Genomic DNA, 57671 nt, shown 5'->3' with positions numbered 1-57671 from the left:
TCGCCATCTATCCGGATCATGCAGACAGCCCGGAAACCCTGGTCAGCGCCGCCGACAGCGCCATGTACGAGGCGAAAAGTCAGGGGCGCAACGGATTCCAGTTCTATACCCCCTGCATGGCGGCTCGAGCCCGCGAGCGAATGCAGATTGAGCAGGGTCTGCTCAAGGCCCTGGAGCTCGAACAGCTCTGCATTTTCTATCAACCCATGACCAATCTGGCCAACGGCCACCTGAGCGGACTGGAAGCCCTGCTGCGCTGGCAGCATCCCAATGAGGGGATGATAGCGCCGACCCGTTTTATTCCGGTGGCAGAGGAGTGCGGCCTGATAGAGAAAATTGGGGAGTGGGTGATGCGCAACGCCTGCGAGCAGGGACAAAACTGGCTGGCCGCCGGACTGCCGGTGCCTCGCTTGTCGGTCAATGTGTCGGTGCGGGAGATGCGCTCCCCAGGCTACGTTGAACGGGTCGCCGCCATTCTGGCCGAGACCGGATTTCCGCCAGAACGGCTGGAGATAGAGGTGACGGAGAGCATCATCCAGCGGGTCGAACAGAGTCTGGATCTCTTTACCCGCCTGAAAAATCTCGGCGTGCAGATTGCCATCGATGACTTTGGCACCGGCTTCTCGTCGCTGAGTCTGCTCAAGACCCTGCCGATCGATCGCATCAAGATCGACCGGGCGTTTGTGCAAGCATTACCGGAAGACAAGAACAGTCGGGAGCTCTGCCGCACCATCATCAATCTGGCCGACAGTCTGGATATGGAGGTCACCGCCGAAGGGATTGAAACCAAGGCACAACACGCCTTCTTGCAATCACTCAACTGCGGCGAAGGACAGGGCTATCTGTTCAGCAAACCACTGCATGTCGAACATATGGGAGATCGCCTGCATCAACGCTACGTCTGATAGCGGCAGGCAATCATCATCACCAGCCGGGAGGCATCCGCCTCCTGGCTGCCGACTGGATTACCACTCGATCTGCAAGCGGGATTCCCAACCATCATCACGATCATTGAGCATGCGCGTCAACGGTGATTCGCCAGCATAACGGGGAGCTGGATCGCTGAAGGTGAGTCTGGTACCGGGCTCCTTGGCCTGCCATGCATGACCAAGCTGATCGGCCACCCGATCCCGCAGCGCAGGTGAGGCCTCCTGATGGGTGATCGCAAACTCTTTCGGGGGTTCGCCAGCGGGCACTGGCGCATCAAACTGCCAGAGGGATGCACAGAGCAACAGAGAAAACATCATGACCTCCAATTAATCGACACGCCCCCTTTTACCCACTCGCCGATTAATTGTCACTCTTTGTCCTGTAACCAACTTTTGCCGCCTATCCAAAAGTCTAATTGCCCCCCGCCACCAAAGGTATAAGTTGTTAAGAAACCATTAAAAGATCTATTCAAAGGAGTGACAGATGAGCGAGAGCAAGGTCTACCCGGTCAAACCCCATATCAGCAGCAATGCACTGCTGGACAAGGGCGACTACGCCGCCATGTATCAGGCCTCCGTCGAGGATCCCGATACCTTCTGGGGAGAGCAGGGAAAAATTCTCGACTGGATGAAACCCTATACCAAGGTCAAGAACACCTCCTACGATCCAGGCCATGTCTCCATCAAATGGTTTGAAGATGGCCAGCTCAACGTCTCGGCCAACTGTCTCGATCGCCATCTCGCCGAACGGGGTGACAAGGTCGCCATCATCTGGGAAGGGGACAACCCTGCCGAAGATCGCAAACTCACCTACCGCGAATTGCACAGCGAAGTGTGCAAGTTTGCCAACGTCTTGAAAGCCCAAGGGGTGCACCGCGGCGACGTGGTCTGCCTCTATATGCCCATGGTGCCGGAAGCCGCCATCGCCATGCTGGCCTGTACCCGCATCGGCGCGGTACACAGCATTGTCTTCGGCGGCTTCTCGCCGGAAGCACTGGCCGGCCGCATCATCGACTCGGGCTCGCGCATCGTAATCACCGCCGACGAAGGGCTGCGTGGTGGCCGTCCGGTGCCGCTCAAGAAGAATGTGGATGAAGCGCTCACCAACCCGGAAACCCAGGTCAACAAGGTGATCGTGCTCAAGCGCACCGGCGGTAATGTCGCCTGGCACAACCACCGCGACATCTGGTGGCATGAAGCGACCGCCGCCGTCAGCAGCGACTGCCCGCCCGAGGCGATGAACGCCGAAGATCCGCTTTTTATCCTCTATACCTCCGGCTCCACCGGCAAACCCAAGGGGGTGCTGCACACCACCGGCGGCTATCTGGTCTATGCCACCCTCACCTTCAAATATGTGTTCGACTACCACGAAGAGGATATCTACTGGTGTACCGCCGATGTGGGCTGGGTCACTGGTCACTCCTATCTGGTATACGGGCCGCTTGCCAACGGTGCCACCACCATCATGTTCGAAGGGGTGCCCAACTACCCTGCCACCAACCGCATGAGTCAGGTGGTGGACAAGCACCAGGTCACCATCCTCTATACCGCCCCTACCGCCATCCGCGCCCTGATGGCCAAGGGTAACGAAGCGGTCACCGGCACGTCACGCCAGAGCCTGCGCATCATGGGTTCGGTGGGTGAACCCATCAACCCGGAAGCCTGGGAGTGGTACTACCGCACCATTGGTGATGAGCGCTGTCCCATCGTCGATACCTGGTGGCAAACCGAGACCGGCGGCATCCTGATTACGCCGCTGCCCGGCGTCACCGACCTGAAACCGGGCTCGGCGACTCGTCCCTTCTTCGGGGTGCAACCGGCGCTGGTCGACAACATGGGCGAACCGCTGGAGGGGGCCACCGAGGGTAACCTGGTGATCACCGACTCCTGGCCGGGCCAGATGCGCACCGTATTCGGCGATCACGAGCGCTTCGAGCAGACCTACTTCTCCACCTTCCCGGGCCGCTACTTCACCGGCGACGGTGCCCGTCGCGACGAGGACGGCTACTACTGGATCACCGGTCGGGTGGATGATGTACTGAACGTCTCCGGCCACCGCATGGGTACCGCCGAAATTGAATCGGCGCTGGTGGCCCATCCCAAGATCGCTGAAGCCGCGGTGGTGGGGGTTCCTCACGAGATCAAGGGTCAGGGTATCTATGCCTATGTCACCCTGATCGCCGGGGAAGAGCCGAGCCGCGAGCTGCACAAAGAGGTGAAGGAGTGGGTGCGCAAGGAGATTGGCGCCATCGCTACGCCGGACGTGATCCACTGGGCGGAGGGGCTGCCGAAGACCCGTTCCGGCAAGATCATGCGCCGCATCTTGCGCAAGATCGCCACCGGCGAGACCGACAGCCTGGGGGATATCTCCACCCTGGCGGATCCGGGGGTAGTAGACAAACTCATCCGCGAGAAGTCGGAAGCTGCCTGATCCCGCTTCGTTTGTTGCTCAATAAAGCCGGCCCTGTGCCGGCTTTGTCGTTTCTTATCTGCCAGCAAACAGCAAGGCGGTAGCTACGGAGCCTTGCCGACCAAAATGTGCAATAAATAGCCAGATGTAGAGATTAGACCAGTAAAATGCTGCTAATTTTCACGAAATCAATATAATTGCGAAATCTGTGTGCCAGGGCACACCGATTTGCGCAGAAAATGGCTAGATTTCTGGTAGTCCACAAGATAGCTGATAGATAGCAGCATTATCATCGAGGATGTACTCAATATGTCGCAAAATCACCGCATTCTCCTGCTCAACGGACCAAACCTGAATCTGCTGGGCAAACGGGAACCGGGTATCTACGGCAGCAAGACGCTTGATGAGATCGTCGCCGATCTGAAGCTTAACGCCAGCGAACTCGGTGTCACTCTGGAACATCTGCAATCCAATGCCGAACATGAGTTGGTCGGCCGCATCCATCAGGCCATGGGCCAGGTGGATTTTATCATCATCAATCCAGCCGCTTTCACCCACACCAGCGTCGCCATTCGCGATGCGCTGCTGGGTGTCGCCATCCCTTTTATCGAGGTTCACCTGTCAAATGTCCATGCCAGGGAGCCGTTCCGTCATCACTCCTATCTGTCTGATGTCGCCAAAGGGGTCATTTGTGGTCTGGGGGCCGATGGCTACCAATTCGCTTTAACCGCGGCCGTGCACCATCTGCGCGCGGCTTGATAATCACTGATCAGATAAAGAAGAAAGAGAATGCTAATGGATATCCGCAAAATCAAGAAGCTGATTGAACTGGTTGAAGAGTCCGGCATCGCCGAACTGGAGATCTCCGAAGGTGAAGAGTCCGTTCGCATCAGCCGCAACTTCTCCGGTCAGGTGACCACCGCCATGCCGCAGATGATGATGCAGCAAGCCGCTCCGGTTGCCGCACCTGCCGCTGCCGCCCCGGTTGCCGCCGCACCGGCCGCAGATGCCGCCCCGAGCGGTCACCTGATGCGCTCCCCGATGGTTGGCTCCTTCTACCGCTCCTCCAGCCCGGATGCCAAGCCGTTCGCGGAAGTGGGTCAGCAAGTCAATGTCGGCGACACCCTGTGCATCGTCGAAGCCATGAAAATGATGAACCAAATCGAGTCTGACAAGGCCGGTGTGATCAAAGCGATCCTGGTTGAAAATGGTCAGGCCGTCGAATTTGACGAGCCGCTGTTCATCATCGAATAAGGGAAATCGCCACCCATGTTGGACAAAGTAGTCATCGCCAACCGCGGTGAAATTGCCCTGCGGATCCTGCGCGCCTGTAAAGAGCTCGGGATCAAGACAGTGGCCGTTCACTCCACCGCCGACCGGGAGCTCAAACATGTGCTGCTGGCCGACGAATCCATCTGTATCGGCAGACCGGCCAGTACTGAATCCTACCTCAACGTCCCGGCCATCATCGCCGCCGCCGAGGTAACCGGTGCCGTGGCCATCCACCCGGGTTACGGCTTCCTCTCCGAGAACGCCGATTTCGCCGAAGTGGTCGAAAAATCCGGCTTCATCTTCATCGGCCCGCGCGCCGAGACCATTCGCCTGATGGGTGACAAGGTCTCCGCCATCGAAGCGATGAAGAAAGCGGGCGTACCGTGTGTACCGGGCTCTGACGGTCCCGTCGACAACGACGCCAAGCACAACGCCGCCATTGCCAAGCGCATCGGCTATCCGGTGATCATCAAGGCCGCCGGTGGCGGTGGTGGTCGCGGTATGCGTGTGGTGCGCAATGAAGCGGAACTGGCGGGCGCCATCGCTCTGACCAAATCCGAAGCAGGCCAGTTCTTCAAGAACGACATGGTCTACATGGAGAAGTACCTGGAAAACCCGCGCCACATCGAAATTCAGGTGTTGGCAGACGGCCAGGGCAACGCCCTCTATCTGGGCGAGCGTGACTGCTCCATGCAGCGTCGCCACCAGAAAGTGGTGGAAGAAGCGCCGGCACCGGGCATCACCGCCGAAATGCGCAAGTTCATCGGCGAGCGCTGTGTGCGTGCCTGTATCGAGATCGGCTACCGCGGTGCGGGTACTTTCGAGTTCCTGTACGAGAACGGCGAGTTCTATTTCATCGAAATGAACACCCGTATTCAGGTTGAGCATCCGGTCACCGAGATGGTCACCGGTATCGATCTGATCAAGGAGCAGCTGCGCATCGCCGCTGGCCAGCCCCTGTCGATCACCCAGCAGGATATCCGCATCCGTGGCCATGCCATCGAGTGCCGGATCAACGCCGAAGATCCGGCCACCTTTATGCCCTCTCCGGGTCTGGTTCAGCGCTTCCACGCGCCGGGTGGTCTGGGCGTGCGTTGGGACTCCCACATTTATGCCGGTTACAAGGTACCGCCCCACTACGATTCAATGATCGGCAAGCTGATCTGCTACGGCGAGAATCGTGACATTGCCATCGCCCGCATGCGCCATGCGCTGGACGAACTGGTGGTCGAGGGCATCAAGACCAACGTGCCGCTGCAAAAAGAGATCATGAAAGACGAAAACTTCCAGCACGGTGGCACCAATATCCACTATCTGCACAAGAAGTTGGGTCTGTAAGATCTCGCAGGCAGAACAATCACTTCCGGCCGGATAGCAGCCCGCTGCTTATCCGCAATCCAACCGGGAGGCGGCTTCGCAAGAAGCCTCTGCTGAAAAAGGGCCATGGCGACATGGCCCTTTTTTGTTATCCTTGCGCCCCTCAAATTTGTCGGAGGCCAAGGTGAACCGTTTTGCTCTCGCCCGCCGGGAAGCAGCTTTCTGCCTGCTGCTGACCCTGCTCTACTTCTTTGCCTGGTATGGCACCGCCTATTTTATCCCGCCCCAGCTGGAGTTGTGGGGGCTGCCGTTGTGGTTCCTGCTCAGCTGCATGGTGATGCCACTGCTGTTCATTCTGCTCTGCGCCCTGATGGTGAACCGGCTGTTTGTGGAGATCCCCCTCGATACCCACGCCCCTTTCGGCAAGGAGTCATCCCATGAATCTTGAGCTGATGCTGCCGCTCGTCATCTATCTGGTGCTGGTGCTGGGGGTCGGTTTCTGGGCCAGCCGCCATCGCGCGCAAGGCAACTTCGTGCAGGAGTACTTCATCGGCAACCGCAGCATGGGCGGGCTGGTGCTGGCGATGACGCTAGTGGCCACCTACACCTCGGCCTCCTCCTTTATCGGTGGGCCGGGCGCGGCCTACAAGATCGGTCTGGGCTGGGTGTTGCTGGCGATGATCCAGCTGCCCACCGTCTGGCTCACTCTGGGGGTGCTTGGCAAGAAGTTCGCCATCATCGCCCGCCGAGTCAATGCGGTGACCATCAACGACATGCTGTGGGCCCGCTATCAGAGCAAGGCGGTGGTGATCCTCGGCTCCGTTACTATCATCCTCGCCTTTATCGCCACCATGGTGGTGCAGTTTATCGGCGGCGCCCGCCTGCTGGAGACCGCCACCGGGCTCTCCTACCAGCAGGGGTTGATGCTGTTTGCCAGCTGTGTGCTGCTCTACACCATCATCGGCGGCTTCCGCGCCGTGGTGATGACCGATGCCCTGCAGGGGATCATCATGCTGATCGGTACTGGCGCCCTGCTGGCGGGGATTCTGATTGCCGGTGACGGGCTGCCTAACCTTATCCACCAGCTCAGGGAGATCGATCCCAAGCTGGTGAGCCCGCAAGGGGCCGGCGACATGTTGACCCAGCCCTTTATGCTGAGCTTCTGGATCCTGGTCTGTGTCGGGGTGGTGGGGCTGCCCCACTCGGCGCTGCGCTGCTTTGGTTATCGCGACAGCAAGGCGCTCCATCGCGGCATTCTGATCGGCACAGTGGTCAGCGCCCTGCTGATGTTTGGCATGCATCTGGCGGGTGCCCTTGGCCGCGCCATCCTGCCGGGCATGGACAGCCCGGACAAGATCATGCCCTCCCTGATGATGGAAGTGCTGCCCCCCTGGCTGGCCGGGGTCTTTCTGGCGGCGCCGATGGCAGCCATCATGTCCACCATCGACTCCCAGCTGATCCAGGCCTCCGCCACTCTGGTGAAGGATCTCTACCTCAACTATCTCAATCCGAAACAGGAGAAGCTGGAGGTGCGCATTCCGCGCCTCTCCCTGCTCTGCACCCTGATCCTCGGCACCTTGGTGCTGCTGGCGGCGTTGCAACCGCCCGAGATGATCATCTGGCTCAACCTGCTCGCCTTTGGCGGTCTGCAGGCGGTGTTCCTCTGGCCACTGGTGCTCGGCCTCTACTGGTCGCGGGCCAACGGCCCGGGCGCACTGGCCAGCATGGTCAGCGGCATCGTCAGCTATGGGGTACTCAGTCAGTGGGGGATCAAGCTGGCTGGCCTGCACGCCATCGTGCCAAGCCTTACACTGGCGCTGGTGGTCTTTGTCACGGTCAGCCTGCTGACGGCACCGCCCTCGCGGGAAGTGCGCGAGCTTTTTGGGCAGAAATAATAAAAATATAAATTAGGGTTCCAAAACTATCCCCAAATAGGTGTTTTCCGGTTAAACTGTGCGCCAAGTCACAGAACGTAGCCGCTGTATGCCCGTTAAAGCCACTCGACAAGTCGTTACTCAAGCCCTGCAGCGGCTCGGTTATGCCCTGCTGCTGCCCGTCTCCATACTGCCGATGGCGGCGTTGATCTACCGGCTTGGGCAACCAGACGTGCTCGATTTGGCGGTGCTCTCCCTCACCGGTCAGGCGATCTTCAGCCAGATGCCGCTTATCTATGCGGTGGCGATCGCCTTTGGCCTGAGTCGGCAGGAGCTGGGCGGACAGACGCTGGCGGGTGCGGTCAACTTCCTGCTGCTCAGCACCGCCTTCAATACGCTGGCCCCCAACCTGCACGCCGACATGATCTGCGGCCTGCTGGCGGGGCTCACCACCGCCATCATCTATCCTTGGGTTCACCAGCAAACACTGCCCCGCTGGCTGCAGATCGCCAAGGGGGAGTTTCCCAGCCTGCTGGTGTCGGCCTTGGCCTGCCTGCTGATCGCCATCCCCCTCTCGCTGCTGTGGCCGCCGCTGGAGCGCGGGCTGACCCTGCTCACCTCGGAGCTGCTTACCACGCCGTTTGGCGCCTTCTGCTACGGCACCCTCAACCGCTTGTTAATCCCGCTCGGGCTGCATCAGGTATTGGGCAGCGTCATCGGCCTTGGCGAGAGCAACCTGCAGGCGCTGGCCACCGCCCAACCCCTTCATGAAGGGTATGTGGCCGGTCTTTACCCCATCATCATGTTCGGCCTGCCGGGCGCCTGTTTTGCCATCTGGCTGCACCGCCAGCGGATGCAGCGGCTGCCACAGGGCGGGCTGCTGCTCACCCTGGCGCTCACCTCGGCACTGGTGGGTATCACAGAGCCCATCGAGTTTCTGTTCGCCTTTACCGCCCCCTGGCTGTTTCTCGCCCACGCCCTGCTGACCGGACTGTCGCTGGCGGTCTGTAGCGGGCTGGGGATCAAGGTGGGCAGTTACTTCTCCGCCGGTCTGCTGGATCTGGTGCTGAGCTATCAGGCAGGGGAGCATAGCTTCTGGCTCATTCCGGTCGGTATCCTGTTTTTCGTCGCCTACACCCTGCTCTTTTACCAACTGCTGGAGCGTGCCCCCCTCAGCATGCCGAGCAAGCCCATCGCGGTGGAGCATCCGCGCCTTGCCAGCGTTGCCCCCTCAGACCCGCAGATGCTGGCGATCCAGTACCTCAAGGTGCTAGGCGGGATGGACAATCTGGTGGCGATGAGCGTCTGTATCACCCGCCTCAGCCTGCGGGTGCGCGATATTTCACTGGTGGATGAATCCCGCCTGCTCAGCCTGGGCTGCCTCTCCTGGATCCAGCTCAACGACCACCAGCTGGTGCTGGTGCTGGGCCCCAGCGCCAGCCTGATTGAAGGGCAGATCCGCATGCTGGCGGAGCGCCAGTCGGTCCCGCTCGGCCTCAAACCCAATCAGGAGTCGGCCAGCCAGAGCAGCTGGTAACTCAGGCAAACGGCAACCGCTCGGCCACGAAATCCATCAGGGTGCGCAGGGCGGGAGCCAGATGCTCCCGACTCGGATAGATAAGGTAAAACGGGTTGGCCGGAATCGGCTGATCCGGCAACACCTTCTGCAGCCGCCCCGCCGCCAAATCCCCTTCACAGACATGGTGGGGCAACAGGGCAATCCCCCCGTCATGAAGCGCCATCTCCCGCAGCGCCAGCAAGCTGTTGCTGACACAGGCCCCCTGCGGCCGCCAGCCACCCTCCTGCAATGGCCACACCGGCATGGCCGAGTGCACCAGACAGGCATAACGGCCCAGCTCGCTCAACTGTTGCGGCATGCCGTGGGCCGCCAGATAGGCGGGCGCTGCCACCAGATGACGCGCCACCTGACCGATACGCCGACAGATGAGGCTGGAGTCTTTCAGCGGCGCCGCCCGCAGCGCCAAATCATAACCTTCCCCCACCAGATCGAGCTGTTCATCGCTCAGGGTCAGTTCCAGCACCACCTCGGGATAGAGGGCGCGAAACTCGGCGAGGATCCTGCCAAGCAGCAGGGTGCCGGTCGCCTCGGGGGCGGTGATCCGCACCCGCCCCGCCGGGGCCGAGCGCAGCCGTGCCATCGCCAGATTGGCACTACGGGCCAGTGCCAGCAGCCCCTGACAGTGCTCCACATAGAGTTCCCCCTGCGGGGTCAGGCTCAACCTGCGGGTGGTGCGCTGCAACAGCCGCACCCCGAGCTGGGATTCGAGCCGCGAGATCTTCTGGCTCACCGATGACTTGGGCATACCAAGCAGCTCGGCGGCCCGGGTAAAGCTTCCCTGCTCCACCACGGTGGCAAACAGTCCCATCAACTCCAGATCGACATTGTTCATATATTCAAACAGTCTTTACCGATTACCCATCTTAATCTTGATAATCAACCAGACTAGAGTGAGTGGCAATCCCGAACACAGCGATTTGAAAGGAAAAACCATGAAAGCCATTGCCCTGACTCACTATCTGCCAAGCGACCACCCCGACTGCTTCATCGCCGCCAACCTGCCCGATCCGGTTCCGGGCCCGCGGGATCTGCTGGTGCGGGTCACCGCCACCTCCGTCAATCCGGTAGATACCAAGGTGCGCTCCCCCAAGGCCAAAATTGAAAGCTCGCCCCGGGTACTGGGTTGGGATGCGGTGGGGGAAGTGATCGCCACCGGCAGCGAAGTTACCCTGTTCAAGGCGGGCGACCGAGTCTGGTATGCCGGTGATATCAGCCGCCCGGGCAGCAACAGCGCCCTGCAACTGGTGGATGAGCGCATCGCCGCGATCGCCCCCACCACCTTGAGCGATGTGGAGGCCGCCGCCCTGCCGCTCACCGCCATCACCGCCTGGGAGACCCTGTTCGAACGCTTCGCCCTCACCCGCGAGAGCCGTGGCAAACTGCTGATCATCGGCGGCGCCGGTGGCGTGGGCTCCATCGCCATCCAGCTGGCTCGCCAGCTCACCGGCATGGAGGTGATTGCGACCGCCTCCCGCCCCGAGAGCCGTGAGTGGTGCCTCGAGATGGGCGCCCATCAGGTCGTAAACCACCACAAGTTGCAGGAGGAGCTGACCGTCCTTGGCATCACCCAGGTCGATGCCATCTTCTGCACCAACGCCACCGCCGAGCACTGGGCCACCATGGCAGGGCTGATCCGCCCGTTTGGCCATATCTGCACCATCGCCGAATCGAGCGAGCCGTGGGATCTCTCCCTGCTCAAGAGCAAGAGCGTCACCTTCAGCCAGGAGTTCATGTTCACCCGCTCCCTGTTCCAGACGCCGGACATGATCGAACAACACCGCCTGCTCGGCCGGGTGGCGGCACTGGTCGATGAAGGGGTATTGCAGACCACCCTGACCAGAACCATCTCGTCACTGACCCCGATCACGCTGGCTCAGGCCCATGCCGAGGTGGAAGCGGGCCGTATGGTTGGCAAGCTGGTGATCGACATGAGCGGCTTTGCCAACTAAGCCCTCCAACGCACCATGATGGGATAAGTTCACCAAGGAGATGCCCCAAACGGGCACAATCAGCGGCACTCATGACAGCCTGTGGCAGACCAACGTCCGACAATCAGCCAAAAAAGAGGCCATTTCGCGAGAAATGGCCTGAATACCTGAACATTGGGGTAACAATCACACACATATCCTTATGCAGGACATATTAGTCTTTGCATCTGGCGTGCCAACAGCAGCATGAATGCGCCAAAACGGCGTCAGCCCATCCTTGAGCAAGGTTTCGACCTTGCTCTTTTTTTGTCTGGCAGACTGTTTACCAAGCAAAGAAGTGCAGATAAAAAAATGCCACCCGAGGGTGGCAGTGAAAGATGACGGAACTTGAGCAAAGCGTTCAGCGAAAACCGGTCGTCTTCGCCTGCATAGAGCAATACAGGAACCGTGCCAATCCGGCAAAAACCCCCGTATCCCTCCACGTCATGGGCAAACCACGACAGCACTGCCCCATGATGGTAGAATCTCGCGGTTTCACATTTATGAAGAGTCGACGCCATGCCCTGGATACAAATTCGAATCAACGCCACTGCCAAGACCGCAGACAAGGTGAGCAACATGCTGCTGGGGCGTGGAGCCCAGGCGGTGACCTTTATGGATGCCAAGGATGTGCCCGTCTATGAACCCATGCCCGGTGAAACCCCGCTCTGGGGTGAGACCGAAGTGATGGGGCTGTTCGATGCCGAAACCGATCCGGCCCCCACTATCGCCTTCTTCCAGCAGATCTTCGGCGAAAACGTCGGCTACAAGGTCGAGCAGCTGGAAGACAAGGACTGGGTGCGAGAGTGGATGGATCACTTCCACCCCATGCAGTTTGGCGAGCGCCTGTGGATCTGCCCGAGCTGGCGCGACGTGCCGAACCCCGATGCTGTCAACGTCATGCTGGATCCGGGTCTGGCCTTCGGTACCGGTACCCACCCCACCACCGCCCTCTGCCTGCAGTGGCTGGACGGGCTGGATCTGACCGGTAAAACCGTGGTCGATTTTGGCTGTGGCTCCGGCATTCTCGGCATCGCCGCCCTGAAACTGGGTGCCGCCCGCGTCATCGGTATCGACATAGACCCGCAGGCCATTCAGGCCAGCCGTGACAACGCCGCGCGCAACGGCGTTGCCGACCAGATTGAGCTCTATCTACCAGCCGACCAGCCGCAGGACGTCGAGGCGGACGTGGTAGTCGCCAACATTCTGGCCGGCCCGCTGCGCGAACTGGCGCCGCTGATCGCCGGCCACGGCAAAGCGGGCAGCCTGATGGCCCTCTCCGGCGTGCTGGAAAGTCAGGCCCCGGAACTGGAAACTATCTACGGCCAGTGGTTCGAGATGGACCCGACCGCCGTCAAGGAGGAGTGGTGCCGCCTCTCCGGCCGCAAGCACGGCTAAACATTGCTCCCGCTCTCAAGGCGGAAAGTCAGTATCTTTATCAAACAAGAGCACCCACGGGTGCTCTTGTTGTTTCTCCCCCTTTCCCACTCTGGGGGACGGTTCACGCTTCTCTGGCCAATGAGGGATTAACATCGTTCTTCCACATCATTGAGGCCCTGCCATGAGCGAATACCAGAAGATGATTAGCAGCCAACCGTACAACTGCATGGCATCCGAGCTAGCCCAGTTGCGCCGGGAGGCGGCACGGCGCTATCGCCGTTTCAATCAGGCGGAAAAGGAAGCAGAACAGCGGGCACTACTGGCGGAGCTGATTGGCGGACTGGCAGAGAATGCCTTTATCTGCCCGCCCCTCTACTGCACCTATGGCCGCCACATCCACCTGGGCAAGGACTCCTACATCAATATGGGAGCGACCCTGCTGGACAACGCCCCCATTCGCATCGGCGCCCATGTGATGATTGGGCCAAACGTGCAGGTCTATACCGCAGCCCATGCACTGGAGGCCGACGAACGGCTTCAGGGCACAGAGACGGCGCTGCCGGTCACCATTGAAGACAAGGTCTGGATTGGGGGCGGCGCCATCTTGCTGCCCGGCGTCACCATAGGGTGGGAGGCGATCGTCGGCGCAGGTGCCGTAGTCACCAAAGATGTACCGGCCGGAGCTCGGGTAGTCGGCAACCCAGCCCGGATCCTGCCAGCCAAAAACAGGGCATAAGGCTGCCAACCGGGCTGCATCTTGATTCCGCCATCAGCTCACAGCAACCCCTACACCCCATAAAAATAAAGCCCAATGTCACGAAGACGTTGGGCTGTTAAAAGGTGCTACGGAATTGCGACTCTCATCGCAGAAAAATTAGAAGGAGTGCCCTTCTAAACTGGCAGGGAGATATTAGCGAATGCGCAAACGTTTTACATAGTGAAATACAACAGGATTGCGAGGTACATCGCACTATTTAAATAATTACCTGCTATGGCGCGCGAAGCCTCTTTGACCCATTTATTTTCCCCAATTTCTCTGGTTACTATTCACGGTTAAACAGAAAAGCCCCGATTTCTCGAGGCTTTGCTTCTCTCAACCGCAACGTGGCCGAAGAGTCAGAAACGGCGGACAAACTCATCGAGCGGCAGTTCGCGCAGTTTGCGTGCTTCCAGCATGGGGGTACCGAGATAGAGGAAACCCACCAGCTGATCCTCTGCCGCCAGTCCCAATCCCTTGTTGATCTGCTCATCGAAGATAAACCAGCCGGAGCGCCAGATACCGTTGAAGCCCTGTGCCTGCGCCGCCATCTGCATCGCCATCAGGGCACAACCGGCAGAGAGCTCCTGCTCCAGTTTCGGCACCTTGGGGTGATCCTGATAACGGGTTGCCACGGCGACGACCAAGGGTGCCCGCAGCGGCGCTTCGTTGCACTTCTTGATGCTCTCTTCATCTTCGCCACGGGCACGGGCGGCGTCCGCCAACAGCTTGCCCAGCCGCTCGCGCCCCTCTCCTTCAAACAGAATGAACTGCCAAGGGGTCAGGGTGCCGTGATCCGGCGCGCGCAAGCCCGCCTTGAGGATATTGTCGAGTACCTCACCGCTCGGGGCGGGATCGGCGAGACGGCCACAGGAGTGGCGATTGAGCAACAGGGTGAGGGCATCCATGGGCAATTCCTTCTCTGGGGCAATGATGGCGCTACCTTAGCACAGCACCGAATGAAGAAAACCCCTGAGGCTCAGGGGTTTATCGCACTATAAAGGGGCAAAAAGGCGCCGCTGGTTAGATGACGGCTGCCAGCTCGGCCCCTTGCCGGATGGCGCGTTTGGCATCCAGCTCGGCAGCCACGTCGGCTCCGCCGATGATATGCACCGGCTTGCCTGCCGCCTGCAACCCGGCCTGCAGCTCCTTGAGGGGCTCCTGCCCGGCGCAGACGATCACCTGATCCACCGGCAGACACTGCTTGCTCTCGCCCACCTGAATGTGCAAGCCCTCGTCATCGATCCCCAGATATTGCACCCCGGAGAGCATCTGCACCTTGCGATTCTTGAGCACGGTACGGTGGATCCAGCCGGTGGTCTTGCCAAGTCCGTCACCCACCTTGCTCTCCTTGCGCTGGAGCAGCCAGATCTGGCGCTCAGGGGCGTCGATTTCAGGAGCCGTGAGGCCACCGCGCTCGCCAAGCTGTTTGTCGATGCCCCACTCCTTGAGCCAGTGATCACGGTGCCCATCGGCATCCGTCTCCACCTTCTTCTCGACCAGATACTCAGCCACATCGAAACCGATGCCGCCGGCACCGATCACCGCCACCTTCTGGCCGACCGGTTTGTGATCCCGCAATACATCGAGATAACTCATCACCTTGGGATGTTCGATGCCCGGAATATTGGGGGTGCGCGGACGAATACCGGTAGCGAGGATCACCTCGTCAAAACCGCCACCGAGCAGGCTCTCGGCACTCTGGCGCTGGCCGAGATAGAGCTCGACGCCGCACTTCTCCAGCCGTTTGGCAAAATAGCGCAGAGTCTCGTGAAACTCCTCCTTGCCCGGGATCTGCTTGGCGAAGTTGAACTGGCCGCCGATTTCGCTGGCCTGATCGAACAGGCTCACCTGATGACCGCGCTCGGCAGCGTAGCAGGCAAACGCCAGCCCGGCCGGGCCCGCCCCCACCACCGCCAGCTTTTTGGGCTGGGGCACGCGGCCAAAGGTCAGCTCGGTCTCGAAGCAGGCGCGGGGATTGACCAGACAGGAGGCGCGCTTCTGCTTGAACACATGGTCGAGGCAGGCTTGATTGCAGGCGATGCAGGTGTTGATCTCGTCCGCCCGGTTCTCGGCCGCCTTGATGACAAATTCGGGATCCGCCAGGAAAGGGCGCGCCATGGAGACCATATCCGCCTCGCCACCCGCCAGAATCCGCTCGGCCACCTCGGGGGTGTTAATCCGGTTGGTAGTGATAAGCGGCACCTTGAGGTGTTTTTTCAGCTCGGCAGTGACCCAGCTGAAGGCGCCGCGTGGCACGCTGGTGGCGATGGTGGGAATGCGCGCCTCATGCCAGCCGATGCCGGTGTTGATGAGGGTCACCCCCACCGCTTCCAGCGCTTTGCCAAGGGCAATCACCTCTTCCAGGGTCGAACCCTGCTCCACCAGATCCAGCATGGAGAGGCGGAAGATAATGATGAAGTCGGAGCCGACCCGCTCACGGATGGCGCGGACAATTTCCACCGGAAAGCGCATCCGGTTTTCGCTGCTGCCGCCCCAGCCGTCGGTGCGTTTGTTGGTACGCTCACAAATGAACTGGTTGATGAGATAACCTTCCGAGCCCATCACCTCGACACCGTCATAACCGGCCGCCTTGGCCAGCGCTGCTGTAGCCGCGAAGTCGCGAATGGTGCCGCGGATCTGCCGCTCGCTCATGGCGCGTGGCTTGAACGGGGAGATGGGGGCCTTGAGGGCGCTCGGGGCCAGACTGAACGGATGATAGGCGTAACGACCGGCATGGAGGATCTGCAGCGCTATCTTGCCCCCCTCCTGATGCACGGCGCTGGTCACCTTCTTGTGCTTGCTCACCTGCCAGGGGAAGCTCAGCTGAGAGCCGTGAGGCACCAGCCGACCGCGCAGGTTGGGGGCAATGCCGCCGGTGACGATAAGGCCAACACCACCACGGGCGCGCTCGGCATAAAAGGCAGCCAGCTTGTCAAAACCGCCCTTCTCCTCTTCGAGGCCGGTATGCATGGAGCCCATCAACACGCGGTTGCGCAGTTGGGTAAAGCCAAGGTCGAGCGGGGTCAGCAGGGTCGGATAGCGGCTCACGATGCCTCCAGTTAATTTTTTGTTATCAAACTGAGGCTAGAGTAAAGAATCGAAAATTCTTTTTCAAACAAATGTTTGGACAATTTTTCAGCGAACAGCCGTGCCCTGAACGAAGATAGGCGGGATCCGCCAGTCGGAAATGGCAATTTCGCCCGCAACTGGTTAATAATGGCTCTTCTCTACCCATTAACAGGGCGATAACGCGACTATGTCTATTTTCAAAGGTCTGGGTTGGTTGTTCCGCAGCCTGTGGCGCCTGCTCAATTTCACCCGGCTGATGCTGGTCAATCTGCTGTTTCTCATCGTAGTGCTGGTCATCGTCTTCAGCGTCAGCCAGAAAGAGGCCCCCAAGGCGCCCATCGAAGGGGCGCTGACCCTCAATCTCAACGGCGTGCTGGTGGAGCAACGCTCCCAGACAGACCCCACCGTACAACTGCTGCGTCAGATGGACAGCAGCGATGAGCAGCCGAGCGAGATCGTCCTCTCCGACCTGCTATGGGCCATCAAGAGTGCCAAGGATGACGAGCGCATCAAGGCGCTGGTGATCAAGCCGCAAGGGCTGCAGGGAGCCAACTTCACCAAACTGCAGGAGGTGGCGAGTGCCATCGACTCCTTCCGGGAGAGCGGCAAACCGGTGATCGCCATGGCCGACTTCTACACTCAGGGGCAATACCTGCTGGCGGCCCACGCCGATCACGTGCTGCTCAACCAGAGCGGCGCCGTGGTGATCGAGGGGCTTGGGGTCTACCAGACCTACTTCAAGTCGGCGCTGGAGAAGCTCAACATCACCCCGCATGTGTTCAAGGTCGGCACCTACAAATCCTTTGTCGAACCCTATACCCGCGACGAGATGTCCCCCGAGAGCAAGGAGGCGAACCAGCGCTGGCTGGATCAGCTGTGGCAATCCTATGTGGCTGACGTAGCCGAGCAGCGGGAGATCGAACCCGATGCGGTCGCGCCGGGCAAGGATCGCTTCCTCGAGCTGCTGCGCAAGGCCGGTGGCAATGCCGCCAACTACGCCCTCGACAACGGTCTGGTGGATCAGCTGGCCACCCGCGACGAGATGACCCAGGCGGTCATTAAAGAGGTGGGTGAAGCGGACGATCACGGCTGGAAAGGGGTCGGCCTGAAAGAGTATCTGGCTGCCATTCCGGAACAATATCCCCAGAGCGGCAAGGATGAGGTGGGTCTGGTGGTAGCCAGCGGCGCCATCATGGATGGCGTCCAGCCTGCCGGTACCATCGGCGGCGACAGCCTCTCCGACCTGCTGGCCGATGCCCGCCGCGATGACAAGGTTAAAGCCGTGGTCCTGCGGGTCGACAGCCCGGGCGGCAGCGCCTTCGCCGCCGAGCAGATCCGCGCCGAGCTGCTGGCCCTGAAACAGGCAGGCAAACCGGTAGTGGTCTCCATGGGCAGCTATGCCGCCTCCGGTGGCTACTGGATCTCCGCCGATGCGGACAAGATCTTCGCCTCCCCCACCACCCTCACCGGCTCCATCGGGGTATTCGGCATGTTCGCCACCATCGACAAGGCGTTGGCCCAGTTCGGGGTGCATACCGACGGGGTTGGCACCACAGATTACGTCGGCGTCGGCCCGACCCGCGCCCTGCCGGATCACGTCGGTCAGGCCATCCAGCTGAGCGTGGAAGATACCTACCAGCGCTTCATCGGTCTGGTCAGCAAGGGCCGTGGTCTGAGCCCGGAAGAGGCCGAAAAAGCGGCCGAAGGTCGTGTCTGGACTGGCGAAGATGCCAAGGCCCTGGGTCTGGTGGACGAGTTCGGCAATCTGGATGACGCCATCAAGGCAGCCGCCGAACTGGCCAACCTCAAAGAGTGGCAGGTGACCCCCATCGAGCAGGAGGAGTCCACCAAGGACAAGTTCCTGCGCCAGCTGTTTGACAGCAGTGCCCAAGTACTGGCCCCCCAGTTGCAAAGCTGGCTGCCGGCTGGATTTGGCAAGGCATTGGTGGAAGTGAACCGCAGTCTCGACCCGCTCACCCGCTTCAACGATCCGCAAGGCACCTACGCCTTCTGCCCGGTCTGCGTGCAGTAAGCAAGCGGTGACTCCCCCATAAGAAAACGGCGACCAGATGGTCGCCGTTTTCTTTATTCAGCCAGTGCGCGCGGCACCGCCAACTTGCTCAATCAGGGATTGAGACGGGTCGGCATACCGGTACGCTGTTCAAGCACCTGCTTGACCACGTTGGAGTCAGACTCGGCGTGAGCGATGAAGCGGGTGATAGCCGGTGTCATCGGGAGCGGCACGGAGGCGGTGGAGTTGAACTCCTCCTCGGTGCGCGACAGCGGCTCGTGTACTTCCATGTAGCGACCGCCATCCGGCTCGACCGTGGTCTTGACCGGCTGGTTGACGAACTGGACGCGGGTGCCGACCGGCACGTTGTCGAACAGATACTTGATGTCGTCAGCGCGCAGACGCACGCAACCGCTGCTTACCCGCAGACCGATACCGAAGGTGGCATTGGTGCCGTGGATGGCATAGAGGTTGCCGATGTAAAGGGCGTGCAGACCCATGGGGTTATCCGGACCGGCTGGCCATACTGCCGGCAGGGTCTTGCCCTGGGCGGCATAGCGGCGACGGATGTTCTCGGTCGGGGTCCAGGTCGGGTTGGCGCGCTTGCGCTCTACCTTGGTGATCCAGTTTTCCGGGGTGTTTACCCCCAGCTGACCGATGCCGATGGGCAGCACTTCCACCACGTTCTTCCCTTTCGGGTAGTAGTAGAGACGCATCTCGGCAACGTTGATGACGATCCCTTCGCGGGGCGCGTTGGGCAGGATCAGCTGGTGAGGGATGATCAGGGTGCTACCCGCTTTCGGCAGATAGGGATCTACGCCCGGGTTGGCTTCCATGATGTTGGTCAGACCCAGCTGGAAGTCAGCAGCGATCTGCTCCAGCGGACGGTTGTCCGCAGGCACCACGTATTCCTGGTTTTCACCGATCAGGCGGCTGTTGGCCGCAGGCAGACGGTACTCGACGGCGGCAGCCTGCTGGCTGACCAGCGCAAATGTGCATAAAAGGGCCGAAGCGGCAGTGCGAAGGGGATTCATAAAATTCCTGTGTGGTTTCCTGTACCAAATGGGCCGGGGGCCGTCTCATCCTCGGTCTGCCGGTGGCGGGTCAACCTGCCCCACGACGCCAATAACCGAGCGCGCATTCTTTCCTGAGTCGGCCAAAATTTCAACTTCCATATGTTGCTTTTCTTGTTAAAAGTAGCCGTTTTCGGTGTGACGCTTATCAACAGGGCAAAAGCCACACTGGCAAGTCGCAGCTGAGTGAAAGATGAATGGCACTGCCCGCCTGGCAGCGAGCCACCCGAGCCCCCGTCAACCACAGCGCCGCGCCACCTTGTGTCACGGTTGCAGCCCTAGCCGAAACGTTTGTCACATCCGGGGAGATAAACCAATGTCGACGTAGGCTCTTTATTGGGATGAAGAGGGATAAAACCGTGCGTCGGCCACCCGCCGGTGCCGGCAGCCACCATAAAAAAACCGCTCCGAAGAGCGGTTAATGGAGCCACCAGGCAACCATAAAGGGACTACAGGTAGTTGTCATTGGAATTACTGGACGGCCGCCTCCCCCGCACCACTCTGCTCCTTGAGGAAGCTGATCCACGGAGATGCCCGACCGCTGACGTTGCCATTCTGAGCCGCCTGGGTGAAGGCGTTGAGGGCCTCCTTCGGCTTTTGTTGCTCAAAATAGGCGACACCGGTCAGGAACTTGAGATCCGCCCGCTGTTCACCATTGGCATTGGCTGCCGGTTTGGCGGCCAGAGCCACCAGATCCTGATAGCGTTTGCTCTGGATCATCATGCGCGCCATTTTCAGCTGCAATTCGGCGCTCGGGGCCAGCTGGTAGGACTTGGCCAAGGTGTCGATGGCCGGATCCAGCTCCTTGGCCTGATGCCAGTAGTTGGCCAGGGTCTTGTAGTTGCTGGCGCTCGGCTCAATCACCCCATCCTTCATCCCCTTCTCCATCACCCGGGCGGCGCGATGGGGAATACCGGTGAAGGCGAGGTAGTTGGCGAGGCGCTGCAGCTCGGCAGCCTCGGTCAACATGCCGAGGTTGTAGGCCGACTCCAGCGCCGCCAGCGCCTTGGCATCGTTGCCTGCCTGCATATGCATGGCCGACAGCTGGGTCCAGTACTTCTTCTTCTCCGGGAACATGTTGACCAGAGAGGTCAGCACCTCGGTCGCCGGTTTGTACTGTTTCAGCTCGTAGTGAGCGCCCATCTTCAGCAGATACCAGGACTCCGGCGCTTTACCTGCCGACAGCTTGATCGCCTGATCCACCGCCGGGATCGCGTCACGGTACTGCTTGAGCTGCACGTGGGCGTTGGCTAGCGTGATATAGGCATGGGAGTTGGGCTTGTCATCTTTGCCCTGGTTGGCAAACCACTCCTTCATGGTCTTGATCGAGCCCTGATAATTACCCTCAGCCATATAGAGCTGGGCTAGGTTGTAGCGCACCTGCTGGGCCACCGGTGGCGGCAGGCCGCCTGTCGCGATGGCATCGGCAAAGTACTTGGTCGCCTGACCGTATTTCTCCTGCTGGGCGGCCACGAAACCGAGAGTCTGCAATATGACCCCCTTGTCGTAGACCCGCTCGCCCGCGCCTGAAAGCGCATCTTGCAGCTTGGCATTGGCCTCACCGTATTTCTTCTCGGTGATCAGCTCCTGCGCCTTGTTGACCGCCCGATAGGCCCGATCCGACAGGGCCGGCTGCTCGGCGGCCCAACTGGCGGTGCTGAGCAGCACCGCCATGGCGACCGGGGCGAGGATCATCTTGTGTAACTTGTTCATCGCCACCTTCCTTAGTTGACCGCAAACTCGATCTCTTGCTGCATACGGCTCGCCTGCGGCTTGCCATCCACCATGGCCGGTTTGAACGTCCACTTGGCGATGGTTTTGCGCGCCTCTTTGCCGAGGTCATAGCTGCGCGGCTCTTCCTTGACGATCCGCACGTTGCTGACTGTGCCGCGCTCGGTGACGGTGAACTCCACCAGCACCTTGCCGGAGGCCAGCCCCGCCAGCGCCGCCTTGCGGGGCATCATGGGCTCGAAGGTTGCCAGCGGAATGGCACCATTGTTGCCACCGACGCCACCACCACCGCCACCGGTGCTGTAAGCACCCAGCGCGTTGCCACCACCGATGTTGACCGGGATGTCGAGCTTGGGCATGTCCATCGGCGCGCTCTCCATCTTCGGCCTATCCGTGCTGGCCACCTCCATCTCGGGAGGCGGTGGCGGACGCTTGGGCGGCGGCGGTTTGGGCAGCTCCCGCTGTTTCTCTTGCAGGGTCTCCTGGGGCTTGAGGCGGATGAAATCGGTCATGCTGACGTCCTCCTTCTCCACCAGCTCCCGGTGATCCGGTGTGATCAGCTTGTTCATTCCCAGAAACAGAAAGAACACCACCACACAGGAGACCGCCAACGATATCAGGTATCTCATAGGTCTCTCTCCGGCATCAGCTGCTCTTGTCTGCCGCGATGGAGATGTTCTGGACACCGGCCATGCGGATCTGATCCATGACCTGCACCACCAGACCGGAACGGGATTCGTTATCGGCCTGGATCACCACGGCGCTCTCCGGGTTCTCGGCCCGCAGCCGCTCGATGTTGGCGCGCACCGCCCCCACCTCGACCACCCGCTTGTCGACCCAGACCTGACCGTTTTCGCGCACCGCGACCATGATATTGCCCTTCTTCACCGTCTCGGCCGTGCTGGCACTGGGACGGTTGATCTCGACACCGGACTCCTTGACGAAGGAGGTGGTGACGATGAAGAAGATCAGCATGATGAACACTATGTCCAGCATGGGGGTCAAATCGATAGCCGCCTCGTCAGCACCGCTGTCGCTGTAACGTTTTCTCATAGCAGAAACTCCTTGCTTGTTCTGTGCCCCCGGCAGGCCATGCCTCGCCGGGGGTATGCATCCTGCATCAACCGTGTTTCAGGTTGTCTTCCAGCTTTTGCACCGCCAGTTTGGCCTTGTGATCGAGCTGGTTGACAAAAAACAGGCCGGAAAGGGCGGCGATCATGCCCGCCATGGTCGGTACCGTTGCTTTGGAGATCCCCGATGCCATCGCCCGCGGCGAACCGGTGCCAGTGATGGCCAGGGTGTCAAACACCTGCACCATCCCGACCACGGTCCCCAGCAGCCCCATCAACGGGCAAAGAGCAATCAGCACCTTGATGACCGGCATCCCCTTGTCCACCGCCATGGCAACCCGTGAGACCAGCTCGCGCCGGATCTGCTTGGCAGACCAAGAGAGATGATCGGTGCGGGCCAGCCAGGTCGCCTTGGTCTGCTTCACCTGCTTGGGGTAGACCGCCATGAAGTAGAACCAGCGCTCCAGCAACAGGGCCCACATCATCAGGGTCAGGAAGAACAGGGCGACCAGTACATCGCCCCCCAATCCCAAAAACCGGCGGACCGACTCGACTTCTTCAATCAACCAGAACCACATGGGTGACTCCTTACGCTGCGGCTTTGGAGGCGTGCAGACGTTCCTGATAACGGGCAACGAAACCGGCGCTCTGCTCTTCCAGCACCTGGATCAGACGACGGCTCTGGGTCTGCACTATGGTGTAGAGGAACAACATGGGCACGGCGACGACCAGCCCCTGCATAGTGGTCACCAGCGCCTCGGAGATACCGCCCGCCATCAGCTTGGGATCGCCGGTACCGAACAATGTGATGGCCTGGAAGGTGGCAATCATCCCCACTACGGTACCGAGCAGGCCCAGCAGCGGCGCGACCGAGGCGATCAGCTTGATGATGCTGATACCCTTCTCGAACTTGGGCACGTTGCGCAGGATGATCTCGTCGAGCTTGGACTCCAGATCCTCGATGTTGTCACCGCGATGGCTCTGGTAGGCTCCCAGCATGTCACCAATGGGGTTGCCCTTGATGATCTGATCGGATTTCAGCTGCTTGCGCATGGACGAGCCGATCAGCGACAGGCGGATACCGCAGAAGATGGCCAGCAGGGTACCGAGCACACCGAGCACCATGATGACGTAACCCACTTCACCACCCTGATCGATTCGCTCCTTGAGAGTCGGTGACTGCACCAGCAGGGAGAGGATCACGCCGCGAGACGGGTCGATAAAGATGGGTTTGACCCCGTCACCGCCCTGTTCAAACTCGGCGATGGGAGCAAGCACGCTCTTCTCCGGTTGACGGGAGAGCTGCTCGAACTTGCCGGTCTCCGGCACGAAGGTGAGGTACTTGCCTTCGGAGACAGTGTTGAACTCGCCGATCTGGGTGACGGTCTTCTCGGCCTGGTTGCCCTCACCGTAAACCACGGTCGCCGGGATCTGGCTCACCTTGCCACCGTCCACCATACGGCTGAGGGTGGTGGTCCAGAACGCTTCCAGATCGTCGCTGGAGGGGAGCTCTTTACTCTCGGCCAGACGGGTCAGCAGCGCGGTCTGTTCCGGATGCTCGACCCGACGGGCGGAGGCGTTGAAGATCCCCTTGAACTCACCGGCAAACTGACGCAGTACGCCGAACATCTCGCCCATGTTGCCGGAACGCTGGCGCAGGGTTTCAGCCAGCTCGGTCAGCTGCTTGTCATTGGCATCGAAGGTCGCCTTGAGCTGCTCGCCCTTGGCGGTTTCGGCAGCCAGCTCGGCCTTGGCCTTGGCCAGCAGCGCCCCCTGCTCGTTCTTGTCAGCCAGGAAGCGGGCTTCCCGCTCCTTGTTGAGTTGGGATTCGCTCAGGCTGGAGGCCTTGACCTGGTTCAGCAGCGCATTGAGATCCACCGGTTTTTCGGCGGCGGTCACCGGCAGGGTGACCAGGGTTGCTCCCGCAATCAGGGAGGCAATCGCAAGTTTGATTCCTTTCATGATGCTTTCTCCGCAGTTTGAACCGGCAGCTTGATCAGCGCGGGAGGCGCCTGCTTCTTGGCGATGCGAAGGCCCTGTTCAACCGCACTGCGATACTCCTGGGGCAACTCTTCCCACTGGCGAGTCTTCTTGTTCCACATCCCGGTTTCATTGCCATCCGGGGATTGATAAAGCAGCGCGATGCGGCCAACCCGCAGGAACTCGTAGGTCTTCTCGCTGCCATCCTTGTCCAGGCTCGCCTTGTAGGATTCGATGGTGCGGCTGAAGCCCTCCTCGATCTGGTAGGCCTCCAGGATCTTGCGGTACTTCTCGGAGATGGTGACATCGGCCCGGTTCATCAGGTCGGTCAGGGCCGCCACGCGGTCCTCGCGCTCGACCTTCTGGAACGGCAGATCCAGTGACACAAACTGCTCGAGGGAGTCGATCATCTTGAGCATCAAGGGCACCACTTCGGTGCTGGTCTGGTCGATCTGGGCGATCTGCTTTTGCATCGACGCCAGCTCGGCACTCTGGGACTCGACCATCTTGCTCACCTGCTCGTTGTAGGTGCGCAGACTGTCGACCTGACGCAGGGCGGCCTTGTACTGGGCCAATGCGGATTCGGCAGATTCGGCATAGCTGTCGATCTTCTGCTGGGAAACTTTGGATGCGTTGTCGGTGGCGGCTTGAGCGTCCACGGCCTGACCGGCAGTGGCGGCACTCAGATTGAAGCTGGTCAACAAGGCGGCCGAAACCAGGCTGCCAAGGAGCGCTTTCTTCATTGTAATGGTCCTTGTCTTCATAGGATTACCCTATCTCCGTAACTTCCTTGGACGTTGGGCACAGCCGGCCCGACCGGGCCGGCTGAGGTTGTATATCAACGGGGTTGATTAGAACTTGTAATTGCCTTCAACAAAGACTGTCCGACCAATCGGATTGTCATAGCTGTTTGCAAAATAAGGGGCTGTATCGCTGATTCGGTCAGCTGGTGGTGTCTTGTCAAACAGGTTGACCGCTCCCAATGTCACGCTGGCAGCTTCGTTAATCTGGTACCCCATGGTGAGATTCCAGGTCGTGAAGCTAGCGATCTCCGGGTCAAACCCTTTTGCTTTGGCATCTTCGCAATCAGTGAAATAGTGGTTGTTGGCATAGGCCGAGCACATACGGTCACGATAGTTGGCAAACAGGGTGGTGGTCAGGTCACCATAACCCCACCCAAGCTCCCAGTTTCCTTTATATTTCGGAGTGAAAGGCAGGTCATCAACAGCCGATTCTCCCGCCTGCACGATGCGCTCGCGTTTAAGCTCACGAGTGAGAGCTATTGAAGTACGGAAGATACCGAAAGAATCAGTCTCGTAACTGTATTTTACTTTGAAGTCGAGACCTGAAATCTTCTCGGATGCCATGTTGACCGGACCATAGCTTACTTTTACCAACTTACCGTTAGCATCGCGTTCAACCACTGAGCCTGGATACTGAGATGGATTATTAATGACTTTCTGACGATCAGGGTCATCAACAATATCCTCGAGATCGATGTAATAGTAATCAACTGTGAAACCCAGACGCTCGATCGGTTCCCAAGCCAAGCCCAGGTTGTAGTTGTTACTACGCTCTTCCTTTAGAGCCTTATTGGGACCGGTAACAACATCGTAGTGCTGAGTACCACACGCTTCTTCGATCGCAGGAGTAGACTTGTCACCCAATCTAGACCCTCCCTGAGCCAAGCAGTATTGCAAGTCAGAGCTAGAACCAAACGCCTGGGTTGAACCACCAAATAGTCGCTTCATATCAGGAGCCTTGAAACCTTGCCCCCAGCTACCACGCAATAACAGCGTATCAATAGGGCGATAGGTAATGGCAACCTTGGGAGTGAACGCACCGCCGGTTTCAGAGTCATCAAAATAGCGATCGTAGCGGCCAGCCAATGTCATCTCGACGTCAGTGATCATCGGAATGAGAAGTTCCCCACCAAGACCGACTTGATCCCGTTTACCACCGCCTTCAGTACCTCCCAAACCAGAAAAACCACCGGCTTTGGTTATGTCATCGGTTGTCTCGCTATAGTCCGTGTTAGTCCACTCGGCAGCAAGAGCGAAACCCGAAGTGCCGGCAGGGAGTTCAACCAAATCACCGCTCAGAGCGCTATTGAAGCTCCACAGCTTGGTGGAGGCATCCTTATTGGAGTTTCCTGAATATTTGGCGACGGTAGCAGGATCGATTCGCTGGAATAGGTCTACATCACCCTGGCGAACAGCATCTTCGAGTGTCCCAAGTACAGCAGGATTGTCTGTGGACACATCTTGGGTAGCGTAGCCTGCATAGGCTTCCCACTCATATTTATCAGCCAATGTACCAGTCAAACCTGTCGTGAAAGCCGCTGCATCAGAGGTGGTATTACTTTGGCGCGGTCCGAACTCGACAAGACGGCGTACATAGGAGCCCTCTTGACCATATGGATTACCAGGATCCGTTGCGGAAACCTTAACCTCCAGCGGATTGGGTTCAAATTGTGAGTTAGTCTCCTTGGTTCCCCAGCGAAGCTCTGCCATTGCGGTGACATTATCAGTGATATCGTACTCACCACGCCCCATCAGATCGTACTGCTTGTCTTCTGGTTTGAGGGTTCGATCACCAGCTCGGTTATAACCACATTTGCCATTTGCCAGCTTGACTGCATTTTCACCAATAAGACTGGTGCAGTCGGCAACTGTCGCAACCAATGTGCCATCCTGCTTCTGGAAGTTGGCTCCATAACTCGAGAAGTTACCAAAAGCGGAACGATCTGATTTATCCAAACCGGCCCAGTCACGATCTTTGTTCTTCAATATTTCATTGCCAGAAAACTGACCCACAACCATGGTTCTGGCCCGCTCCCATTGGGAACCCGCAACAATGTCAACGCGACCATGCTGATAACCACCTTCGGTCGTATCACCATATTTTGCTTTGACAGCGACCCCATCGAAATCTTTTTTCAGAATGAAGTTAACTACCCCTCCGATGGCATCAGAGCCGTAAATGGCAGAGCCAGCATCGGTGAGGATCTCGACACGCTCGATGGCAGCAACAGGAATTTGACCAATATCGGTGAAGTTACTCGACCCGTCTTGTGCAAGCGGGTATTGAGGAAGACGTCGACCATCAACAAGCACCAAGGTCTTGCCAGCGCCTAAGCCGCGCAAGTTGACTGACTGAGCAGCAGGCGTGAATGAGAAAGAATTTGTCTGATTCATCACACCGCTGTTTTGCGACAAAGAGCCTAGAATATCTGCGGCACTATTAAACCCGCGAGCTTCAATATCTTTTGCACTAATCATGGTAACAGGTGATGGGCCTTCCACCTGAGTTGTAGATATACGGGAGCCAGTGACTTTGATTTTCTGCAGTTTTTCGACGTTCTGCCCTTCTTCGGCAGATACGGATGGGGCCGCTGCAAGGCTCGCCAAGGCGAACGCAATCGCAGCAGAGATTCTGCTCTTCCTAAGCATCGCTTATATCCTTCCTGGTTGTTTATTGTTTGCTTCCTGATACCGCCCTCTTTGGAGCGATGTGTAAGGCTTATCAATCTTTGACTAGTGACGTCAATGGAGCAGGGGGGTGGCGAGGTCAGGCGTAGAATAAGCGGAGTGTATTAATTTTGACCGGCATAATTAGTGAATAATTCTGCCAAAAACAACTTGCGCAATGTAAATACATTGTTAAATGACGTAAATGGCGCTGAATTAAAATTTGATGAACCTATTAGTTAACGTGCTGTCCGTTTATATCTTATTTTGATTTATCGGCATTAATAAGAATAAAACACTAACTTCATGAGGGTTGCACCTGACCGTTCTCATGGGGATAACAGATAAAATTGTCGAGATGACATCGTTTTCCTTCAATTTCACACCCCGAACAAAAGCATTACCAATCAACGAGTTAAAAGCATCTAAAGCTCAAACAAACAGCTGTTTATATTTTTTAAAATAATGTTGAGCAGTAGCGTTTTGTTTTGATTTTCACTTTTCAGATAAAAAACGTCATTTTTCGGTGCTTTTGGTCTCAGCGGGTCATTTTTCCCAGTTTTCCATTTCCTTGTACTTGATTTTTGTTGCAGAGCTTTTACAGTGGCCAAGCGGATTGTCTGCTGTTTGGCAACCAATCCAGCGCGTAATGCCAGGAAGGACAGGCCCGTCACCGGATTTGACTGGCCGCAAAAAAGAACAACAAGGACGAGGTTCCACCATGCTGTCGTATTTCCTACGCCGGATGCTTTTGATCATCCCGACGTTTCTCGGTATCACCCTGCTCGTCTTCACCATCACCCGTTTCGTGCCGGGCGGTCCGGTCGAACGCATGCTGCTGCAAGCCCAGGTTTCCCAGAATGAATCTGGCCGCTCCAGTGGCAGCAAGGGGGCGCAGGCCCTCTCCGATGAACAGATCGAGGAGCTCAAGGCCTTCTATGGCCTCGACAAGCCCATGCTGGTCGCCTATTGGGAGTGGCTGCAGAAGCTGGCGGTACTCGATCTGGGCGAATCGACCCGCTACTACGAACCGGTGTGGGATCTCATCAAGGAGCGGCTCCCGGTCACCGCCTTCTTCGGGCTGGCGACCTTTCTGCTGAGCTATGCGGTCTCCATTCCGCTAGGTGTGGCGAAGGCGCTCAGGCACAACAGCCGCTTCGACTCGTTGAGCTCTATGCTTATCTACATGGCCTATGCCCTGCCCGCCTACGTGGTGGGGATCTTCCTCATCACCGTCTTCGCCTTCCATCTGGAGTGGCTGCCGATGGGTGGTTTTCCGGGAGACGACTTTGAGTACATGGAGAGCAGCTGGGATCAGATCCGCACCGTCTTTGCCCACGCCCTGCTGCCGCTTATCGCCTACGCCATCGGCGATTTCGCCATCCTCACCATGACCATGAAAAACAGCCTGATGGAGAACCTGTCAGCCGATTATGTGCGTACCGCCGTGGCCAAGGGGTTACCGTTTCGCAAGGCGGTCACCGACCATGCCATGCGCAACAGTCTGATCCCCATCGCCAGTCACCTGGGGTCTGTGCTCACCGTTTTCTTTGGCGGCTCCTTCCTCATCGAGACCATCTTCAACATCGACGGCATCGGCCTGCTCGGTTACGAGGCTATCGTCGAGCGGGATTACCCCACCGTCATGGGCATTCTGGCCATCACCTCCATGCTGATGCTGATTGGCAATATCGTCTCCGATATCTGTGTTGCCCTTGTTGATCCGCGCGTGCGGTTTGGAGACTGACCATGAAGCTCAATCCGGTTACCTTGAAAAAACTCAAGCGCTTCAAGTCGATCAAGCGCGGTTACTACTCCTTCATCATCTTCACCACTCTGGTGCTGCTCTCCCTGCTGGCGGAGCTGCTGGTCAACAGCCGGGCGTTGATGGTGAGCTATCAGGGCCAGCTGCACTTCCCCACCTATGGTGATGTGATCCCCGGCCAGCAGTTCGGGCTCGATTACGAGTACGAAACCAACTACCGCCAGCTCAAGGCCAAATTTGCCGCAGAGGGCCAGGGCGACTGGGTGCTGCTGCCGCCGGTGCCCTGGAACCCCTACGAGCAGGATTTCAAGGAGGATGCCTACCCACCCTACGCCCCCAGCGCGGCTGAGCGCCACTTCCTCGGCACCGACACCAGCGGCCGAGACGTGCTGGCGCGACTGGTTTACGGCTTTCGCATCGCCATCGGCTTTGCCTTTATCGCGCTGGCGGCCAGTTACGCCATCGGGGTAACCATCGGCTGTCTGATGGGCTTTCTCGGCGGCCGCTTCGATCTCATCCTGCAACGCTTTATCGAGATCTGGTCCCAGGTGCCGTTTCTCTACGTCATCATGATCCTGGTGTCGCTGGCCAAGCCCAACTTCGGCCTGTTTGTCGCCATCAACGTGCTGTTCGGCTGGATGGGGATCACCTGGTATATGCGCACCCTCACCTACAAGGAGCGGGCGCGGGACTATGTGATGGCGGCGCGGGCACAAGGGGCGACCACCGGGCGGATCATCTTCAACCACATCCTGCCCAACACCTTGATGATGATCGTAACCCTGGCGCCATTCGCCGTGGTGGGCAATATCTCCACCCTGACGGCACTCGACTATCTGGGCTTCGGGCTGGCACCACCGACCCCGAGCTGGGGGGAGCTACTCTCCCAGGGCATCAACAATCTGGATGCCATCTGGATCGTCAGCTCGGTGGTGGCCGCGGTGAGTCTGGTGCTGATCATGGTCTCCTTTATCGGTGAGGCGATCCGCGAGGCGTTCGATCCGCGCAAATTTACCCGTTACCAATAAGCCAGACGGTACCAGCGCGCATCAGCAGGCGTCGGGTAACGAACAGTGATTAATGAAGGACGGGCCGCCGCCATCGGCGGTCCCGGGAGCAAGGGATAATCCCGTTATCAATCAAGACCCCCAGTGCAGGGGCCAGACCTGGAAGTCAAACATGAAAAATAAAATCAAATGGATAGGTGCTCTCTTTGTGCTGGTAAACGGATCCTGGGTCTGGGCGGCCAGCCTGCCCGCGGATCTCAAATGGGAGACCAACGACACGGATCCTGTGTTCGCCTCCCCCAAGGCGCTGTCGGGCGGCAGCCTCAATATGTTTGTGGAGAGCTTTCCGCTGACGTTTCGCACCGTGGGGCCTGACTCCAACGGATCGTTCCGCTCCTTTATTCTCGATAACCAGTTGCGACTCATCAGCTTCCACCCCAATACCGGCAACCCCATCCCCTCGCTCGCGACCCACTGGGCCATCGCGCCAGACAGCCAGACCGTCTACTTCAAGCTGGATCCGCGAGCCAAATGGTCGGATGGCAAGCCGGTCAATGCTGACGACTACACCTTCGGCTACGAGATGATGCGCTCCAAACACATCAAGGGGCCCTGGTTCAACAACTACTACACCACTGAAGTGGTAGCGGTAGAGAAGATCGACGACCACACCATTATGGTCAAAGCGGGCAACCGCAAAGCCAAGATGGACCTGCTCAACACCACCGAGCTGTGGCCCCAGCCCAAGCACTACTACAAGCTGACCCCCAACTGGGTAAAACAGTACAACTGGGCCGTGGTGCCCACCACAGGTCCCTACGTGATCAGCGACGTCAAGAAGGGCAAGTCGGTCACCTTCAGCAAGCAGAAGGATTGGTGGGCAAAAGACGATCGCTACAACCAGCACAGATTCAACATAGACACCATCAAGGTGCAGGTGATCCGCGACCACAACATCGCCTTCCGCCACTTCCTGAAAGGGGAGATCGATACCTTCGAGATGATCCTGCCCAACTGGTGGCATGAAAAAGCGGTCACCCCGGAGTACAAAAAAGGCTACGTGCAGAAGGTGATGGCCATGACCGACACCAAACAGGGCGGTCAGGGGGTGCACCTCAATGTGGCCAACCCCAAGCTGGCGGACGTAAACGTGCGCCTCGGCATCCAGCACGCCTTCAATATCGACAAGATGATCGAGACCGTGCTGCGCGGCGACTATGACAGAGCCACCACCTTCGACTCGGGCTTTGGCGAGTTCACTGACATCACGCTGCCGGAGCGGGCTTATGACATTGGCAAAGCGCGGGAGTACTTTGCCAAGGGCGGCTACAACAAGCCGGGGCCGGACGGCATCCTGCAAAATGAGAAGGGTGAGCGGCTGACGCTGGCACTCACCTACACCAGTCAGGAGCACTCCAAGCGACTGACCGTGCTGAAAGAAGAGGCCAAGAAAGCGGGTCTGGATCTGGAGCTCAATCTGGTGGATGGCGCCACCGGCTTCAAGGTGATGCTGGAGAAGAAACACGAGGCGGCCTGGCTCGGTTGGGGCGGCGGCGGTCTCTATCCGCAATATTGGGAGTTTTTCCACTCCGCCAACGCCAACAAACCGCAGACCAACAACCTGTTCAACGTGACTGACAAGGAGCTGGACGCGCTGATCGATGCCTACAACGTCGAATTCGACATGGCCAAACGGGCCAAGCTCTCCCAGCAGATCCAGCAGCGCATCTATGATCTCGCCATCTTCGTGCCCGGGGTGCAGCTCAACTATGTGCGGGCCAGCAGCTGGCGTTATGTGATGCTGCCGGAAGTTCCTGCCACCAAGAACACGCCGGATCTGCTCTACTGGCCGATGGACGGTTATCCTCACAGTAGCGGCGGTCTGCTCTGGCTCGATCCCAAGGTGAAGGAAGAGACCCGCAACGCCAAGGAGGCAGGGGAGGCGCTGGCGCCCATCAACCTGCTCGACAAGACCTATGCACGTCATTGATATTCAGGCCATTGCGAAGGGAGCAGCCGTTATGCCCAACACCCAGGCCCCCATTCTTGACGTACCGGATAACGGGGGGGAGTTCGCCGCTGATAGCGGCCAGCACCCAGCCCCAATCCTCGAAGTACGCGATCTCGAGGTGGAGTTCGCCGTCGATGACGGCAAGATCAAGGTGCTCGACGGGGTCAGCTTCAAGGTGGCCCCGGGTCAGACGCTGGGGATCGTCGGTGAGTCTGGTTGTGGCAAGAGCGTTACCTCGCTCGCCATCATGGGGCTGCTGCCCAAGCCCCATGGCCAAGTGGTAGCCGGTTCCATCCGCTTTCAGGGGGAGGAGCTGCTGTCGCTTGCGCCGGATCAGATGTACAAGGTGCGCGGCAACCGCATCTCGATGATCTTTCAGGAGCCGATGACGGCCCTCAACCCGGTGCAGACGGTGGGGGAGCAGCTGATGGAGGTGTTTCGCCTCCACCGCCCCGAGTATGACAAGGCCCAACGCAAAGCCGCGGCCATTGCCATGCTGCAGAAGGTGGGGATCCCGGAACCGGCCCAGCGCTTTGCGGTCTATCCCCACAACCTCTCCGGCGGTATGCGCCAGCGGGTGATGATCGCCATGGCGCTCTCCTGCGAGCCAGACCTGCTTATCTGTGACGAGCCGACCACGGCGCTGGATGTCACCATTCAGGCCCAGATCCTCGAACTGATGAAAGAGCTGCAAGCCCAGACCGGGATGGCCATCATCTTTATCACCCACGATCTCGGGGTAGTGGCTGAGCTGTGCGACGAAGTGGTGGTGATGTACGCCGGGCGGGCGGTAGAGCAGGCCGACGTATTCGAGCTGTTTGACCATCCCCGTCACCCCTATACCCACGGCTTGATGAGCTCGATCCCGCGCCTTGAGGATGAGCCCAAGAGCCTGCTCAAGACCATCAAGGGACAGGTACCGGCCCTGCACGAGATGCCCGCTGGCTGCCGCTTCTCCAACCGTTGCCCCCATGCGACCGATCTCTGCATCAGCGCCATTCCGGCGGTGGAGCAGTTAAATCTGCGCCACCATGTCGCCTGTCACTACTGGAAGGAGTTGACCGTATGAGCACTCTGTTATCGGTCAGGGATCTGAAACAGCACTTCCGGCTGGGAGGCGGGTTCCTGCGCAAGCAATATACGGTTCACGCGGTGGATGGCATCAGCTTCGACCTGAAACAGGGGGAGACGCTGGGGCTGGTGGGTGAGTCGGGCTGCGGCAAGTCCACCCTCGGGCGCAGCCTGCTCAAGCTGTTCGAGCCGACCGCAGGCACCATCACCTTCGAGGGGCGCGATATCACCGCCCTCAGCCCGAAGGAGATGCGCTCCCTGCGCCAGGAGATGCAGATGGTGTTTCAGGATCCTGCAGAATCTCTCAACAGCCGCCACACCGTGGGCCAGATCCTGGAGGAGCCCTTTATCATCCACGGTAAAGGCAACACTGAGCAGCGGCGCGGCTGGGTGCAGGAGTTGCTGGCAAAAGTGGGCCTGCCGGGCAGTGCAGTGGATCGCTACCCCCACGAGTTTTCCGGCGGTCAGCGCCAGCGGATCGGCATCGCCCGCGCCATCGCCCTCAAGCCCAAGCTGCTGGTGTGCGACGAGGCGGTCTCGGCCCTCGATGTCTCGGTGCAGTCGCAGATCGTCAACCTGCTGCTCAGCCTGCAGCGAGAGATGAACCTCTCCATCATCTTCATCGCCCACGATCTGTCGGTGGTCAAACATATCTCGGATCGGATTGCAGTGATGTATCTGGGACGGATCGTCGAGCTGGCGGATGCCCAGTCGCTTTACCTGGCGCCGCGCCACCCTTACACCCAGGCGTTGATCTCCGCTATTCCGGTGCCGGATCCACGCAGGCGCAGCCAGCGCATTCTGCTGACCGGCGATGTGCCCTCCCCCATCTCGCCGCCAAGCGGCTGCCACTTCCACCAGCGCTGCCCCCATGCGACCGAGCTGTGCAAAAGCAAGGCGCCCAAGCTTGAGGCGTGTGATGAGGCCCATCATCAGGTGGCCTGCCACACCCCGCTCGCAGCTGGTGATCGCGCCATCAGTGGCAACGCGATCAATGGCAACGCTACGAGCGGCGACAGCAGGCTGGAACAGGCGAGCTAGGCGCAGCGAAAAACACCAGAGGAGAAACAGACGAGGCGGCCATCAGGCCGCCTCGTGCTATCGGGTCACGCTTGTCTTATCGAGCCACGGCTGCCGCTTGTCAGGCAATCTGGTAGCGGCCCGGCTTGTGGTTGAGTGTCAACACCAGATTACAGATAACTGCCGCCACGATGGAGAGCGCCAGGATCCAGGGCTGCACCACGAAAAACGAGGCAACAACAATGGCGCAATCGAGCCCCATCTGCAGCTTGCCCGCCCGGATGCCAAAGCGATCCTGAATAAAGAGCGCCAGAATGTTGAAGCCCCCCAGACTCGACTTGTGACGAAACATAATAAGCAGCCCCATGCCGATCAGGGTGCCGCCGATCAGCGCCGCATAGAGAGGCTCTATCTTGCCGATCTGCAACACCCCGTTGAGGTGATCGGTCATGTAGGAGACTGCCGCCACCGAGACAAAGGTGTTGAAGGTAAAACGTGGCCCCATCCGCAACCATGCCAACGCATAGAAGGGCAGGTTGATGCCGAAAAACAGCAGGCCGAAGCTGATGCCGGTCACCTTTTGCAGCAGCAGCGCCAGCCCGGCAGTACCGCCAGTGAGCAGGCCAACCTGATGAAACAGAAAGATGCCGAGGGAAACAAAGCCGGCCGCCGTCAGCAGGGCCAGCACATCCTCATAAATAGGATGGGCAGTGCGAATCGAGGTGTTGTCCATAACCTGTATCCAAGCGAAGTAAAGAGAGAGTGTCTGTCGCCTGCCGTTGCGGGCGGGCTGCGAGCCCTGTCCACAGGGCTTCGTTATGGGGTCCAGTCTATTTTTTGTGAAAAGGATCACAACAGTCAGGCTGAACGCCCCATTCTGGTGCCTGTCATCTGGCATTGACACTCGCTGCACCAAGATGCAGCATGCCGCGGTTTAAGCGCGCCATCCCCCCATTCACAGCACGAGGCACTTTTCATGAAGGTCACCATTTTTGGCACAGGCTATGTCGGGCTGGTGCAGGCCGCCGTTCTGGCCGAGGTGGGCCATCAGGTCTGCTGCGTGGATGTGGATGACGAGCGGATCGCCGCCCTCAGGCTGGGGCAGATCCCCTTCTATGAGCCGGGGCTGGCCACGCTGGTCGAGAGTCATCTGGCCAGCGGCCGCTTGAGCTTCACGGTCGATCCCGCCATTGGCGTGGCACACGGCGACCTGCTGCTGATCGCCGTGGGCACCCCGGCTGACGAGGATGGCTCGGCCGATCTGCAACATGTGCTGGCGGTGGCCGACACCATAGGCCGACTGATGAACCACCCCAAGCTGGTGGTGACCAAGAGCACAGTACCGGTCGGCACGGCGCAACAAGTAAGGGAACACATTGAGCAGCAGTTGGCCGAGCGTGGGCTGACCCTCGCCTGCGAGGTGGCGGCCAACCCCGAGTTTCTCAAGGAGGGGGCGGCGGTCAACGACTGCATGCGGCCGGATCGCATCATCATCGGCTGTGACAGCGAGCGGGCGCTTGAGCAGTTGCGCGCCCTCTACGCCCCCTTCAACCGCAATCACGACCGGATCGTGGTGATGGATCTGCGCAGCGCCGAGCTTACCAAATACGCTGCCAACGCTATGTTGGCCACCAAGATCTCCTTTATGAACGAGATGGCAGCCCTCGCCGAGCAGCTGGGGGCCGATATCGAGGCAGTACGCCAGGGGATGGGGGCCGATCCCCGCATCGGTTACCACTTTATCTACCCGGGCTGCGGCTACGGCGGCTCCTGCTTCCCCAAAGATATCAAGTCGTTGCGCCATACCGCGGCGAGTGTCGGCTGCGACGCCCCGCTGCTGACGGCGGTCGAGCAGGTCAACCAGCGCCAGCAACTGAAGATGGCGCAAACCCTGCTGACCCGCTTCGGCCCGGATCTGCGCGGCCGCACCTTCGCCCTGTGGGGGCTGGCGTTCAAACCCGGCACCGACGATATGCGCGATGCGCCGAGCCGCCCGCTGCTGGCCGCCATCTGGGCTGCCGGTGGCCGGGTGCAGGCCTTTGATCCCAAGGCGATGGGGCGTGCCCGCCAGATCTACGGCCAGCGGCCGGATCTGCTGCTCTGCCCCACTCAGGAGGCGGCACTGGAAGGGGCCGATGCCCTGCTGATCTGTACCGAGTGGCAGGCGTTTCGCGCCCCCGATTTCCAGCAGCTGAAAGCCCTGCTCAATCAGCCCGTCATCATCGATGGCCGCAACCTCTATGACCCGCGCCAGCTCAGCGAGCTCGGGTTTGACTATCACGCCATCGGGCGGCCACATCTTCCCGCCAAAAAGCAGCCTGCCAACACCAGCTGCAACCCGGAGACTCAACCATGATCTATCTGGTTACCGGCGTCGCCGGTTTTATCGGTTTTCATGTGGCCAGCAAGCTGTGCGCCGCAGGTCATCAGGTGGTGGGGCTCGACAACCTCAACGACTACTACGAGGTGAGTCTGAAAGAGGCGCGGCTGGCCCAGCTGGCCAGTTTCCCCCATTTTCACTTCGAGCGGCTGGATCTGGCGGATCGCGAGGCGATGGCGACCCTGTTTGCCCGCCACCGCTTCGAGCGGGTGATCCATCTGGGGGCGCAAGCGGGGGTGCGCTACTCCATCGACAATCCGTTCGCCTATGCCGACAGCAACCTCACCGGCATGCTGACGGTGCTGGAGGAGTGTCGTCACCACGGGATTCAGCACCTCATCTACGCCTCCTCCAGCTCGGTCTATGGCATGGGGGATCAGATGCCCTACTCCACCGCACAGCGGGTGGATCACCCGGTCTCCCTCTACGCCGCCACCAAGAAGAGTGGCGAGCTGATGGCCCACGCCTACTCGGCGCTCTATGGCCTGCCCACCACAGGGCTGCGCTTCTTTACCGTCTACGGCCCCTGGGGGCGGCCCGACATGGCCATCATCAAGTTCACTCGCGCCATCCTCGCGGGTGAGCCTATCGATGTGTACAACCACGGCGCTCTCAACCGCGACTTCACCTACATAGACGACATCGTCGCGGGGATCCTCGCCGTCGCCGATCAGCCGCCCCGCCCCAATCCCGATTGGCACGCCAGCGAGCATAACATGGCCGAGAGCGCAGCCCCCTACCGCATCCTCAATATCGGTAACGGCCAGCCGGTGCGGCTGCTCGATTTTATCGAGGCGCTGGAGGATTCCATCGGCAAGCCCGCCATCAAGCGGATGCTGCCGATGCAGGCAGGCGACATGCACGCCACCTGGGCCGACAGCGAGCCGCTGCACACCCTCACCGGCCTGCGCCCCGCTACGCCTCTAAAGCAAGGTGTTGCCGAGTTTGTCCGCTGGTATCTCGACTACTACCGGCCCGCCCGCTGACGAGCGCGGGTAACCCCTCGGTCATTGATGAGTTAATCAGATACCACTGATGCCCCGCGGGTTTTAGGATGGCTAAACGCACTGTCTGCGCACCATAGCGAGGATTTGAGATGCAATCACAGGAACAGGGTCTGATCGATGGACTGTTCGACCGCCTCAAGCAAGCGCAAGCCAGGGATAGCAAGCGAGACCCACAAGCGGATCAGCTGATCCGCCAGCATCTGGCCCAGCAGCCCGACGCCCCCTACTACATGGCCCAGGCGCTGCTAATTCAGCAGGCAGCCCTTACTCGCCTCAACGAGCGGGTCAAGGAGCTGGAAGCCAGCCAGAGCACCCCAAGTGGTGGCAGTTTTCTCTCCGGCCTGTTTGGTAGCGAAAGCAGCCCGCCCCCGCGCTTTACGCCACCACCGGCAACCGCTTCTGCCCAGCCAGCATCCCGTGCCAGCTCCTTTTTAGGGGGCGCCCTGCAAACCGCCGCCGGTGTGGCCGGTGGCGTGATGCTGGCCGATATGATCGGCGGACTGTTTCACAACAATCGGCCCGAGGAGATCATCGACATCATAGAGCCAGCGCCCATCGCCAATCCGGTCGATGCGGAACCGGTGCGCTGGGACGGCTGGGATTCACCTCCCGATGCTGGCAGCAATTTTCTCGACGACGATAGCCAGAGTAGCGGCTGGGCCGACAGTGACGATAACAACGGCGGTTTCTTCTGACCGTCAAACCATTACTGGCCCCGCACCTAGCGGGGCTCAACTCGATACGAAACCCATGACTATGGAAAGTGTGATGACACCACGGATCGGCAGCGGCATGACGCGATATACTCAGCGCGCTTCGTGCCACCCGGGAACAACTCCCGACCCCAGGCGCTCTGTCCGTGGCCACGCAACACCCCCATGACGACAAGGAGCCACCTCATGATCCGAACCCTGCTTTTGACCGGTGCCGCCATTGCGGCCTATGCCCTGACCCAGAACCACTCTCTGCTTCCCCTGCTCAACCTGCTGGCCCTGCTTTCGCTCTGGGTTGTCAGCGAAGTTGGCAGCTTCTATCGCACGCTTCCGCCTGCCGTGCAGGATGAGCAGGAGTATCACCACGACTTCTAACCGGATGAAAAATGGTGTGAAACTCTCGCAATGCCATTAGTTCCATACCGTTTTGCTCTCTGAAATCAACCGGCTATAACAACAGGATCCACTGGGTTCGTGGCGATAGCAGCCATGTTCCTCTATATCTTCTGTACTCAAACAGGAGATAACCCATGAGGCACATCAGCGAAAACGGACTGTTTTTGCTGCTTTTTTTGTCGTTGTTACTGGCAGGTACGCCGCAGGCGATGGCACAGGGCAGGGATTTCAGACAGGCCCCCAAGGCGCTGACGGCGATCAAGCAGGGTCAAGTGGCCCAGCAACACGGCAATCTGCAAAAGGCCATCGCCCTTTACTGTGTCGCCGCCAGCACCGGCAATCCCGAAGGATATTTCCGGATCGGCCGCCTGCTCGCCACCGGCCCCGCCTCGGTACGCAGCGCCAAGCTGGCCAACAGCTACCTCGCCATGGCAATGCGCCTTGGTAACCGACAGGCCGCCCGTTACTACAACGCCCGCATCGGCAATGCCCCCATGGGTGATAAGTGCGGCATTGGGATCCGTGGCGGGCAGGGTAGCTATCTGGCCGGGCTCCCTTCCACCCCCTTCAATGTCGACACCTGGGTTGCCCGCCAGCCCCCCGCCAAGCAAAAACTGGTCAGCATGCTGCGTCACGCCGCCAAACACCATAAGGTGGATGCCCGGCTGGTACTGGCGATTGCCATCGCCGAATCCAATCTCAACAGCCGCGCCGTTTCACCCAAGAATGCTCAGGGGCTAATGCAGCTGATCCCTGAAACCCAGCAACGTTTTGGTGTCACCCAACCCTTTGATCCGGCACAGAACATCAAGGGCGGCGTCAGTTATCTCAAATGGCTGGATCGCCGCTTCGATGGCAACTGGGTGCTGATCTCGGCGGCCTACAATGCCGGGGAAAAAGCGGTGGTGCGCTATGGCGGGATCCCGCCCTATGACGAGACCCAGGAGTATGTGAAACGGGTGCTCTACTTCGCTGGCCACAAGCAGCCCTGAGCGGAAAATCAGGAGCTCGCCCGATCGGAAGGCGGCACACGCCTCTTTCTGCGGCCACTGTGGCGGCCACGCCCCCCAATAATCGAAGCCATAGTGGCGGTAGTAGCCAACCAGATTGCTGACCAGAAACAGCCCCTCCATCAGCGCGGCGACCGGTGAGCCCACCAGCAGATTGTTAACCAGCCAGCAGAGGGTACCGAGCAGCATCCAGCGCCGCAACAGGCGATCGTCGGTGCAAAACGCGGCCCGGGTTTGCAGCAGGCTCGCCAGCAGCCCGATCCATGAGATCAGGCCCTGATAGGTCGCCAGCGCCGCCGCACAGGCCAATCCCATGAAAAGCCACATCAAGATGCGGTGAACCAGCCAGATACTCACAACAAAGCGCACGCTGGCCAGCAGCAACAGGCTGGCGGCCGACCACTGCCCGAGCAGGGCAAAGTGACCGGCATTGAGGGCGCAGGAGAGGGCCAGACAGGCCAGGATCCTGCGGCGATCCCGCAACTGAAACGACAACAGATCGAGCAACAAGGCCAGGCTCACCACCAGCTGCGACCACAGAAACAGCGACATCATCCACTCCTCATCCGTCATTTGGATGGCGCAGCATGAGGGGATGGTCGGAGAGCGGCATTAACCCGTGTTAATGCGCCTGCGGATCCGTGACAGAGTGACCGGACTGATACCGATGTAGTTGGCGAGCTGCACCTGAGTGAGCCGCGCAGGCCAGTGGGGGAAGGTGTGACAGAGCTCCCGATAACGTTCCTCGGGAGAGTGAAGCAGCAAAAACGCCTCCTTGCGCTCCTTGTTACCGAGCTGCTGGCGTAGCAGAGCCATACAGACCGGCTGCCAGGCGGGCTCATCCAGCAGGGTGAGCGGCATCCGCACCACCTGCAGCTCCGTCAGCGCCTCCAGCTGATAGCGGGCGATCGATCCCGTGAGCCAGCTGTCATAGAGCAGGCAGAGTTCCCCTTCGAAGTAGAACTCCTTGCAGCGCTCCTGTCCGTCCCGGGTGTAGTGGCAGGCGCGAGCGATGCCCGCTTCGATATAGAAGGCAGCTTCCTGCTCTGCCCCTTGCGCCAACAGTGCCTGACCGGCGCGCAGCGTCTGCCGTGGCAAGCGCTGGCAGAGAGCTTCACTCAGCGCGGCGTCCAATCCCATTGTGCAGAGAAAGTCGGCCAGTGAGGGGGCTTGAGGAGATGGGTTCATGACGGCTCCGGAACAAAACGGCAGCCCACATCATGCCCAAATTGCACGGCTGATGCAGCAAGGCGTGACCGCTGCGGCAAAGGGGGGATATAGCCGGGTGCCACCTTTGCCCCCCCTCGTCCGTTGGTTTACAATCGACGGGTTTTTTGGAACCCGGTTGACCTGTGTCGACCTGGCCCCACCACGACATCAGTCTGTTAATGCCAAGACATTAACTTGCTGAAAAGGAAGAGAATTAGCCAATGGCTCAATTTATTTACACCATGAACCGGGTCGGCAAGGTAGTGCCGCCCAAGCGTCATATTCTCAAGAACATCTCCTTGAGCTTCTTCCCGGGCGCCAAGATCGGCGTGCTGGGTCTGAACGGCGCCGGTAAATCGACCCTGCTGCGCATCATGGCGGGCATCGATACCGAGATCGAAGGGGAAGCCCGTCCGCAGCCCGGCATCAAGATTGGCTACCTGCCACAGGAGCCGAAGCTGGAGCCGGAGCAGACCGTACGCGAAGCGGTCGAAGAGGCCGTTGGCGAGGTGAAGCGCGCCATGGCCCGCCTGGACGAGGTCTATGCGGCCTACGCCGACCCGGATGCCGACTTTGACAAGCTGGCCCGCGAACAGGGCGAGCTGGAGGCCATCATCCAGGCCCAGGGCGGCCACAACATGGAAAACCAGCTGGAGCGTGCGGCCGATGCCCTGCGCCTGCCAGCTTGGGATGCCAAAATCAAGCACCTCTCCGGTGGTGAGCGCCGCCGTGTGGCACTGTGCCGTCTGCTGCTGGAAAAGCCGGACATGCTGCTACTGGACGAACCGACCAACCACCTGGATGCGGAATCCGTGGCCTGGCTGGAGCGCTTCCTGCACGACTACGAAGGCACTGTTGTAGCCATCACCCACGACCGTTACTTCCTCGACAACGTGGCGGGCTGGATCCTGGAACTGGACCGCGGCGAAGGTATCCCGTGGGAAGGCAACTACTCCTCCTGGCTGGAGCAGAAGGATGCCCGTCTGGCGCAGGAAGCAAGTTCCGAAGCGGCCCGTCGCAAGTCCATCGAGAAAGAGCTGGAGTGGGTTCGTCAAAATCCGAAAGGGCGTCAGGCCAAGTCAAAGGCCCGTATGGCTCGCTTCGAAGAGCTCAACACCAACGACTACCAGAAGCGCAACGAGACCAACGAGCTGTTCATTCCGCCCGGACCGCGCCTCGGCGACAAGGTGGTGGAAGTGGCCAACCTGCGCAAATCCTACGGTGATCGGGTGCTGATCGACGATCTGTCGTTTGCCATTCCGAAGGGTGCCATCGTCGGCATCATCGGCCCGAACGGTGCCGGTAAGTCGACCCTGTTCCGCATGATGTCGGGTCAGGAGCAGCCGGATTCCGGCGCCATCACCCTGGGTGAAACCGTGGTGCTGGCCTCTGTCGATCAGTTCCGCGACAGCATGGATGACAAGAAGACGGTCTTCGAAGAGGTCGCTGACGGTCAGGATATCCTGCGCATCGGCAACTACGAGTTCCCGAGCCGCGCCTATATCGGCCGCTTCAACTTCAAGGGTTCCGACCAGCAGAAGCGGGTTGGCGAACTCTCCGGTGGTGAGCGCGGTCGTCTGCATCTGGCCAAGCTGCTGCAGACCGGCGGCAACGTACTGCTGCTGGATGAACCGACCAACGATCTGGATATCGAAACCCTGCGCGCCCTCGAGAACGCCCTGCTGGAGTTCCCGGGTTGTGCCATGGTCATCTCCCACGACCGCTGGTTCCTCGACCGTATCGCCACTCACATCCTCGACTATCAGGATGAGGGCAAGATCGAGTTCTTCGAAGGTAACTTTACCGAATACGAAGAGTGGAAGAAGAAGACCTACGGCGCCGAGGCGATCCAGCCCCATCGCGCTAAATATAAGCGCATCGCCAAATAAGGCTGACTGCGTGTTGAGGGGAGCTTCGGCTCCCCTTTCTCTTGCCTTTTGACTTACAATCCTAGACGGATGCCTTTGCATGGATGTAGCACGATGACGACCCCCATAGAGAAAAAACTCACCATCCAGATCCGGGTTGAACCGGGTTGCCTCGGGCCGGATGGCAAGGAGCACATAGAGACCTTCTGTGCCGCCGCCGCCAAGATTTTTGCCGCCGTGGAGCCCGAGCTGGTGAGCTGGGTGCTGATCCCCCGCTACGACAAACAGTTGCCGGAGCAGGAGTTCTTTATCGAGGGGCGCAAGCTAACCGAAGAGCAGGCAAGCCTTTTTCTGCGCCGCTTCGGCCGCGAACTGGGTGAGGTTCAAGACCGGCTCGACTCTGTGCTGGCCCAGCTGGTCGAGCGCTACTTCAAAACCCTTTAAGCCCCCAATTTTCGATAAAAGGTTCTCTGCTGAGAACCTTTTTTCACGCTCAAAAAGCAAACGTTTGAATTTTTACTCTATTCATTGATCTGCTTCGCAGATCCGGGGTTTGTAAACGGCGCCGCCTGTGTGAAAATGTGCGCTCTGTCACGGTATCAGGACGAGTCTGGTTACTTAACCGCCAGAAACAGGGCAATTTACCCCGCATGGATGGGATAGCCCGTTCCCCTGCTGCTTATTTCACGTCACCTATTGGAATCCAACATGAATCAACAACACCAAGCTGCCAATCAGGCCGCCGGGCAAGGATTGCTTGAGCGCCTGTTTGCCCTGCAAGGCCATGGCACGACCGCCCGCACCGAAGTGATCGCCGGTATCACCACCTTCCTGACCATGGTCTATATCGTGTTCGTCAACCCGCAGATCCTCTCTGCGGCGGGCATGGACACCCAGGCCGTGTTCGTCACCACCTGCCTCATCGCCGGTATCGGCAGCATCCTGATGGGCCTGTTGGCCAACCTGCCGATCGCGCTGGCCCCCGCCATGGGCCTCAATGCCTTCTTCGCCTTCGTGGTGGTCGCGGGCATGGGTTACTCCTGGCAAGTGGGCATGGGCACCATCTTCTGGGGCGCCATGGGCCTGTTGATCCTCACCCTGCTGCGGGTGCGCTACTGGCTGATCGGCAACATCCCGCTTACTCTGCGGGTCGGCATCACCGCCGGTATCGGTCTGCTGATCGCCCTGCTCGGCCTGCACAACGCCGGGATCGTCGTGGCCAGCCCCGCGACTATGGTGACCGTGGGCAATCTCACCTCCCTGCCCTGCCTGCTGGGTCTGCTCGGTTTCTTCCTGATCTGCATCTTCTCCGCCCGCGGCGTCCACTCCGCCGTGCTGATCGCCATCGTGGTCACCACGGGTCTGGGCTGGCTGTTTGGCGATGTCACCTTCAAGGGCTTCATCTCCATGCCCCCCAGCATCGAACCGGTGTTCGGCCAGCTGGATCTGATGGGATCGCTCGATATCAGCCTCGCCGGGATCATCTTCTCCTTTATGCTGGTCAACCTGTTCGACTCCTCCGGTACCCTGATCGGCGTCACCAACCGCGCCAAGCTGGCCGATGACAAGGGCCACTTCCCGCGCATGAAACAGGCGCTGATGGTCGATAGCGTGAGCTCCGTCGGCGGCGCTTTCATGGGCACCTCCTCGGTCACCGCCTTTATCGAGAGCAGCTCCGGCGTCGCCGTTGGCGGCCGCACCGGTCTGACCGCCATCGTGGTCGGCCTGCTGTTCCTGCTGGCGATCTTCTTCTCTCCGGTCGCCGCCATGGTGCCGGCCTATGCCGCCGCTGGCGCCCTTATCTATGTGGGCGTGCTGATGTGCTCCGAGCTGACCCGGGTGAAGTGGGAAGATCTGACCGAAGCGGTACCGGCCTTTATGACCGCCGTCATGATGCCGTTCAGCTTCTCCATCACCGAGGGGATCGCCGTGGGCTTTATCTCCTACTGCGTGATGAAGGCGGGCACCGGCCGCTGGCGCGAGATCAACCCCTGCGTACTCGTGGTAGCCCTGCTGTTCGTCCTCAAGTTCGTCTGGGTCGACAGCCACTGATAATGACCAGTGCAATCCAATGGGCTCCCGACAGGGAGCCCATTTTTATTTGCCGGATCATGCTTCTCGCCCCTGCGCTGTGACGCGGGGGCCTGACAGTGCTAGATTGGCAACCACCATTTTGAACCGGCAGCGTTGTTAACCTCGTGTCGTTAACCCGCTGTAGTGAACCACAAGGACGGCAACCGTGGCCCAGCACTCTCCCTCTTTCTCCGCCCTCTCCCCCCTGCTGCAAGAACAGGCCGAGCGCCAATGGCAGCGACTGGTCGAGCTGGCCCCCGACTATGGCTCGCTGCCCGAGCCCGTTCGCCAGACCCTGCTGACCCTGCTCGGCCTCTCCGATTTTGTCGCCGACTCCCTCTTCAAACAGCCAGAGTTGCTGACCGAACTACTCGCCTCCGGTGATCTCGAACTAACCGAACGCTGGCCCGCTTACCAGCACGATCTGACCGCCCTACTGGCCGAGGTAAGCGATGAAGAGGCGCTCAAGCGCATCCTGCGCCAGTTCCGCCGCAGCCGCATGCTGGTGACCGCCTGGCGCGAGCTGCTGGGCCACGCTGAAGTAGAAGAGAGCTTTATCCACCTCACCAAACTGGCGGATGCCCTGATCTGCTCTGCCCGCGACTGGCTCTACACCAAACAGTGCGGCGAACTGGGCACCCCGATGGACGGCAACGGCAACCCGCAACCGCTACTGATCCTCGGTATGGGCAAGCTGGGCGGTGGCGAGCTGAACTTCTCCTCGGACATCGACCTTATCTTCACCTTCCCTGAAAATGGCTACACGGTCGGCGGGCGGCGCGATCTCGCCAACCAGCAGTTCTTTATCAAGCTCGGTCAGCGCATCATCAACGCCCTCCACCAGCCCACCCAGGATGGTCAGGTGTTCCGGGTCGATATGCGACTGCGCCCCTTTGGCGATGCGGGGCCGCTCGCCATCTCCTTTGCCGCCATGGAGGATTACTACCAGCATCACGGTCGCAACTGGGAACGCTACGCCATGGTCAAGGCGCGGGTACTGGGGCCCCAGTTCGAACACGCAGTGGAGCTGGCCGAGATGCTGCGCCCCTTCGTGTTTCGCCGCTATATCGACTTTGGCGTTATCGACGGCCTGCGCCAGATGAAGGCGATGATCGCCGCCGAGGTGCGCCGCAAGGGGCTGGAGGGCAACATCAAGCTGGGAGCTGGCGGCATCCGTGAAGTGGAGTTTATCGCCCAGGCGCTGCAGCTTATTCGCGGCGGGCGCGAACCGGCGCTGCGGGTGCGTCACCTGCCCGAAGCGCTGGCCGCCATCGCCCAATGTGGCGCCCTCGAATCCGCCCATTGCGATCGCTTGCTGATGGCCTATCGCTTCCTGCGCCGGGTCGAGAACATCTTGCAGGAGATCGGCGATCAGCAGACCCAGACCCTGCCCACCGAAGAGCGGGATCGCCAGCGGCTGATCGCCGCCCTCGGTTTTGCCGACTGGGGCGCCTTTATGGCTCATCTCGATGAGGAGATGGCCGCCGTCCATCAGGAGTTCGCCGCCGTGGTGGGGGAAGAGAAAGAGGCACCCGCCCATCTGGAGCAGCTCTGGCTCGATCTCTGGCGCACCGAGCTCGATGCCACCGAGCTGGAAAAATTGCTGACCGCGCAGGGGGTGGCCGAGCCCGCCCCGCTCTGCGCCGCCCTGCTGCGTTTCAAGGAGGAGTACAAGCGCCGTCAGGTGGGCCCGCAGGGGCGCATCGCGCTGGACTGGCTGATGCCGGAGCTGCTGCGGCTGGTGGTCGCCAGTGAGCAACCTGCTCGCCTGTTCGAGCGGGTGTGTGAGCTGCTGACCCGCATCTTCACCCGCAGCGCCTATTTGCAGCTGCTGGCGGAAAACCCGGGCGCCCTGCGCCAGCTGGTGCGGCTGTGCGACGCCAGCCATCTGGTGAGCGAACAGCTGGCCCGCTACCCCATCCTGCTGGACGAACTGCTCGATCCCCAGCACCTCTATCACCCCACCCCGCTCGATCAGTACAAGCCCCAACTGCGTCAGTTCCTGCTGCGCATCCCCGAAGAGGACGTGGAGCAGCAGATGGAAGCGCTGCGCCAGTTCAAGCAGGTGCAGCTGCTGCGCATCGTGGCGGCCGATATCGCTGGCGCCCTGCCGCTGATGAAGGTGAGCGACCACCTCACCTGGCTGGCGGAGGCGATCACCGAAGAGGTGGTCAATCAGGCCTGGGCCCAGATGAGCGAGCGCTACGGAGTACCGCCCGAGGTGGCAACCAGCGGGCAGCGCGGCTTTGCGGTAGTGGCCTACGGCAAGCTGGGCGGCATCGAGCTCGGCTACGGCTCGGATCTCGATCTGGTGTTCCTGCACGGTGGCGATCCCAACAGCTACACAGATGGCCGCAAGCCCATCGACAGCCGCCAGTTCTACCTGCGCCTCGCCCAGCGGATCCTGCACCTGTTCAGCACCCGCACCCCCTCCGGCATCCTCTACGAAATAGACATGCGGCTGCGTCCCTCCGGCGACTCCGGCCTGCTGGTCTCGTCGCTGTCGGCCTACGAGCAATACCAGCAAAACGAGGCGTGGACCTGGGAACATCAGGCGCTGGTGCGGGCTCGCCCCATCTATGGCGATGATGCCATCGTTGCCGAATTTGCCCGTATCCGCCGCGATGTGCTGGCCAGGGAGCGGGAGCTGCCGACTCTGGCCCGCGAGGTGCGCGAGATGCGCCACAAGATGCGGGATCATCTGCTGAAAGCGGGGGCTGGCGAATTCGACCTCAAGCAGTCCCCCGGTGGCATGGTGGATATCGAGTTTATCGCCCAGTATCTGGTGCTGGCCCACGCCTGCGGCGAGCCCGATGCCCTCACCCGCTGGTCCGATAACGTGCGCATCTTCGACGAGTGCGTGATGGCGGGGGTGCTGACCCTGGAGCAGGCGGAGGGGCTGAAGCAGGCCTATCTGGAGATCCGCAACCTCGGCCATCGCCTCAACCTCTCGGAGATCTCCCGCAAGGTAAGCGACGATCAGTTACTGACCGAACGAGGCCATGTGCTGGCGGTCTGGCAACTACTGCTGGGGGAGTGAGATAAACCACAGCAGGTTCAACGAGAAAGGGGCGCTTGGGCGCCCCTTTTTTTATCCAGATATAAGCGGTAGCATCAAGCTCTAGCGTCCACCGGCAAGATCGATGAAGGTGCCGGTAGAGTAGGAGGCTTCGTCCGATAACAACCACGCAATAGCGGCCGCCACCTCGGCTGGTTGGCCGCCCCTTTGCAAGGGGATCAGATCCTTTACCCTGTCGACACGGTCTGGCTCACCACCGTCGGCATGCATTTCGGTATAGATAAAGCCGGGACGCACACCATTGACTCGTATTCCCTTTGCCGCGACCTCCAACGATAACCCCTTGGTCAGCACATCGATCGCTCCCTTGGAAGCGGCATAATCTACATACTCACCTGCCGAACCCAAACGGGCAGCGGCAGAGGATACATTGACAATGGCGCTGCCCACAGCCATACGCCGTACAGCCTCACGACAGCAAAGAAAATAGCCGGTCACATTGGTGGTCAAAGTCTTGTTGATGCGCGCAGCGCTCATCTCCATCACTTTCATCTGTGGTTGCAAGAGCCCAGCATTGTTCACCAGATGAGTGATCACCCCGAGTCGCTCGTCCATCTCTTCAAACAGATGTACCACCTCTGCCTCGATGCTGATATCCGCCTGCACGGCTATGCAGGAGACAGCAAAGTTAGCCTTAATCTCTGCCACCAACGCATCGGCGGCCTGCCGGTCACACCGATAGTTAATACAAAGGTTATATCCCTGCCCCGCCAGATAACGGGCGGTGGCAGCACCAATTCCTCTACTGCCCCCGGTGATCAACACATGTTTGTTCATTAAGCATCCTTGTTATTCCACTATCAGTTTCACGATCGCTACCCGCCACCATAGTACCTAAACCAACCAGCTCCAACTTCAACGCGCTCCATCTGATTGCGAGACAAACTGCTGCTGGCTGCCATCGGGCGGCAGCGCCAGCACGCTTTGAGCGGCCAGTTTTATCCCTGCCTGCTCGGTAGCCGGGCCGAAGTTGGCAATCAGTCGAGTGCCATCGGCAAACTCGCTCTGCTGCACCTCTCCTCTTTTATCGAGCCAGCGAAAACCGGTGAGGGGCTGGTTGTAGAGCCGCTCATGCAGCGGGCGGAAGAAGGCATCGAGCCCCTTGAGATAGGGAATGCGCACGCTGGCACTATCCAGACTGAGGTTGAGCAGCGGCGGCACGTTGTAGAGCTGCTGCAATAGTTCGGTGACCTGACGGCTCTCCCTGAATTTGAGGCTATCCATCGTCCAGTGATGGGTGGTCACTATGCTGTCGTGAAAGACGCTCTGGAACAGCGGCAACCGCAGCGCCGGATCAAAGTAGAGCCCCTGATACTCAGGTTTTAGGTGGCTCTGGCGAAAGAAAAATGCAGGCTGATAGTCGGGATACCAGGCACCCAGATAGTAGGGAGAGCGCTTGTTGCGGCGCATATCGGGATCCTGCCAGCCAAAGCCGCTGGTCTGGGGGCCATGGGCAAAGGCCGCGGTGCGGTTGGCTACTGCCCCGCCCTCCTCGGAGCCCACCAGCACCCCCTGACTCTTGGCAATCCACGCCATCCCGGCCATCCGGTTTTGCGCATCCTGCGCCTGAGTGGTCGGCTTGGCCGGATCGAAGTCGTCAAACACCATGCCGGTCGCCGCCACATCGAGGAACCAGCTGTTGTAGTGGCTCGCCTGCTGCAACCAGGGTACGCGCTGCTCCATCACCGGGCGCACGCAGGCCTGATTGGTGTAAACGCCGCTGTTTTGAAAGCCGCTCTTGCGCCGCCCATTCTCCTGCATGATGCCGCAGCGCAGGTAAATATCCTGCCCCATCTGGGCGGTGAGCCAGCTCGGCTGGCGATTACCCTCCGGCAGCGCGGTATCGTAAGAGTCGTAAGGGGCGATGAGATAGCCCGCCTGTTTGGCAAGTTCAATCCCCTCTGGCGCAGCAAAACCGGCGGTCCACTGGGGCAGACCCAACCAGAGTTTTGGTAGTCCAGCCTGCTTGAGAGCGGCGATCATCTTGGCCGAGCTGCCATCGCCCCAGCTCTGAGGCTCGTTGAGCGCAGCCCCCAGTTGCGTGGCAGCCAGCGTGCGCCGGGCGGTGAAATCGGCCGGTTGCTGACCCGGATGACGCTGCGCCAGCGCCTGCTCCACTCCGGCCAATACCAGATTTTGCAGGTAGCGATTGCGCTCAAGATCGGGCGCTTGCAGCGCACTCTTACTCTCCCCCTTAAGCCAGTCGGCGGGGATCAGGCGGCGCAGCGCGGGCCAACTCTTCACATCCTGTGGAACCAGCAGTCGCTCGCCCCAGAGGTAGAGGTGAGAGGAGCCGATCAGCCGCTTGCCATCCTTTACTGCCGCCAGCTTGCTCTCGAGCGAGACCAGCTCGCCCCGCTCCTGCAACCAGCTGCGATAGGCCTTGGCCGCCGCTAGCCAGTCGTTGCCCGGTTGCAACGACACTGCCACCTCATAGGGGTCAGCCAGATTGAGGCGATTGACGCTATGGGTCGCGGTGAGGGCAATGCCATCTTGCTTGGGCGCAAAGGTGAGCCGGTTGTTGAAGGGGTTGGCAAAGAGGATCGCCAACTGCTGATCACCGTAATCCAACCCGACCACCGGCAGGGTCAGATTATCCGTGGTGTTGATCCCCTGATACTCCTGCGCCAGCGCCTTGCGCCACGCAGTGTGGGTAGCCGGAATACGAAATCCCTCGTGGATCGGCAGTATCAGCGCCTGCGCACCTGCCGGTACCCGCGGCCACACCAGCTCGCCAGCACTCACACGGCTCAGGGTAAGGATCAGACGATTGCCCTCGAGGCGAGCCAAGGCCCGCACCTCGCCATCAGCACGGGTCAGCCAGCTGGCGCGCTCCCCCTCCTGCTGCAGCGCGGTGACCGGCTGACGCGGGCCGGGAGAAGAGATGAGCAGGTGCTTGCCCGATGGCAGCACAACCTCGGCCGCCAGGGTGGCGGGATCCAACTCGATGCGCCACTGATCGTTGGCCAGAGTCAGCGCATCGACAGGCAGGGAGAACAGCGGCGCTAACAGCAACAGCGGGCGGATCCGGCTCGTTAGCACGGGAAGAAAAGTCATGGTCGGTGATTCCTGATAACACACGGGAATCGCCATTTCAGCAGATTGGCCGCCTGCGATTGTCAGGCCAATGTCAGGATTGCGTGCAACTGACCATCACGACATCCATTAGTCCACCGGCCCCGCCTGACTGTGGCTTAGCTGCAACACCAGCTGACCGCGCTGGCTGGTTTGCACCAGCGAGAGGGTGCGCCAGCTGTCGGGCGTGGCAGCAGGCCAACCCACCTTGCCATCGAGAGGCAGACGGTTCCACCACAGCAGGGAGTATTGCGGGCGGGCCAGCACCGTCTGCTCAAGCCAGAGCGGCGTACAGGAAGCGGGATTGGCGGGGGGATTGGCCACCGCCTGCGGCGAGCGGGAGAGCCAGTCCAGATCCTGCACCGCAGGCAGCGGCAACGCCACCTGCCACTCCTTGCCCGCCACCGTCAGCCGTAGCTGATAGAGTCCGGTTGGTAAAGGCATCGGCAGATCGGCCCCCACGACCCTGACCCCCTTACTCCCTTCCGCCTCCCACTGGGCACCTGCCAACCGGTTGTGGCCAGCGGAATCGATAAGTTCCGCGGCGGTGATGGGCCCCTCGCCGGTCAGCTGCACCCGATAGTCCCGCAACAGTGGCGCATCGCGCTGGATTAGCTCAAGGCGCAGCTCGCTCACCCCATCAGGCAGAGTGAGCGGGAAATCCTTGCCGCAGTGCTGGGCACTCAGCGCGGCCAGCATCCCCTGCCAGCTACGGCGCTCGGCATCACTTGTGAGGGCGGGCCATGCCTGCTGCAAAGATTGCCAGGCGTGCCGGTTATCCCCCTGCAACAGCGCCAGGGTAGCCGGTTGCAGTGGGTCAGTGCGTTCGGTTTCCATAAAGTGTTCGGTTGCCATCACGCTGCTTACGTTTAGAAGGCCCAGGTTCAGAAGGCCGCAGCTTAGAGCTAACAGCAGCCCAGCCAGCGTTGCACGCTTCACGCTGGCACCTCCAGCCGGTAGCCGATGCCGCGCACCGTCTCGATGGCCAGTCCGGGCAGCTTCTGGCGCAGCTGCAGAATATGGGTATCAACGGTGCGAGTGGAGGGAAACGCCTGATAGCCCCATACCCGGTTGAGGATCTCCTCCCGGCTCAGCACCCGCCCCGCCATCCGCACCAGCAGGGTGAGCAGGGCAAACTCGGTGGGGGTAAAGCTCACCTCCGCATCCTGCCAGCTCGCCTGCATCCGGGCGGGGTGGAGCTGCAAGCCGCCCACCGCCTGAGTGCCATCCCCCAGCTGGCGCAGCTGAGCCCGGATCCGCGCCAGCAGCTCGTCGTGGGAGAAGGGCTTGGTCAGGTAGTCGCGCGCCCCCGCATCGAGCCCGGCCACCCGATCGCTCACCTCCACCCTGGCGGTGAGCACGATCACCGGCAGCGCCTTGCGCGCCAGCCACTGGGGTAGCCAGTCGAGGGCATCCCCCTCCGGCATGGTGCGATCGAGCAGCACCAGATCCGCCGCCAGCCACTGCTGCTCCGCCGCAGCCAGAGTGTCACACCAGAGGCAGCGATACCCTTCGCGGGTCAGATAGCGTTGCAGGTTCTCCGCCAATAGCGCCTCGTCTTCGACAAGCAGGATGGTCTTCATGATTCGGTGTCGCTCCAGAGTTGGCAGGGCAGCGTCAGGGTGAAGGTAGTGGGCGGGCCGGATAGGGCGAGGCGCCCGCCAAGACGGCGCAGCAGATGGCGTACGATGGCAAGCCCCAGCCCCAGACCATCGGCACGGGCACCGCGGCGCAGCAGGGTAGCGAGCCGGTAACCCGGCAGCTCGCCGCCATCGCTGACCGCGAGGATCAAACGCCCCGCCTGCCAGCTGGCACAGATCCGAACCGGTGCACAGCCATGCTGGCTGGCGTTGCGCAGCAAATTGTCGAGGGCGAGATCGAGCCAGTAGAAGGGGAGCGCCAGAGTCATCTCCCGCTCAAGGCAGAAGGCGGCACCATGCCGCTCGCAAGCCAGGGTGAGCCACTCGGTGAGACTGACCGCCACCCGCTCATCTTCGAGGGTCTCTGCCGCCAGATAGTGGCGGCTCGCCTGTGCCAGCTGATGCAGACGGGCGACACTGCCCAGCAGCTGCCCCACGCTCTGCTGGGCGGAAGGGGGCAGCCGGTCGAAATCGTGGCGCAGCTCCTCGCTGATGCCGGAGAGCGCCATGATGGGGGTACGCAGCTCGTGGGTCAGCATCTGCAACGCGACGCGCCGCTCCCGCAGCAGGCGCCAGCGCTGCCAGCTGGCCCATCCCAGCAGCAAGATGAAACCAAGGGAGCTGGCCAGCGCCAGCCACTGCCAGTCAAGCGTGGGGCGCTCGTTGATGCAGATCACCCCAACCCGCTCCTGGCAGGAGCCATCGACCCGGCTATCCAGCGTTACACCAAGCCGATCGGCCAGCAGCCAGAGTTGGCCGGATTGCAGCAGCCAACGCTCACCCCGCAGCAGGGCATCGAGGTTGTCATCGCCGAGCTCGCCAAGCAGCCCCAACCGATCGCGCCGCTCCCGCACATGGAGCAGATGGTTGAGCCCAGCCGCTGGATGACCAACCTGCCAGCGAGCCGCACTGGAGCCGCCCAGCGGATAGATTGGGTGAGCGGCAAACCAGCTGGTCGAGGGCGCATCCCTTTGGCCGCACAGCGCCCGCAGCAGCGGCAACCACTCGGCAGGCAACTCATTCTCTGTCCCGCACTCCTGCTGATAGCGATAGATGGCCTGCAGCTGGCGCAGCGGATAGCGCTGCCAGGCGGGATAGAGGGAGTCGGGAGCAATCAAGCGCCGGTCGAGCCGCTGCACCTCGTCAAGAGGCAGCTCCTGTTCGGGAGCCTGCCTGGCCAGCTCACCCGCCAGACGATCCGCCAGCGGCCCGGCCAGCACGGGAGAAGCCATGCCGTAGCAGATCAGGGAGCAGAGCAGCAGGATCAGGCGCATGAGTTCAACTCGAGATGACTCCGGATGAAGACACAGCAGATCACTGCGCCATAAAAAATGTCAGCGCCATTTTTCAATGGCGCTGACATCCGGTCAACCGCTAACAGCATTGGCGCGGCTCCCGCCAGCCCATGTGAAGTGTCACCTATTTGAACAGTCCCTTGAGCAGCTGGTCGGCTACCCCTTTGACGGCTTCATTGTCGGCCTTGTCACCCAGCAGCTTCTTGAGGCCGCGTTCGGCCTCCTTGCGCGCCTTATCCTCCAGCAGCTTGTTGTTGCTAAGCAGCGCCTTCACATCGAGCTGGTAGCTGGGGGCTTGCCAGTGACCGCCGATCCGCACCGGAATGGTGATCTCCTTCAGCTCGTCCACATCCTTGCCCCCCTGCCCCTTGCTGCTCTCGACAATGGAGGTGAGGAACAGGAAGTCGAGGCTCTCCGGCACCAGCGCCGTCTGCCCCTCGCCCTTGACCCGCAAGGCGGGGGCAAAGAGCTGTATGTCGTTGCTACGGGCGATGCCGTCGGCAATCTGGAAGCTGGCGGTGAGGGCGCTGAAGTCGGTCTTGCGCGCCTCCTTCACCTGCTCGGCCCCCTTGCCGGTGAGGGTGGCCCGCGCCTCGCGGATCATCTCAGGCAGGTTGATGCCGTGCAGGGCGCCGTCGCTCAGTTTCAATGTGACCTTGCCCCGCATCCCGTTGCGCAGTGCCAACGCAGAGAGACCGCGCCCCTGCACCTGCACATCGAGATCGCCCTTGCCCTCCAGCAGATCGCTCTGGGCCAGAGTCTGCAGCAAGGGACGAATGTTCACCCCGGCCACCTGCTTGTGCACCTTGTAGGTGGCGGGTTGCTGGCGCGCATCGAGAACTCCTTTCGCGTTTACCTGACCGCCAGCCACGGTCGCGCTGAACTGTTTGAGCGTCAGCAGTCCCTTGGCCAGAGCCACCTGCAGATCGACTGCGCCGAGATCCAGGCCTTTCAGGCGCAGGCTGCCAAGTTGCAACCGACCATCCAGATCTACCCCTTTGAGCGCGCCCAGATCCGGTTCAACCGCGGAGAGGGCTTCGCTCTTGCCGGTTACCGCTTTATTGTCACTTGCAGCGGCATTGGAAGCACCGGCCGCCGGTTTGTCCTCTTTCGCCTGTGCGGTCGTGGTCGGTACCGATTTGGCGAGCCATTTGTCGAGATCCAGCTTCTCCCCCTTGAGATCGAAGCTGATTGCGGGAACGGCACCAAGCTGCACGCTTCCATCACCACTCAACAGCGCCTCATCGGCACTCATCACCAGCTTGCTCAGGGTAATCAACTGCTTGTCGAGCTCGGCACGGGCAAAACCGGCCAGTTTCAGCTTCATCTGCGGGCGTGGCAGCTCATCACCTTCCAGCGCGGCGGTCAGCAGCACATCGGAGAGTTCGGCAAGCTTCATCTCTTTATCGATCCGTCCCTTGAGCGTTCCTTCCAGCGAACCAGCCAGTGAAGCTTGCTGCCCCTCTACCTTGGCCCCTTTCAGCGCCAACGTGAGGTTGCTCCACTCACCCAGGGCCAGTCGGTCTCCCTTGATGGAGAAACTGTCGAGTCGCAGGGACGGGTCACTCAGGCTGCCACTGAGGCTCAGATCTTTCAGTTCACTGGCCATCACCTCCTGCGCCAGCTTGATCTGGGTCTGCCCTTTAACGTCGAAAGCGAGCTTGTCGGCACTCCCCTTGGCGGCCAGCGTCACAGGTACCCACTGACCGGTGGCCAGCTGCCCCATATCGAGATCGAGGCGCTCCAGTCGCAGCGACGTGCCGCTGCGATCATCCTGTACCAGCGCACTGGCCTGGGAGAGCGCGACACCCTGCAAGCTGATCTGCCAGGGCTTGCTATCAGCGGTTGGGGCAGGGGTTGCGGGGACGACAGGTTCGCTTGCATCAGCAGTGGCATCCTTGATCAGTCCGCTCAGATTGGAGCTGCCATCCGCCTTGGTCTGGATAAAGAGATGGGCGCCACTCAGGGTCACCTTTCCAATCTCCAGACGATGGGAGAGCAACGGCAACAGGGCCACCGAGGCCTCGCCCTGTTCGAAACGAACCAGATCCGGCTCGGCAAAGCCGGCCGGATTGCGCAGAGCAACCTTCTCCAGCGAGAGGCCGAGACTCGGCCAGAAACGCCAGTCAATCTCCCCCGCCATCACCAGTTCCCGGCCCGTGCTCTTGCGCACCTGTTCAGCCAGTTGGGGCTTGAATTGATTGGGGTCGATAAGGCTTATCAACGTCACTATGGCCAGCAAGGCCGCTACGGCGATGCCGAGCAAGATGAGAACTATCTTCTTCACGATATGCTCCTTGAATCCGGATCCACTGCAGACTATATCACTCACCGTCTGACGAATGGCGTCTGCGGGACAAAAGCGGACAAGGATGAGACAGGGATAGTCGCTGCCAATCCCTATTGGCATCCGCAAGAATCAGGCTTGCAAAGGGGATTGCTGCAGCCGCGCCATCGCGGTGCGCGTCGATTCGAAAGCAACGCGGGGCAAGGGGATATCGCTGATCTTCAGCCACTGACAGGCTGCCACATCGTCAGCCGGCTGGATGACCGGTTTTTCACTCAGCTTGATGGCGAAAAAGGTGTCACAGGTGTGATAGGTGATGCCATCGTAGGGATAGATATTGGGGAATGAGCCAAGATAGGTGCAAGGATGAGCGCTGACATCGAGCCCCAGCTCCTCCTGCAACTCGCGCACCAGTGCCCCCTCTAGCGACTCGCCGGGATCAACAAATCCGCCCGGCAGATCCAGCAAACCCTTGCCCGGATTGCGGGCACGCACCGCAACCAGCACCTCGTCCTGCCAGCAAAGCGCCACCATCACAGCCGTCGCCACATTCTGGAAAAAATGAAAACCGCAGCCACAGCGAAACTCTTTGGGACTGACACTCTGCAGGGTTTGATCGCCGCATTTTGGACAAAACATGGGCTATCTCCGACGAAATAAAGCGCTATTTTGCGCTGCCATGGCTGTTTTTTATGAGTAAAACCGACGGGAAAGACGAGGAATTCAAAGGGAGAGGAATAAAACGGGGCAATTATCAGGCGATTTTCTAAATTGCAGCCAATAAAAAACCCCGCTCATTGAGCGGGGTTTCTTGTATTGGGTGCCTGGCAGTGTCCTACTCTCGCATGGCGAATGCCACACTACCATCGGCGC

The 57671-nt window shown here is 60.1% G+C and carries 47 protein-coding genes and 1 pseudogene (1 of these 48 running past the window's edge); 26 read left to right on the top strand and 22 right to left on the bottom strand.

Going from position 1 to position 57671, the window contains the following annotated elements:
• Nucleotides 1-905 carry the final stretch of an EAL domain-containing protein gene (locus tag AB5Y76_RS03710; RefSeq protein WP_368177690.1) on the top strand. It extends 1501 nt beyond the left edge of the window, so only the last 905 of its 2406 coding nucleotides appear in the window; the start codon falls outside the window, past its left edge; the stop codon is at nt 903-905.
• A 60-nt stretch (nt 906-965) separates the two neighbouring features.
• On the opposite strand, the gene AB5Y76_RS03705 is transcribed toward AB5Y76_RS03710, so the two are convergent.
• A complete protein-coding gene (locus AB5Y76_RS03705) occupies nt 966-1247 on the bottom strand; it encodes a hypothetical protein (RefSeq protein ID WP_236357092.1) in 282 nt (93 codons plus the stop codon).
• Between the two features lie 166 nt (nt 1248-1413).
• On the opposite strand from AB5Y76_RS03705, the gene acs reads away from it, so the two are divergent.
• From acs to AB5Y76_RS03670, 7 genes are all read left to right on the top strand, one after another.
• Nucleotides 1414-3360, top strand: a complete 1947-nt coding sequence (gene acs, locus AB5Y76_RS03700) for an acetate--CoA ligase (RefSeq protein WP_123173670.1) — start codon at nt 1414-1416, stop codon at nt 3358-3360.
• Nucleotides 3361-3648: 288 nt separating this feature from the next.
• Entirely contained in the window at nt 3649-4098 is a 450-nt protein-coding gene (aroQ, locus tag AB5Y76_RS03695) for a type II 3-dehydroquinate dehydratase (protein WP_005338907.1), read from the top strand.
• Nucleotides 4099-4134: 36 nt separating this feature from the next.
• Nucleotides 4135-4593, top strand: coding sequence for an acetyl-CoA carboxylase biotin carboxyl carrier protein (gene accB / locus AB5Y76_RS03690; protein ID WP_005338908.1), 459 nt, complete (start codon nt 4135-4137; stop codon nt 4591-4593).
• A 15-nt stretch (nt 4594-4608) separates the two neighbouring features.
• Nucleotides 4609-5949 carry an acetyl-CoA carboxylase biotin carboxylase subunit gene (gene accC / locus AB5Y76_RS03685; RefSeq protein WP_005338910.1) on the top strand — a complete coding sequence of 447 codons (1341 nt, stop codon included), beginning with the start codon at nt 4609-4611 and terminating at the stop codon, nt 5947-5949.
• Between the two features lie 163 nt (nt 5950-6112).
• Entirely contained in the window at nt 6113-6376 is a 264-nt protein-coding gene (locus tag AB5Y76_RS03680; RefSeq protein WP_263717001.1) for a YhdT family protein, read from the top strand.
• On the top strand, nt 6366-7823 hold the full coding sequence (panF, locus tag AB5Y76_RS03675) for a sodium/pantothenate symporter (RefSeq protein ID WP_139439973.1): 1458 nt from the start codon (nt 6366-6368) through the stop codon (nt 7821-7823). The genes AB5Y76_RS03680 and panF overlap by 11 nt, the downstream gene beginning before the upstream one ends.
• Before the next feature lie 88 nt (nt 7824-7911).
• On the top strand, nt 7912-9339 hold the full coding sequence (locus tag AB5Y76_RS03670) for a PTS transporter subunit EIIC (protein ID WP_263717002.1): 1428 nt from the start codon (nt 7912-7914) through the stop codon (nt 9337-9339).
• A 1-nt stretch (nt 9340) separates the two neighbouring features.
• Here AB5Y76_RS03670 and AB5Y76_RS03665 read toward each other — a convergent pair whose 3' ends face one another.
• On the bottom strand, nt 9341-10213 hold the full coding sequence (locus tag AB5Y76_RS03665; RefSeq protein ID WP_005358412.1) for a LysR family transcriptional regulator: 873 nt from the start codon (nt 10211-10213) through the stop codon (nt 9341-9343).
• A gap of 100 nt (nt 10214-10313) precedes the next feature.
• Here AB5Y76_RS03665 and AB5Y76_RS03660 point away from each other — a divergent pair, with 100 nt between their 5' ends.
• The 3 genes from AB5Y76_RS03660 (at nt 10314) to AB5Y76_RS03650 (ending at nt 13464) form a co-directional block, all read left to right on the top strand.
• Nucleotides 10314-11330 carry a zinc-binding alcohol dehydrogenase family protein gene (locus AB5Y76_RS03660; RefSeq protein ID WP_263717004.1) on the top strand — a complete coding sequence of 339 codons (1017 nt, stop codon included), beginning with the start codon at nt 10314-10316 and terminating at the stop codon, nt 11328-11330.
• A gap of 537 nt (nt 11331-11867) precedes the next feature.
• Nucleotides 11868-12746, top strand: a complete 879-nt coding sequence (gene prmA / locus AB5Y76_RS03655) for a 50S ribosomal protein L11 methyltransferase (protein ID WP_005338919.1) — start codon at nt 11868-11870, stop codon at nt 12744-12746.
• Between the two features lie 163 nt (nt 12747-12909).
• Nucleotides 12910-13464 carry a sugar O-acetyltransferase gene (locus AB5Y76_RS03650; protein WP_263717005.1) on the top strand — a complete coding sequence of 185 codons (555 nt, stop codon included), beginning with the start codon at nt 12910-12912 and terminating at the stop codon, nt 13462-13464.
• A 380-nt stretch (nt 13465-13844) separates the two neighbouring features.
• Here AB5Y76_RS03650 and AB5Y76_RS03645 read toward each other — a convergent pair whose 3' ends face one another.
• Together AB5Y76_RS03645 and AB5Y76_RS03640 are read right to left on the bottom strand one after the other, a co-directional pair.
• On the bottom strand, nt 13845-14393 hold the full coding sequence (locus AB5Y76_RS03645; protein ID WP_236284857.1) for an NAD(P)H nitroreductase: 549 nt from the start codon (nt 14391-14393) through the stop codon (nt 13845-13847).
• Nucleotides 14394-14508: 115 nt separating this feature from the next.
• Entirely contained in the window at nt 14509-16536 is a 2028-nt protein-coding gene (locus AB5Y76_RS03640; protein ID WP_263717006.1) for an NADPH-dependent 2,4-dienoyl-CoA reductase, read from the bottom strand.
• A 208-nt stretch (nt 16537-16744) separates the two neighbouring features.
• Between AB5Y76_RS03640 and sppA the strand changes: the two genes are divergently transcribed.
• Nucleotides 16745-18589 carry a signal peptide peptidase SppA gene (gene sppA / locus AB5Y76_RS03635; RefSeq protein ID WP_069526535.1) on the top strand — a complete coding sequence of 615 codons (1845 nt, stop codon included), beginning with the start codon at nt 16745-16747 and terminating at the stop codon, nt 18587-18589.
• A gap of 92 nt (nt 18590-18681) precedes the next feature.
• On the opposite strand, the gene AB5Y76_RS03630 is transcribed toward sppA, so the two are convergent.
• The 8 genes from AB5Y76_RS03630 to AB5Y76_RS03595 all read right to left on the bottom strand — a co-directional run bounded on the left by AB5Y76_RS03630 (nt 18682) and on the right by AB5Y76_RS03595 (nt 27874).
• The gene (locus AB5Y76_RS03630) at nt 18682-19602 is read right to left on the bottom strand and encodes a L,D-transpeptidase family protein (protein ID WP_005338927.1); all 921 of its coding nucleotides are present in this window, start codon (nt 19600-19602) and stop codon (nt 18682-18684) included.
• A gap of 510 nt (nt 19603-20112) precedes the next feature.
• Nucleotides 20113-21354, bottom strand: a complete 1242-nt coding sequence (locus AB5Y76_RS03625) for a lipopolysaccharide assembly protein LapB (protein WP_263717007.1) — start codon at nt 21352-21354, stop codon at nt 20113-20115.
• Between the two features lie 11 nt (nt 21355-21365).
• Nucleotides 21366-22001 (bottom strand): energy transducer TonB, encoded by a 636-nt coding sequence (locus AB5Y76_RS03620; RefSeq protein ID WP_064337222.1) that lies wholly within the window; start codon nt 21999-22001, stop codon nt 21366-21368.
• Nucleotides 22002-22017: 16 nt separating this feature from the next.
• Complete coding sequence (locus tag AB5Y76_RS03615) at nt 22018-22425, bottom strand: biopolymer transporter ExbD (RefSeq protein WP_005338933.1); 408 nt, start codon at nt 22423-22425, stop codon at nt 22018-22020.
• 67 nt (nt 22426-22492) lie between these two features.
• A complete protein-coding gene (locus tag AB5Y76_RS03610; RefSeq protein WP_005338936.1) occupies nt 22493-23020 on the bottom strand; it encodes a MotA/TolQ/ExbB proton channel family protein in 528 nt (175 codons plus the stop codon).
• 10 nt (nt 23021-23030) lie between these two features.
• The gene (locus AB5Y76_RS03605) at nt 23031-24404 is read right to left on the bottom strand and encodes a MotA/TolQ/ExbB proton channel family protein (protein WP_216949595.1); all 1374 of its coding nucleotides are present in this window, start codon (nt 24402-24404) and stop codon (nt 23031-23033) included.
• The gene (locus AB5Y76_RS03600) at nt 24401-25165 is read right to left on the bottom strand and encodes a DUF3450 domain-containing protein (protein WP_139434845.1); all 765 of its coding nucleotides are present in this window, start codon (nt 25163-25165) and stop codon (nt 24401-24403) included. The genes AB5Y76_RS03605 and AB5Y76_RS03600 overlap by 4 nt, the downstream gene beginning before the upstream one ends.
• A gap of 108 nt (nt 25166-25273) precedes the next feature.
• Nucleotides 25274-27874, bottom strand: coding sequence for a TonB-dependent receptor (locus AB5Y76_RS03595; RefSeq protein WP_263717008.1), 2601 nt, complete (start codon nt 27872-27874; stop codon nt 25274-25276).
• A 739-nt stretch (nt 27875-28613) separates the two neighbouring features.
• On the opposite strand from AB5Y76_RS03595, the gene AB5Y76_RS03590 reads away from it, so the two are divergent.
• The 5 genes from AB5Y76_RS03590 to AB5Y76_RS03570 all read left to right on the top strand — a co-directional run bounded on the left by AB5Y76_RS03590 (nt 28614) and on the right by AB5Y76_RS03570 (nt 34787).
• Entirely contained in the window at nt 28614-29639 is a 1026-nt protein-coding gene (locus tag AB5Y76_RS03590; protein WP_031227629.1) for an ABC transporter permease subunit, read from the top strand.
• 2 nt (nt 29640-29641) lie between these two features.
• Entirely contained in the window at nt 29642-30685 is a 1044-nt protein-coding gene (locus tag AB5Y76_RS03585; protein WP_013724081.1) for an ABC transporter permease, read from the top strand.
• Nucleotides 30686-30836: 151 nt separating this feature from the next.
• Nucleotides 30837-32654, top strand: a complete 1818-nt coding sequence (locus AB5Y76_RS03580) for an extracellular solute-binding protein (RefSeq protein WP_263717009.1) — start codon at nt 30837-30839, stop codon at nt 32652-32654.
• 31 nt (nt 32655-32685) lie between these two features.
• The gene (locus tag AB5Y76_RS03575) at nt 32686-33744 is read left to right on the top strand and encodes an ABC transporter ATP-binding protein (RefSeq protein WP_236356742.1); all 1059 of its coding nucleotides are present in this window, start codon (nt 32686-32688) and stop codon (nt 33742-33744) included.
• Nucleotides 33741-34787 carry an ABC transporter ATP-binding protein gene (locus AB5Y76_RS03570; protein WP_263717010.1) on the top strand — a complete coding sequence of 349 codons (1047 nt, stop codon included), beginning with the start codon at nt 33741-33743 and terminating at the stop codon, nt 34785-34787. Before AB5Y76_RS03575 ends, AB5Y76_RS03570 begins: the two co-directional genes overlap by 4 nt.
• Nucleotides 34788-34887: 100 nt before the next feature.
• Here the strand turns inward: AB5Y76_RS03570 and AB5Y76_RS03565 are convergent, their stop codons facing one another.
• Nucleotides 34888-35499, bottom strand: coding sequence for a YitT family protein (locus AB5Y76_RS03565; RefSeq protein WP_005349421.1), 612 nt, complete (start codon nt 35497-35499; stop codon nt 34888-34890).
• A 243-nt stretch (nt 35500-35742) separates the two neighbouring features.
• On the opposite strand from AB5Y76_RS03565, the gene AB5Y76_RS03560 reads away from it, so the two are divergent.
• The 5 genes from AB5Y76_RS03560 (at nt 35743) to AB5Y76_RS03540 (ending at nt 40254) form a co-directional block, all read left to right on the top strand.
• Nucleotides 35743-37122, top strand: coding sequence for a UDP-glucose/GDP-mannose dehydrogenase family protein (locus AB5Y76_RS03560; RefSeq protein WP_368177679.1), 1380 nt, complete (start codon nt 35743-35745; stop codon nt 37120-37122).
• Nucleotides 37119-38132 (top strand): NAD-dependent epimerase, encoded by a 1014-nt coding sequence (locus tag AB5Y76_RS03555; protein WP_368177678.1) that lies wholly within the window; start codon nt 37119-37121, stop codon nt 38130-38132. Before AB5Y76_RS03560 ends, AB5Y76_RS03555 begins: the two co-directional genes overlap by 4 nt.
• Before the next feature lie 110 nt (nt 38133-38242).
• The gene (locus tag AB5Y76_RS03550) at nt 38243-38848 is read left to right on the top strand and encodes a DUF2076 domain-containing protein (protein WP_331377837.1); all 606 of its coding nucleotides are present in this window, start codon (nt 38243-38245) and stop codon (nt 38846-38848) included.
• A gap of 204 nt (nt 38849-39052) precedes the next feature.
• Entirely contained in the window at nt 39053-39241 is a 189-nt protein-coding gene (locus tag AB5Y76_RS03545; RefSeq protein ID WP_368177677.1) for a hypothetical protein, read from the top strand.
• A 155-nt stretch (nt 39242-39396) separates the two neighbouring features.
• The gene (locus tag AB5Y76_RS03540) at nt 39397-40254 is read left to right on the top strand and encodes a lytic transglycosylase domain-containing protein (RefSeq protein ID WP_368177676.1); all 858 of its coding nucleotides are present in this window, start codon (nt 39397-39399) and stop codon (nt 40252-40254) included.
• Nucleotides 40255-40262: 8 nt separating this feature from the next.
• Here AB5Y76_RS03540 and AB5Y76_RS03535 read toward each other — a convergent pair.
• Both AB5Y76_RS03535 and AB5Y76_RS03530 read right to left on the bottom strand, forming a co-directional pair.
• Nucleotides 40263-40827, bottom strand: a pseudogene (locus AB5Y76_RS03535) (YgjV family protein).
• Nucleotides 40828-40884: 57 nt separating this feature from the next.
• A complete protein-coding gene (locus tag AB5Y76_RS03530; protein WP_368177675.1) occupies nt 40885-41460 on the bottom strand; it encodes a Crp/Fnr family transcriptional regulator in 576 nt (191 codons plus the stop codon).
• Nucleotides 41461-41702: 242 nt separating this feature from the next.
• Between AB5Y76_RS03530 and ettA the strand changes: the two genes are divergently transcribed.
• The 4 genes from ettA (at nt 41703) to glnE (ending at nt 48462) form a co-directional block, all read left to right on the top strand.
• Nucleotides 41703-43370: an energy-dependent translational throttle protein EttA gene (gene ettA, locus AB5Y76_RS03525; protein WP_005338959.1), complete on the top strand. Its 1668-nt coding sequence runs from the start codon at nt 41703-41705 to the stop codon at nt 43368-43370.
• A gap of 93 nt (nt 43371-43463) precedes the next feature.
• Nucleotides 43464-43793, top strand: coding sequence for a hypothetical protein (locus tag AB5Y76_RS03520; RefSeq protein ID WP_005343410.1), 330 nt, complete (start codon nt 43464-43466; stop codon nt 43791-43793).
• Between the two features lie 264 nt (nt 43794-44057).
• The gene (locus AB5Y76_RS03515; RefSeq protein WP_139443107.1) at nt 44058-45401 is read left to right on the top strand and encodes an NCS2 family permease; all 1344 of its coding nucleotides are present in this window, start codon (nt 44058-44060) and stop codon (nt 45399-45401) included.
• Between the two features lie 187 nt (nt 45402-45588).
• Complete coding sequence (gene glnE, locus AB5Y76_RS03510; RefSeq protein ID WP_263717018.1) at nt 45589-48462, top strand: bifunctional [glutamate--ammonia ligase]-adenylyl-L-tyrosine phosphorylase/[glutamate--ammonia-ligase] adenylyltransferase; 2874 nt, start codon at nt 45589-45591, stop codon at nt 48460-48462.
• 81 nt (nt 48463-48543) lie between these two features.
• Here glnE and AB5Y76_RS03505 read toward each other — a convergent pair whose 3' ends face one another.
• The 7 genes from AB5Y76_RS03505 to AB5Y76_RS03475 all read right to left on the bottom strand — a co-directional run bounded on the left by AB5Y76_RS03505 (nt 48544) and on the right by AB5Y76_RS03475 (nt 57437).
• Complete coding sequence (locus AB5Y76_RS03505) at nt 48544-49278, bottom strand: SDR family oxidoreductase (RefSeq protein WP_263717019.1); 735 nt, start codon at nt 49276-49278, stop codon at nt 48544-48546.
• A 78-nt stretch (nt 49279-49356) separates the two neighbouring features.
• Nucleotides 49357-51558 carry a glycoside hydrolase gene (locus AB5Y76_RS03500; protein WP_263717020.1) on the bottom strand — a complete coding sequence of 734 codons (2202 nt, stop codon included), beginning with the start codon at nt 51556-51558 and terminating at the stop codon, nt 49357-49359.
• Between the two features lie 108 nt (nt 51559-51666).
• Nucleotides 51667-52431, bottom strand: a complete 765-nt coding sequence (locus AB5Y76_RS03495) for a DUF2861 family protein (RefSeq protein WP_263717021.1) — start codon at nt 52429-52431, stop codon at nt 51667-51669.
• Between the two features lie 80 nt (nt 52432-52511).
• Nucleotides 52512-53159 carry a response regulator transcription factor gene (locus AB5Y76_RS03490; protein WP_005335461.1) on the bottom strand — a complete coding sequence of 216 codons (648 nt, stop codon included), beginning with the start codon at nt 53157-53159 and terminating at the stop codon, nt 52512-52514.
• Complete coding sequence (locus tag AB5Y76_RS03485; protein WP_263717022.1) at nt 53156-54490, bottom strand: HAMP domain-containing histidine kinase; 1335 nt, start codon at nt 54488-54490, stop codon at nt 53156-53158. Before AB5Y76_RS03485 ends, AB5Y76_RS03490 begins: the two co-directional genes overlap by 4 nt.
• Nucleotides 54491-54635: 145 nt before the next feature.
• Nucleotides 54636-56798, bottom strand: coding sequence for an AsmA family protein (locus AB5Y76_RS03480; RefSeq protein ID WP_263717023.1), 2163 nt, complete (start codon nt 56796-56798; stop codon nt 54636-54638).
• A 132-nt stretch (nt 56799-56930) separates the two neighbouring features.
• Complete coding sequence (locus tag AB5Y76_RS03475) at nt 56931-57437, bottom strand: NUDIX domain-containing protein (RefSeq protein ID WP_263717024.1); 507 nt, start codon at nt 57435-57437, stop codon at nt 56931-56933.
• Nucleotides 57438-57671: the final 234 nt, after the last annotated feature.

This window comes from Aeromonas sp. R1-2 (genome assembly GCF_040908505.1).
Taxonomy (GTDB): domain Bacteria; phylum Pseudomonadota; class Gammaproteobacteria; order Enterobacterales; family Aeromonadaceae; genus Aeromonas; species Aeromonas veronii.
Note: the sequence above shows the minus strand (reverse complement) of the source record. Positions and strands in the feature narration are given on the sequence as shown.

Coding starts and splice junctions, on each gene's coding strand:
- accB (WP_005338908.1), top strand. CDS start 4,135: ATGGATATCCGCAAAATCAAGAAGCTGATTGAACTGGTTGAAGAGTCC.
- AB5Y76_RS03485 (WP_263717022.1), bottom strand. CDS start 54,490: ATGCGCCTGATCCTGCTGCTCTGCTCCCTGATCTGCTACGGCATGGCT.
- AB5Y76_RS03610 (WP_005338936.1), bottom strand. CDS start 23,020: ATGTGGTTCTGGTTGATTGAAGAAGTCGAGTCGGTCCGCCGGTTTTTG.
- AB5Y76_RS03515 (WP_139443107.1), top strand. CDS start 44,058: ATGAATCAACAACACCAAGCTGCCAATCAGGCCGCCGGGCAAGGATTG.
- AB5Y76_RS03645 (WP_236284857.1), bottom strand. CDS start 14,393: ATGGATGCCCTCACCCTGTTGCTCAATCGCCACTCCTGTGGCCGTCTC.
- AB5Y76_RS03595 (WP_263717008.1), bottom strand. CDS start 27,874: ATGCTTAGGAAGAGCAGAATCTCTGCTGCGATTGCGTTCGCCTTGGCG.
- AB5Y76_RS03550 (WP_331377837.1), top strand. CDS start 38,243: ATGCAATCACAGGAACAGGGTCTGATCGATGGACTGTTCGACCGCCTC.
- AB5Y76_RS03600 (WP_139434845.1), bottom strand. CDS start 25,165: ATGAAGAAAGCGCTCCTTGGCAGCCTGGTTTCGGCCGCCTTGTTGACC.
- accC (WP_005338910.1), top strand. CDS start 4,609: ATGTTGGACAAAGTAGTCATCGCCAACCGCGGTGAAATTGCCCTGCGG.
- AB5Y76_RS03670 (WP_263717002.1), top strand. CDS start 7,912: ATGCCCGTTAAAGCCACTCGACAAGTCGTTACTCAAGCCCTGCAGCGG.
- AB5Y76_RS03565 (WP_005349421.1), bottom strand. CDS start 35,499: ATGGACAACACCTCGATTCGCACTGCCCATCCTATTTATGAGGATGTG.
- AB5Y76_RS03630 (WP_005338927.1), bottom strand. CDS start 19,602: ATGAATCCCCTTCGCACTGCCGCTTCGGCCCTTTTATGCACATTTGCG.
- AB5Y76_RS03490 (WP_005335461.1), bottom strand. CDS start 53,159: ATGAAGACCATCCTGCTTGTCGAAGACGAGGCGCTATTGGCGGAGAAC.
- AB5Y76_RS03585 (WP_013724081.1), top strand. CDS start 29,642: ATGAAGCTCAATCCGGTTACCTTGAAAAAACTCAAGCGCTTCAAGTCG.
- AB5Y76_RS03575 (WP_236356742.1), top strand. CDS start 32,686: ATGCCCAACACCCAGGCCCCCATTCTTGACGTACCGGATAACGGGGGG.
- AB5Y76_RS03520 (WP_005343410.1), top strand. CDS start 43,464: ATGACGACCCCCATAGAGAAAAAACTCACCATCCAGATCCGGGTTGAA.
- sppA (WP_069526535.1), top strand. CDS start 16,745: ATGTCTATTTTCAAAGGTCTGGGTTGGTTGTTCCGCAGCCTGTGGCGC.
- AB5Y76_RS03580 (WP_263717009.1), top strand. CDS start 30,837: ATGAAAAATAAAATCAAATGGATAGGTGCTCTCTTTGTGCTGGTAAAC.
- AB5Y76_RS03605 (WP_216949595.1), bottom strand. CDS start 24,404: ATGAAAGGAATCAAACTTGCGATTGCCTCCCTGATTGCGGGAGCAACC.
- AB5Y76_RS03650 (WP_263717005.1), top strand. CDS start 12,910: ATGAGCGAATACCAGAAGATGATTAGCAGCCAACCGTACAACTGCATG.
- AB5Y76_RS03620 (WP_064337222.1), bottom strand. CDS start 22,001: ATGAGATACCTGATATCGTTGGCGGTCTCCTGTGTGGTGGTGTTCTTT.
- AB5Y76_RS03555 (WP_368177678.1), top strand. CDS start 37,119: ATGATCTATCTGGTTACCGGCGTCGCCGGTTTTATCGGTTTTCATGTG.
- AB5Y76_RS03500 (WP_263717020.1), bottom strand. CDS start 51,558: ATGACTTTTCTTCCCGTGCTAACGAGCCGGATCCGCCCGCTGTTGCTG.
- prmA (WP_005338919.1), top strand. CDS start 11,868: ATGCCCTGGATACAAATTCGAATCAACGCCACTGCCAAGACCGCAGAC.
- AB5Y76_RS03590 (WP_031227629.1), top strand. CDS start 28,614: ATGCTGTCGTATTTCCTACGCCGGATGCTTTTGATCATCCCGACGTTT.
- AB5Y76_RS03545 (WP_368177677.1), top strand. CDS start 39,053: ATGATCCGAACCCTGCTTTTGACCGGTGCCGCCATTGCGGCCTATGCC.
- AB5Y76_RS03540 (WP_368177676.1), top strand. CDS start 39,397: ATGAGGCACATCAGCGAAAACGGACTGTTTTTGCTGCTTTTTTTGTCG.
- AB5Y76_RS03660 (WP_263717004.1), top strand. CDS start 10,314: ATGAAAGCCATTGCCCTGACTCACTATCTGCCAAGCGACCACCCCGAC.
- AB5Y76_RS03560 (WP_368177679.1), top strand. CDS start 35,743: ATGAAGGTCACCATTTTTGGCACAGGCTATGTCGGGCTGGTGCAGGCC.
- acs (WP_123173670.1), top strand. CDS start 1,414: ATGAGCGAGAGCAAGGTCTACCCGGTCAAACCCCATATCAGCAGCAAT.
- ettA (WP_005338959.1), top strand. CDS start 41,703: ATGGCTCAATTTATTTACACCATGAACCGGGTCGGCAAGGTAGTGCCG.
- AB5Y76_RS03570 (WP_263717010.1), top strand. CDS start 33,741: ATGAGCACTCTGTTATCGGTCAGGGATCTGAAACAGCACTTCCGGCTG.
- AB5Y76_RS03625 (WP_263717007.1), bottom strand. CDS start 21,354: ATGAACAAGTTACACAAGATGATCCTCGCCCCGGTCGCCATGGCGGTG.
- aroQ (WP_005338907.1), top strand. CDS start 3,649: ATGTCGCAAAATCACCGCATTCTCCTGCTCAACGGACCAAACCTGAAT.
- AB5Y76_RS03505 (WP_263717019.1), bottom strand. CDS start 49,278: ATGAACAAACATGTGTTGATCACCGGGGGCAGTAGAGGAATTGGTGCT.
- AB5Y76_RS03665 (WP_005358412.1), bottom strand. CDS start 10,213: ATGAACAATGTCGATCTGGAGTTGATGGGACTGTTTGCCACCGTGGTG.
- panF (WP_139439973.1), top strand. CDS start 6,366: ATGAATCTTGAGCTGATGCTGCCGCTCGTCATCTATCTGGTGCTGGTG.
- AB5Y76_RS03615 (WP_005338933.1), bottom strand. CDS start 22,425: ATGAGAAAACGTTACAGCGACAGCGGTGCTGACGAGGCGGCTATCGAT.
- AB5Y76_RS03530 (WP_368177675.1), bottom strand. CDS start 41,460: ATGAACCCATCTCCTCAAGCCCCCTCACTGGCCGACTTTCTCTGCACA.
- AB5Y76_RS03475 (WP_263717024.1), bottom strand. CDS start 57,437: ATGTTTTGTCCAAAATGCGGCGATCAAACCCTGCAGAGTGTCAGTCCC.
- AB5Y76_RS03705 (WP_236357092.1), bottom strand. CDS start 1,247: ATGATGTTTTCTCTGTTGCTCTGTGCATCCCTCTGGCAGTTTGATGCG.
- AB5Y76_RS03495 (WP_263717021.1), bottom strand. CDS start 52,431: ATGGCAACCGAACACTTTATGGAAACCGAACGCACTGACCCACTGCAA.